The 57671-nt window shown below is 45.8% G+C and carries 44 protein-coding genes; 20 read left to right on the top strand and 24 right to left on the bottom strand.

Annotated elements, in window-relative coordinates; genetic code table 11:
• The first annotated feature begins 143 nt into the window (after positions 1 to 143).
• Together QUB24_RS14000 and QUB24_RS13995 are read left to right on the top strand one after the other, a co-directional pair.
• On the top strand, positions 144 to 1844 hold the full coding sequence (locus QUB24_RS14000; protein ID WP_333153763.1) for a pentapeptide repeat-containing protein: 1701 nt from the start codon (positions 144 to 146) through the stop codon (positions 1842 to 1844).
• A gap of 57 nt (positions 1845 to 1901) precedes the next feature.
• A complete protein-coding gene (locus tag QUB24_RS13995) occupies positions 1902 to 2090 on the top strand; it encodes a hypothetical protein (protein WP_333153762.1) in 189 nt (62 codons plus the stop codon).
• A 31-nt stretch (positions 2091 to 2121) separates the two neighbouring features.
• Here QUB24_RS13995 and QUB24_RS13990 read toward each other — a convergent pair whose 3' ends face one another.
• From QUB24_RS13990 to QUB24_RS13955, 8 genes are all read right to left on the bottom strand, one after another.
• Positions 2122 to 2727 carry a hypothetical protein gene (locus tag QUB24_RS13990; protein WP_333153761.1) on the bottom strand — a complete coding sequence of 202 codons (606 nt, stop codon included), beginning with the start codon at positions 2725 to 2727 and terminating at the stop codon, positions 2122 to 2124.
• Positions 2714 to 2884 carry a hypothetical protein gene (locus QUB24_RS13985; RefSeq protein ID WP_333153760.1) on the bottom strand — a complete coding sequence of 57 codons (171 nt, stop codon included), beginning with the start codon at positions 2882 to 2884 and terminating at the stop codon, positions 2714 to 2716. Before QUB24_RS13985 ends, QUB24_RS13990 begins: the two co-directional genes overlap by 14 nt.
• Before the next feature lie 75 nt (positions 2885 to 2959).
• Positions 2960 to 3286, bottom strand: a complete 327-nt coding sequence (locus tag QUB24_RS13980) for a hypothetical protein (protein WP_333153759.1) — start codon at positions 3284 to 3286, stop codon at positions 2960 to 2962.
• A gap of 98 nt (positions 3287 to 3384) precedes the next feature.
• The gene (locus QUB24_RS13975; RefSeq protein WP_333153758.1) at positions 3385 to 5511 is read right to left on the bottom strand and encodes a HEAT repeat domain-containing protein; all 2127 of its coding nucleotides are present in this window, start codon (positions 5509 to 5511) and stop codon (positions 3385 to 3387) included.
• Between the two features lie 185 nt (positions 5512 to 5696).
• Entirely contained in the window at positions 5697 to 6056 is a 360-nt protein-coding gene (gene nirD, locus QUB24_RS13970) for a nitrite reductase small subunit NirD (RefSeq protein WP_333057424.1), read from the bottom strand.
• Between the two features lie 256 nt (positions 6057 to 6312).
• Positions 6313 to 8877: a nitrite reductase large subunit NirB gene (gene nirB / locus QUB24_RS13965; protein WP_333153757.1), complete on the bottom strand. Its 2565-nt coding sequence runs from the start codon at positions 8875 to 8877 to the stop codon at positions 6313 to 6315.
• Between the two features lie 477 nt (positions 8878 to 9354).
• Positions 9355 to 10143: an ABC-2 family transporter protein gene (locus tag QUB24_RS13960; protein WP_333153756.1), complete on the bottom strand. Its 789-nt coding sequence runs from the start codon at positions 10141 to 10143 to the stop codon at positions 9355 to 9357.
• Between the two features lie 120 nt (positions 10144 to 10263).
• Entirely contained in the window at positions 10264 to 11244 is a 981-nt protein-coding gene (locus tag QUB24_RS13955) for an ATP-binding cassette domain-containing protein (protein ID WP_333059329.1), read from the bottom strand.
• Positions 11245 to 11442: 198 nt separating this feature from the next.
• Here QUB24_RS13955 and QUB24_RS13950 point away from each other — a divergent pair, with 198 nt between their 5' ends.
• Positions 11443 to 12252 carry a calcium-binding protein gene (locus tag QUB24_RS13950; protein WP_333153755.1) on the top strand — a complete coding sequence of 270 codons (810 nt, stop codon included), beginning with the start codon at positions 11443 to 11445 and terminating at the stop codon, positions 12250 to 12252.
• A 97-nt stretch (positions 12253 to 12349) separates the two neighbouring features.
• Here the strand turns inward: QUB24_RS13950 and QUB24_RS13945 are convergent, their stop codons facing one another.
• Positions 12350 to 13150, bottom strand: a complete 801-nt coding sequence (locus QUB24_RS13945; protein WP_333153754.1) for an SDR family oxidoreductase — start codon at positions 13148 to 13150, stop codon at positions 12350 to 12352.
• Positions 13151 to 13634: 484 nt separating this feature from the next.
• Here QUB24_RS13945 and QUB24_RS13940 point away from each other — a divergent pair, with 484 nt between their 5' ends.
• Both QUB24_RS13940 and QUB24_RS13935 read left to right on the top strand, forming a co-directional pair.
• Positions 13635 to 14561, top strand: a complete 927-nt coding sequence (locus QUB24_RS13940; RefSeq protein ID WP_333153753.1) for a DMT family transporter — start codon at positions 13635 to 13637, stop codon at positions 14559 to 14561.
• A gap of 163 nt (positions 14562 to 14724) precedes the next feature.
• Positions 14725 to 15582: an Hpt domain-containing protein gene (locus tag QUB24_RS13935; RefSeq protein WP_333153752.1), complete on the top strand. Its 858-nt coding sequence runs from the start codon at positions 14725 to 14727 to the stop codon at positions 15580 to 15582.
• A 136-nt stretch (positions 15583 to 15718) separates the two neighbouring features.
• Here QUB24_RS13935 and QUB24_RS13930 read toward each other — a convergent pair whose 3' ends face one another.
• A complete protein-coding gene (locus QUB24_RS13930; protein ID WP_333153751.1) occupies positions 15719 to 16093 on the bottom strand; it encodes a hypothetical protein in 375 nt (124 codons plus the stop codon).
• Positions 16094 to 16581: 488 nt separating this feature from the next.
• Here QUB24_RS13930 and QUB24_RS13925 point away from each other — a divergent pair, with 488 nt between their 5' ends.
• From QUB24_RS13925 to QUB24_RS13915, 3 genes are all read left to right on the top strand, one after another.
• Entirely contained in the window at positions 16582 to 19104 is a 2523-nt protein-coding gene (locus QUB24_RS13925; RefSeq protein WP_333153750.1) for an ATP-binding protein, read from the top strand.
• Between the two features lie 128 nt (positions 19105 to 19232).
• Positions 19233 to 20696 carry a CIA30 family protein gene (locus tag QUB24_RS13920; protein WP_333153749.1) on the top strand — a complete coding sequence of 488 codons (1464 nt, stop codon included), beginning with the start codon at positions 19233 to 19235 and terminating at the stop codon, positions 20694 to 20696.
• Between the two features lie 333 nt (positions 20697 to 21029).
• Positions 21030 to 21908, top strand: a complete 879-nt coding sequence (locus tag QUB24_RS13915) for a sugar ABC transporter permease (RefSeq protein ID WP_333153748.1) — start codon at positions 21030 to 21032, stop codon at positions 21906 to 21908.
• 158 nt (positions 21909 to 22066) lie between these two features.
• Here QUB24_RS13915 and QUB24_RS13910 read toward each other — a convergent pair whose 3' ends face one another.
• Together QUB24_RS13910 and QUB24_RS13905 are read right to left on the bottom strand one after the other, a co-directional pair.
• Positions 22067 to 22768: a DUF4079 domain-containing protein gene (locus QUB24_RS13910; protein ID WP_333153747.1), complete on the bottom strand. Its 702-nt coding sequence runs from the start codon at positions 22766 to 22768 to the stop codon at positions 22067 to 22069.
• Positions 22769 to 23115: 347 nt separating this feature from the next.
• Entirely contained in the window at positions 23116 to 23862 is a 747-nt protein-coding gene (locus tag QUB24_RS13905; protein ID WP_333153746.1) for a YHS domain-containing (seleno)protein, read from the bottom strand.
• Between the two features lie 371 nt (positions 23863 to 24233).
• On the opposite strand from QUB24_RS13905, the gene QUB24_RS13900 reads away from it, so the two are divergent.
• The 3 genes from QUB24_RS13900 to QUB24_RS13890 all read left to right on the top strand — a co-directional run bounded on the left by QUB24_RS13900 (position 24234) and on the right by QUB24_RS13890 (position 27138).
• On the top strand, positions 24234 to 24845 hold the full coding sequence (locus QUB24_RS13900) for a cupin (protein ID WP_333153745.1): 612 nt from the start codon (positions 24234 to 24236) through the stop codon (positions 24843 to 24845).
• Between the two features lie 161 nt (positions 24846 to 25006).
• The gene (locus QUB24_RS13895; RefSeq protein WP_333153744.1) at positions 25007 to 26461 is read left to right on the top strand and encodes a HAMP domain-containing sensor histidine kinase; all 1455 of its coding nucleotides are present in this window, start codon (positions 25007 to 25009) and stop codon (positions 26459 to 26461) included.
• Positions 26458 to 27138, top strand: coding sequence for a response regulator transcription factor (locus QUB24_RS13890; protein WP_333153743.1), 681 nt, complete (start codon positions 26458 to 26460; stop codon positions 27136 to 27138). Before QUB24_RS13895 ends, QUB24_RS13890 begins: the two co-directional genes overlap by 4 nt.
• 93 nt (positions 27139 to 27231) lie before the next feature.
• Here QUB24_RS13890 and QUB24_RS13885 read toward each other — a convergent pair whose 3' ends face one another.
• Together QUB24_RS13885 and QUB24_RS13880 are read right to left on the bottom strand one after the other, a co-directional pair.
• Positions 27232 to 27654: a DUF6335 family protein gene (locus QUB24_RS13885; protein WP_333153742.1), complete on the bottom strand. Its 423-nt coding sequence runs from the start codon at positions 27652 to 27654 to the stop codon at positions 27232 to 27234.
• A 238-nt stretch (positions 27655 to 27892) separates the two neighbouring features.
• Positions 27893 to 28099, bottom strand: a complete 207-nt coding sequence (locus tag QUB24_RS13880) for a hypothetical protein (RefSeq protein ID WP_190740439.1) — start codon at positions 28097 to 28099, stop codon at positions 27893 to 27895.
• A 165-nt stretch (positions 28100 to 28264) separates the two neighbouring features.
• On the opposite strand from QUB24_RS13880, the gene QUB24_RS13875 reads away from it, so the two are divergent.
• Positions 28265 to 28678, top strand: coding sequence for a peptide chain release factor 1 (locus QUB24_RS13875; RefSeq protein ID WP_333153741.1), 414 nt, complete (start codon positions 28265 to 28267; stop codon positions 28676 to 28678).
• A gap of 241 nt (positions 28679 to 28919) precedes the next feature.
• Here QUB24_RS13875 and QUB24_RS13870 read toward each other — a convergent pair whose 3' ends face one another.
• The 3 genes from QUB24_RS13870 to infC all read right to left on the bottom strand — a co-directional run bounded on the left by QUB24_RS13870 (position 28920) and on the right by infC (position 33292).
• On the bottom strand, positions 28920 to 29396 hold the full coding sequence (locus QUB24_RS13870) for a Crp/Fnr family transcriptional regulator (protein WP_190660410.1): 477 nt from the start codon (positions 29394 to 29396) through the stop codon (positions 28920 to 28922).
• 210 nt (positions 29397 to 29606) lie between these two features.
• Complete coding sequence (locus QUB24_RS13865) at positions 29607 to 32648, bottom strand: HEAT repeat domain-containing protein (RefSeq protein WP_333153740.1); 3042 nt, start codon at positions 32646 to 32648, stop codon at positions 29607 to 29609.
• A gap of 107 nt (positions 32649 to 32755) precedes the next feature.
• Positions 32756 to 33292 carry a translation initiation factor IF-3 gene (gene infC, locus QUB24_RS13860; protein ID WP_006635262.1) on the bottom strand — a complete coding sequence of 179 codons (537 nt, stop codon included), beginning with the start codon at positions 33290 to 33292 and terminating at the stop codon, positions 32756 to 32758.
• A 417-nt stretch (positions 33293 to 33709) separates the two neighbouring features.
• Here infC and QUB24_RS13855 point away from each other — a divergent pair, with 417 nt between their 5' ends.
• The 5 genes from QUB24_RS13855 to QUB24_RS13835 all read left to right on the top strand — a co-directional run bounded on the left by QUB24_RS13855 (position 33710) and on the right by QUB24_RS13835 (position 39807).
• The gene (locus QUB24_RS13855) at positions 33710 to 34732 is read left to right on the top strand and encodes an alpha/beta fold hydrolase (protein ID WP_333153739.1); all 1023 of its coding nucleotides are present in this window, start codon (positions 33710 to 33712) and stop codon (positions 34730 to 34732) included.
• A gap of 620 nt (positions 34733 to 35352) precedes the next feature.
• Positions 35353 to 35859, top strand: coding sequence for a hypothetical protein (locus QUB24_RS13850; protein WP_333153738.1), 507 nt, complete (start codon positions 35353 to 35355; stop codon positions 35857 to 35859).
• A 455-nt stretch (positions 35860 to 36314) separates the two neighbouring features.
• The gene (locus tag QUB24_RS13845) at positions 36315 to 38105 is read left to right on the top strand and encodes an N-acetylmuramoyl-L-alanine amidase (protein WP_333153737.1); all 1791 of its coding nucleotides are present in this window, start codon (positions 36315 to 36317) and stop codon (positions 38103 to 38105) included.
• Between the two features lie 127 nt (positions 38106 to 38232).
• On the top strand, positions 38233 to 39072 hold the full coding sequence (gene murI, locus QUB24_RS13840) for a glutamate racemase (RefSeq protein WP_333153736.1): 840 nt from the start codon (positions 38233 to 38235) through the stop codon (positions 39070 to 39072).
• Between the two features lie 180 nt (positions 39073 to 39252).
• Positions 39253 to 39807: an NYN domain-containing protein gene (locus QUB24_RS13835; protein ID WP_015176151.1), complete on the top strand. Its 555-nt coding sequence runs from the start codon at positions 39253 to 39255 to the stop codon at positions 39805 to 39807.
• A gap of 573 nt (positions 39808 to 40380) precedes the next feature.
• Here QUB24_RS13835 and QUB24_RS13830 read toward each other — a convergent pair.
• The 4 genes from QUB24_RS13830 to QUB24_RS13815 all read right to left on the bottom strand — a co-directional run bounded on the left by QUB24_RS13830 (position 40381) and on the right by QUB24_RS13815 (position 43752).
• Complete coding sequence (locus QUB24_RS13830) at positions 40381 to 42084, bottom strand: NAD(P)/FAD-dependent oxidoreductase (RefSeq protein WP_333153735.1); 1704 nt, start codon at positions 42082 to 42084, stop codon at positions 40381 to 40383.
• A 311-nt stretch (positions 42085 to 42395) separates the two neighbouring features.
• Positions 42396 to 42590 (bottom strand): hypothetical protein, encoded by a 195-nt coding sequence (locus QUB24_RS13825; protein WP_333153734.1) that lies wholly within the window; start codon positions 42588 to 42590, stop codon positions 42396 to 42398.
• Positions 42591 to 42674: 84 nt separating this feature from the next.
• The gene (locus QUB24_RS13820; RefSeq protein WP_333153733.1) at positions 42675 to 43421 is read right to left on the bottom strand and encodes a hypothetical protein; all 747 of its coding nucleotides are present in this window, start codon (positions 43419 to 43421) and stop codon (positions 42675 to 42677) included.
• 172 nt (positions 43422 to 43593) lie between these two features.
• Complete coding sequence (locus QUB24_RS13815; protein ID WP_333153732.1) at positions 43594 to 43752, bottom strand: hypothetical protein; 159 nt, start codon at positions 43750 to 43752, stop codon at positions 43594 to 43596.
• Positions 43753 to 43920: 168 nt separating this feature from the next.
• Here QUB24_RS13815 and QUB24_RS13810 point away from each other — a divergent pair, with 168 nt between their 5' ends.
• The gene (locus QUB24_RS13810; protein WP_333153731.1) at positions 43921 to 49851 is read left to right on the top strand and encodes an AAA family ATPase; all 5931 of its coding nucleotides are present in this window, start codon (positions 43921 to 43923) and stop codon (positions 49849 to 49851) included.
• A 129-nt stretch (positions 49852 to 49980) separates the two neighbouring features.
• Here QUB24_RS13810 and QUB24_RS13805 read toward each other — a convergent pair whose 3' ends face one another.
• The 3 genes from QUB24_RS13805 to QUB24_RS13795 form a co-directional block, all read right to left on the bottom strand.
• Positions 49981 to 51186, bottom strand: coding sequence for a glycosyltransferase family 2 protein (locus tag QUB24_RS13805; RefSeq protein WP_333153730.1), 1206 nt, complete (start codon positions 51184 to 51186; stop codon positions 49981 to 49983).
• Positions 51187 to 51873: 687 nt separating this feature from the next.
• Positions 51874 to 53505 carry a polysaccharide biosynthesis protein gene (locus QUB24_RS13800; RefSeq protein WP_333153729.1) on the bottom strand — a complete coding sequence of 544 codons (1632 nt, stop codon included), beginning with the start codon at positions 53503 to 53505 and terminating at the stop codon, positions 51874 to 51876.
• A gap of 566 nt (positions 53506 to 54071) precedes the next feature.
• Positions 54072 to 55352 carry a PilT/PilU family type 4a pilus ATPase gene (locus QUB24_RS13795; protein ID WP_333153728.1) on the bottom strand — a complete coding sequence of 427 codons (1281 nt, stop codon included), beginning with the start codon at positions 55350 to 55352 and terminating at the stop codon, positions 54072 to 54074.
• Positions 55353 to 55635: 283 nt separating this feature from the next.
• On the opposite strand from QUB24_RS13795, the gene QUB24_RS13790 reads away from it, so the two are divergent.
• Both QUB24_RS13790 and QUB24_RS13785 read left to right on the top strand, forming a co-directional pair.
• Positions 55636 to 56805 (top strand): DUF58 domain-containing protein, encoded by a 1170-nt coding sequence (locus tag QUB24_RS13790; protein WP_333153727.1) that lies wholly within the window; start codon positions 55636 to 55638, stop codon positions 56803 to 56805.
• A 218-nt stretch (positions 56806 to 57023) separates the two neighbouring features.
• Complete coding sequence (locus QUB24_RS13785) at positions 57024 to 57476, top strand: TerB family tellurite resistance protein (RefSeq protein WP_333153726.1); 453 nt, start codon at positions 57024 to 57026, stop codon at positions 57474 to 57476.
• Positions 57477 to 57671 lie beyond the last annotated feature (195 nt).

The following is a 57671-nucleotide window of genomic DNA, read 5'->3' as shown; positions in this document are numbered from 1 at the left end:
AAAAAACCTGTATCCGATGAAACTTGCCGAACGTATTTATCTGTGGGGTCAATGCTTTAATCTAAAATCTAAAATCTAAAATCTAAAATCGATTGACCAGCGCGTCCTAAAACAGCTAAATTGCCAGCCCCCCAATCTGCGGAATGCAAACACAAGAATTTTTACAGCGCTATCAACAGGGAGAGCGAAACTTTGGTCACATTGACCTCAGCGGCGCTAGTTTAAGCGGTGTTAACCTGCGAGAAATAGACCTCACTGGTGCTAACTTGACCGGTGCTAATTTAAGCTGGTCTTTTTTGAGCAATGCCAAGTTGATAGGGGCTTGTTTGCGGCGCGCGGATCTCCGCAGTGCGGGGCTGGCTGGGGCGAATCTGAGCGGGGCAAATTTGAGCGGGGCAAATCTTGCTAAAGCGGATTTGCGCCTTGCTTGTTTGGAAGCAGCAGAACTCAATTGGGCTGCGTTCCCGGAAGCGGATTTGGGGGGTGCTAATCTTCAAAAAGTTAAATCTGACCAAATTAATTTTGCCGGGGCTAAACTCGACGGCGCGAAGTTGATGGCGGCGGAATTGATGGAGGCGAATCTCAACCGCGCCAGTCTTGTTGGTGCTAATTTAACGGGTGCTAATTTGCGGGAAGCGCATTTGGTGGAAGCGAATTTGCGATCGGCAATTTTGAGCGGTGTAAATTTGATTGAAGCTGACTTGAATGGCGCTCAAATGCGATCGGCAAATCTGACGGGCGCTGACTTGCACCGAGCTGTGCTGGCGGGGGCCGATTTGACTGAGGCGGTGCTGGATAACGCTGATTTGAGTCGAGCTAATCTGGCGGGTTCTTATTTATTGAAAGCGAGTTTTAAGAAGGCGCTTTTGCTGCGAGCTAACCTGCAAGGAGTGTATTTGCTGCGGGCGGATTTGAGCGAAGCTAATTTGCGAAGTGCTGATTTGCGGAAAGCTGATTTGAGCGGCGCTTATTTGATGGATGCGATGTTGGGTGAGGCGGATTTAAGAGAAGCTTGTTTGATTGAGTGCCGTTTGATTCGGACGAATTTGGAGGGGGCGCAGCTTACGGGTTGCTGCATTCAAAATTGGCAAGTTCAAGATGTCGATCTGTCGAGAGTTGACTGCAGCTATGTTTTTACTCAGTTTGATTATACTGCGAAAGTTGCGGCAAATCGCTTTCCGGTCGATCGCGATTTTGAGTCGGGGGAATTGGGGCGGCAGCATCAAGAGGACAGTTCTATTGTCAAGGTGTGTTTTGATGAATCTCCTAATTGGGAGGCTTTGGTTTTTACGCTGCGGCGGGTGGAGTTGGAAAGCCACCAACTCAAATTCAACGTTCAATTTTTTGATTCTGCGGGAGAACAAAATTTACTGAGGCTGAGCGCGAACCGTTTGGTGAATGGCAAGATTTTGGGCGATCGCATTTTGGAGCTTTATCCAGATATGTTGGAAAAGGTTTTAGCCAAGGGCGATGAAATTTTGAGTGTGCTCGACTTGGCTGTTCCTAGTAACAATGCGGAGCCGAGTCAGAATGAGGCGTTGCTCAGAAGACAGGAAATCTACCAGCGAATGGTGCGCCAAATTTCGTTTATTTTGATGTCTCAGACGCCGGATAAATTCTCTGAAAGTGTGCAGCGGCTGTTGGATTATTTGAAGCAGCAAGGTATCCCGACAGAGCAGATTCAAAAGAAAGTCATTAGTCAGGCGATCGTGCAGCGGGCTAAGCAAGACCCGGTGTTTCGGGAACAGTTGCTCAGGTGGGAGAAAACGGCGTCCGATCGCGTTCGCTGTTCGATGATGGGGGAAGCGGTGCGGTATGCGATCGCCCTTTTGACCGATTATTAACAGTTAATCGTTAACATTTGAAGCCGGAGAGCGACTAATACCCGCACTTGCTCGTCGGTGTCGGAAACTGCAAGCTTCGTGCAGCAGACTAAGCAATACCAAGCTTTTCGGGAACAGTTGCTTATGTGGGAGAAAACGGCTTCGGAGTGCGATCGATCGCTGTTCGGTAATGGGGGAAGCGGTGCGGTATGCGATCGACCTTTTGTGGGAATGAATAGGCATCCACCAACTAATCTCGTAGTTTAACAGTAAAATTACCCTGCCGTTTCACAACCCGTTAATCTTTGGTTGATTCAATATCTTGGATACTCAACAAATCGATCAATGGCTTAAGATCGAGATACATTGTGCGGTAAGGCACAGATGGTGGTAACGACTCATTAGGATCGACAAATTGAAAACCAAACTTCTCGTAAAAGCCAGATGCGTCATAGGGAGGAATAGTATCCGGGTCATAAAGTGCGTCAACGGTCATAAAGCGCACACCAACCGTAGGTGAAACTTCCGCTGCAACGTACTCTACTGCCCATTCAACCAGACGGCGACCTGCTCCTTTGGCACGTCTATCTACCGCTAGTAAACCAATCTTGATGGCTGGAAACGATCGATACTGAACGCCTTCGTCAAGCAGGATTGATTCATCAACTTCCAGTTTATCTGCCAGTAGGGTGATGTAACCTGCCAAACTGTCTTCACAGCGTAAAATCCAGCATTGACTAATATGAGCGTCTATCTCTCGCTGAATCCGTCCTTGTCGCCAGTAGGTGACAAACTCACCGCGCAGACAGCGAAACCCCTGACCAGAAATAGCAAGAGCGGAGGTCAACTGCTCGACAGCCAAGTCGGAAAAATCAACTCCAGCAAACTTACTACTTGGTGGCATTGGCAGTTGTCTGACGATGGCGACGAGCGGCGATCCTTTTAGCTAAAGCCAAAGCAGCTTCATTTGCAACATAACCACCACTCTTAAGGGCATGGGCAAGTTTCTGAACTTCGCTACCTGAGATTGGTTTGGAAACTGTATGGAGTGGGTACTTCATTACTAAATCCGATTAACTAATTCTATTGTAACAGATCGCTAATTGTGCAAGCATCGCTCTCCCTGCCAAGACAACCTAATGAATGTCGATCCGGGCTGACATAAAAACTCCTTCTTTAATACCTGTTTCACTATCCCAATCAGTTTCCAATATAACGTTAGAGACTTGTACTTGCCAACCAACAAACTGTAATGTATCACCAACACGAGGAATTATTGGTAGCCATACATACCATGCTCCTTCACCTTTTTTGTTGTTTTCAACTGCGGTGCCCGTAATAGCCTGGATCTCACTAAAAAAAACATTAGGATACTTAACCGATAAGTTATTAGTTTTTTTTAGCCTCTCGCCTTCACTCTCAGGATAATTTGCGATTTCACATAAATACCATTGTGTCTGCATAGTGGAAACTCCTACTCTATATCCATCAGTATTTTACTTAAACATTGCAACCTACAGATAACTTTCTGGTTGCTTTCCCGACCATGAATTATTTCGGTTTACCAGTCTTGGCTGCGGAGCCGGCGACCCGCTAAGGCCCGCACTTGCTCGTCGGCGTCGGAAACTGCAAGCGATCGCAACAAGGGCACAACTCCCGGATTTTCGGGATAATGTTCGATAATCGCTTCGAGTGCTGTAAATCTGGGATTGTAAGGAAAAGAACCGTTTTGATTGTCAGGATCGCTCAAAGCTCGATCGCGCAAAAACTCAAACATTCCCGGCTCGTCTTTCCATCCCCGCATTAACTCTACCAGGGCGATCGCCCGCACCTGCGAATCTTCATCCTTTTGAGCTCTACTTTTGAGCCACTCGAAAGTTTGAGACTGATTTGTCCACCCGCGCGCTAACTTTTGCAAAGCGATTTGCCTGACAGCGGGACTCTCATCGCCCTCTGCTTTAGCCTCCAGCAGCATCCAAGTTTCAGGATTGTCTGGCCAGTTGTAAGCGAGTTCAAGCACCGCCGCTTCCCGCACTAGCGCTTCCCCAGAATCGAGCTGAATTTTCAGCCAAGGCAAGGTTTCCGGGTCGTCTGGCCACCCCCGCACGATCGATCGCACCAGCACGCTCAGCAGGTGAGAATCATGCTCCAAGTCGACCCGGCTTTTGAGGAAAGGCAGCGTCTCGCCCCGATGAGACCAGCGTTTTGCGATCTCTTCCACCGCAGTTTCTCGGACGTTCAGGTGTCTGTCTGACTCGGCGAGATTTTGCAACCAGCCAAAGACTTCGAGACTGCCTGACGCCAGTGTGGCGACAGCCTCCACTACTACTTGCCGCACAGTCCAGTAATCCTCGGAATCAGCTATTTTTTGCAGCAGGGGCAGGGTTTCGGGGTGGTCGGGCCAACCTGCGGCTATCTGTTGTAGGGCTATTTCGCGCAGGTCGGCGTCGCGATCGCCCAATGCTATATTTTGCAAAAAAGTCAGAGTTTCGGGGTTCCCGGGCCAGCCAGAGGCAATTGCTTGCACTGCTGCCCGCCGGACGGTCGAACTCGCGTCGAACTCGGCTTTAGTTTTCAGCAGCGCGTAAATGTCTGGCTCGCCTGGCCAGTGCGAGGCCAATTCTTCTAAGGCTGCTGTCCGTACTTCTTTGCTGCTGTCGGATTCTGCTAGGGTTTTCAGCAGCAGGCAAACGTCGGTTGCGGCGGGCCAGCCCGCTGCCAACTCCCGCACCGCTACTGTTCGCAGGATAGAACTTCCTGTCTGGGCAAGGTTTTTGAGCAGGGAGGCGGTGCCTAAAAGGCTGTGCCAACCTCTGGCTATTTCTTGCCACGCACAGACTCGCACTCCCAAATTTTCGTCGGATTCGGCGGCGGTTCTCAGCACCAGCAAGGTATCTGTGCGGTCGGGCCAATTAGAGGCTAACTGTTCGAGTGCTGTGGTGCGGACTGCGGGACTTTGATCTGACAGAGCCAGGGCACTCAGCAGCGGCAAGGTATCGCTCGTGTCGGGCCAACCACAAGCCATTTCTCGCACACAGGTCGATCGCACTGCCCAGCTTGGATCTGATTTGGCGAGGTTTTTGAGCATCAGGTAAATTTCTGGCTGGTCTGGCCAACCACGGGCTATTGCTTCGACTGCTGTGGCCCGGACTTCTCCACAGTCGGTGGAGTGAGCGAGTATTTTCAGCCAGGGCAGGGTTTGCGGGTCGTTTTTCCAAGTTTGGGCGATCGCTGCGATCGATCGATTGCGAATTTGATAAGTTTCCTGCAATTCTTGAGCGCTTTGATAAAGAATCAGGAAACCCGTACCGTATTGCGATAACTTTTTTAAAGCGTTTAACAGTTTTTTTTCGGTTTTTTTATTAACATCATTTTTAACTTTTAACAAGCATTGCGCTGCTAAAAACAAATTAATAAATTTTTCTTGTTGACCGTTCTGATCTGTGAGATATTCTATAATTTGGCTCGCTGTTTCTTTGTCGAGCTTAGCTGCAATTTCTCTGAGGACTTCGTGCAAAGATTCGTCCCGCCAGTGCTGGCCGAAAACTTGTATGTTGAGTTCGCCCCAAGTCAGTTGACCGATTTTGAGTTGGGCATGGATTAACTCTGCTACAGTCTGGGGATTATTTTCGGAAACAAGTTTTTTTAACAACATACCGATACCCTGCTCCCTGAAGTTTGTTTGCATTGACCATCCTCGCATCAGCTCGGATATTAGTTGAGATTTTTTTGAGCGAGCGTGGAGTATGGAGCCAATCGACTCTATTTTATACGAAAAATACTGAGTCGGGAGGGCCCCCATGCAAAATCCGCCAGCACCCACAGGAATGTTAGGTGTTGGCGGATGGCGATCGAACAATTAAGCCGCTGAATCTAACTAACAGCTACTTGGACGCGATCGGCTACAACCCGAACCGCAAAAGTAGGAATCTTTACCGTTTCATCATCCAGACATTGCCCGGTAGTCAGACTAAAGTTCTGCTTGTAAATGGGAGAAGCAACTTTGAGAGTGCCGTTGCGATCGCCCACAATTCCCCGCGACAAAACAAAAGCTTTGCTAAATGGGTCGTAATTGCTAAGCGCATAAACTTCATCCCCGTTTCCCACTCGGAAAATCGCCACTTGTTCGCCTTTAACTAAAGCGCAAACTCCAGTATAAGGGGCGATCGCATCCAGAGAACACACATCTACCCAAGTTGTTACTGTATCGGAAACTTGTAATGATTGAACCATTTTCTTTTCCTGTTAATTTACTTCAATCTCGTTCCCAGCCGGAGACTGGGAACGTAGGTTTCGAGGCTCTTCCTCGCCGAAGGAGGCTCTGGCTTACGGTTAGAGGAGGCAGAGCCTCCGGGACTTCATTCCCAGGCAGAGCCTGGGAACGAGATTAATTTACTTCAATCTAGTGTTCTTGTTCCCCCCTTATTAAGGGGGGCTAGGGGGGATCTCCGGGTTTCCTAGGCTCTGCTTGGAAACCCGATTATATGGGTTATTCCGAAACTCCAACCAGAGCCTTTTCATGTTCGTTAGCCGGCCGTGTTTGTCCCCGTTCCGCAACACGAACAATACTCGGATCGGGCAAATCGGAATTCACAAAATGCTGGAACCGCTGTACCTTTTGTGGGTCTTCAATCGTCGTTTTCCACTCACATTGATAAGTATTCACTAAATGTTCCATCTGCGCTTCTAATTCAGCACAAATGCCCAGAGAATCCTCAATTATTACCTGTTTCAAGTATTCAATCCCGCCCTCAAGTTTGTTCAACCAAGTAGCAGTGCGTTCCAATCTGTCGGCAGTGCGGATGTAGAAAACCAAGAATCGATCGATATACTTAATCAAAGTTTCCTTATCGATATCCGTAGCCAGCAAAACCGCGTGCTGCGGCTTAATTCCCCCGTTGCCGCACACGTACAAATTCCAGCCGTTTTCCGTAGCAATGATCCCAAAATCTTTGCTTTGAGCTTCCGCGCATTCGCGAGTGCAGCCAGAGACAGCAGATTTGAGCTTGTGGGGCGATCGCAAACCGCGATACCGCAATTCAACTTCGATCGCCAAACTCGTAGAATCCTGCACCCCAAAACGGCACCAAGTGCTACCAACACAAGATTTTACAGTACGCAGAGCCTTACCGTAAGCGTGTCCCGACTCAAATCCCGCATCAATCAACCGACGCCAAATATGCGGCAATTGATCCACGCGAGCTCCAAACAAATCAATCCGTTGCCCGCCAGTAATCTTAGTATAAAGCCCAAAATCCCTGGCAACTTCACCCAAAACAATCAACTTATCCGGCGTAATTTCTCCCCCCGGTATTCGCGGCACCACCGAATAAGTACCGTCGCGCTGAATGTTTGCCAAAAAGTAATCGTTCGTATCTTGCAAACCGACGTGAGACTTCTCTAAAATGTGGTCATTCCAAGTAGAAGCCAGCATCGAACCAACAGCAGGCTTGCAAATTTCGCAGCCCTTACCTTTGCCGTGTCTTTCAATCAACTCCTCAAAGGTTTTAATCTCTTGAGAACGCACTAAATGGTACAATTCTTGACGAGAATATTCAAAATGTTCGCAGAGATTATTTTTGACTGCAAACCCAGCTTTCTTCATCTCCGCCTTGAAGATATCCGTCACCAAAGGCACGCAGCCGCCGCAGCCAGTACCAGCTTGAGTGCATTTTTTGACGCTGGCAACATCGGTTAAATTGCGATCGCGAATCGCTGCACAAATCTGCCCTTTGGTAACATTATTGCAAGAACAAATTTGAGCAGAATCCGGCAAACTGTCTACTCCAAAACCCGCCGGTGCTCCCCCTTCTCGCGGTGGCATTAACAAATCTTCGGGATGCGGCGGCAGAGCAATTTCATTTTGCATGAATTGCAGCAAAGTGCCGTAAGCCGAAGCATCTCCTACGAGAATTCCGCCTAAAATTCGGCTGCCGTCTTGATTTAAAACTAATTTTTTGTAAATGCCTTGGAAGGTGTCAGCGACAACAATTTCTTTAGCATCGCCCGACTTGGGAAAAGGATTTCCAAAACTAGCGACATCCACCCCCAATAATTTGAGTTTAGTGGACATATCCGCACCTGTAAAAGTGCTTGTGGAACGGGCATCTTGCCCGTCATCCGCTGCACGGCTCAAAATATCTGCTGCTACGCTTGCCATTGTATACCCAGGCGCAACTAAGCCGTAGATGCGATTTTGATACAGGGCGCATTCTCCGATCGCATAAATGTCAGGATCGGAGGTTTGGCAGCTATCATTAATCACAATGCCACCGCGTTCTCCTACTTCTATACCGCAACTTCTGGCAATTTCGTCGCGGGGGCGAATGCCAGCAGAAAACACAATCATATCTGTTGCCAATTCCGAACCGTCAGCAAACAGCATTTTAGTAACTTTGCCATCTTCGCTGACAATTTCTGTGGTAGATTTGCTGGTGTGAACCGAAACCCCCAACTCTTCTATTTTGCTGCGGAGAATTGCCCCGCCAATCTCGTCAACTTGCACGGGCATCAGCCGCGATGCAAACTCAACAACGTGAGTTTTTAAGCCCATATTTTGCAGAGCATTAGCACACTCTAGACCTAACAAACCGCCGCCAATTACTACGCCTATTTTGCAATTTTTAGCGTAATCGGACATCGCTTCCAGGTCGTCAATTGTCCGGTAAACAAAAGTTCCTGTAGCGTCTTTGCCTTTAATTGATGGCACAAATGGATAGGAACCGGTCGCGAGAACAATTTTGTCGTAGGGAACTTCTAAACCGTTGGCTGAAGAGACTGTTTTTTGTTCCCGATTAATGGCGACTGCTTTGTCGCCAATGTGAATCTGGATGCCGTTTTCTTGATAAAATCCCGGTGCAACTAAAGATAAATCTCCCGCTGTTTTGCCAGAGAAAAATCCGCTGAGGTTTACGCGATCGTAAGCAACGCGCGGTTCTTCACAAAAAGTAATTAAATTCCAGTGTTTGGCAGCATCCGAGCTCACCATTAACTCCAGGAACTTGTGACCTACCATGCCATTGCCGATTACAATGAGGTTTTTTTTGGCTGTCATTAGAATTTATTTTATCCCGTTTATCAGTCGTTGGGTTAATTAATATAAGAGTTTATTGTAAATTTTTGTACTTATAGATACAAAAAATGGATATTTATGCAATTGTCGAATACTCCCGATTGCATTTTTGCATCATGTCTGCGATCGACTTAAGTAGGTGCGTCAGTCGATTTGAGATTTGAGATTTGAGATTTGAGATTTGAGATTTGAGATTTGAGATTTGAGATTTGAGATTTATATCATGTCAGGTCGATTCCCTCCGCTTCGCTTCGCCCGAAATCAGGTAGGGGCGGGTAAACCTGCCAATATCTGCCAATAATTGACAATCTCAAAAACCCGCCCGGCCGGGATATTATGGTCAATCGATCAGACATGATATTACTCGACAGTTAAGTAGGGTGCGTCACGTCTTTTTGACAAAACAATTAACATTTTTACTGTGACGCAGCTTACAGTTTTCTAATTTTTAATTATTATTTAAGCTCCCATGCCCGAATACTGCTTCAAACCCTGCCGCCAAAGCCAGCGATTCCACACAAAAAACACCGCACTCCAACCCAACATTACCAACAAACCGCGGCCTAGATCTACGGGCAATCCGATCAAGATTGAAGCGGGAAAATGAATCAAATAAGGAAACGGCGTCCACAAAACTACTTCGCGCACGGGTGCGGGAAACACTTCTAGCGGCGCGATAAGTCCCGATAAAAATAGGTAAATTAAAAACCAGAATTGCTCGATCGCACTTGCCCTTTCCAACCAAAAAGCAAACAGCGCAAAGGTATACTGTATCAGGAACCGCAAGCAAAAAGCCAAGACGATAACCAACAAAAACAGCAAAAACCTGCCCAAACTCGGCAGCCAAAAAGACTGCGGGTAAAGTGCAAAAAACAGCAGCGCTAATCCGCATACAAACGGCAGCCTCGCAAACCTTTCGGAAACGTGAGATGCAAAGTGGTGCCATACAGGATCGAGAGGCTGCAACAATCTATTGGATAGCCTGCCTTGCACTACTTCCTTTTCAAACTCCCAAATCACCCAAACTACATTTGTTTGCCTGACAATGAAAGCAGCTAAAAAATAACGGGCAAAGTCGATCGAATTCAGCCCAAATTGACCAGTTTCGGCCGCCTGCATCCAGACGCCCATCAAGATAAACGGCAAAGCTCCCGACAGCGCCCACAAAAACAATTCCGCCCGGTATTCGAGCATATAAGCATAGTAGGTAACTAGCAAAGTTTTAGCAATTTTGATGGCTTTTGTCATATCAATTGTAGATTTAATTTTTCGTGTTAGCAACGGGCCAGATGCCCGTTCCACAAAATATTGGAACTCTAGTGGAACAGGCATCTTGCCTGTTATGGAGAATGAAGCCAGCCAAAAACATTAAACTTTTCCCGTGCGAAAAACTCTACCAATTACCTCTTCAATTGGCGGATCAGTAACAGTCAAATCTATTACATCCAAGTCCGCCAAAATCTTCGCCACGCTCACCGTCAACTCTTCCCTTTTAACCAAAAACCGCACCGATTGTCCCTCAATAGATTCTACCTCCCCGTAAGCAAAAGCACTATCTTTGGCCAGCGGCTTAGCTAATTTTACCTGAACTTCCCGATAAGGTGCAAACCTGTCGAGCAATCCGTCCAAACTGCCATCATAAACTAATTGCCCTTCATGGATTAACAAAACGCGCTTGCACAAAGCAGTAATGTCAGCCATGTAATGGCTCGTCAACAGCACCGTTGCTTGATAGCGCTCGTTATATTCTCGCAGAAATTGCCTGACGCTAAACTGTGCGTTTATATCCAAACCTAAAGTCGGTTCATCTAAAAATAATACCTCCGGCTGGTGCAGCAGGGCCGCCATCAATTCAGCTTTCATGCGTTCGCCTAAAGAAAGCTTTCGTACTGGCTGATTTAACTTGCCTTCTAGTGACAGCATCTCTGTTAATTCTCCGACTCGCCGCCGATAATCTGTATCGGGAATGCCGTAAACTGCGGCATTAATTCGCAGAGAGTCAAGCACAGGTAAATCCCAAATTAACTGCTGTTTCTGCCCCATCACTAAGGTGATTTTTTGCAGAAAATCTGCTTCGCGACGAAAAGGAGTACGATCGCACACTCTCACCGTACCCGCAGACGGATAAATCAAACCCGTCAGCATTTTCAGCGTAGTAGTTTTGCCCGCACCGTTAGCACCTAGAAACCCCACGACTTCCCCCGGTTCAATACTGAAAGAAACGCCCTCAACTGCTTTGATATTGCGGTAAGTGCGACTAAAAAAGTGTCGCACTGTTCCTTTAAGCCCCGGTTCTTTAATCGCTACCGGATAAACTTTGCTCAAGTCTTCAACTAAGATAATTGGCATCGGCTCAAATTTTAACTTTTATTTTAATCTAGGGTATTTCCATCAGGCTTGTGCCAAGATGGAGCGATCGAGCTGTCTAGTAGGGTGCGCCAGCGATGGCTCGATCGCGAGTGAGAAAGTAACTGTGTTCTGGCGCACCCTACTAAGCTGTAGAATATTGCACAATATCCATGCTCACATCGCACAAAGTTTACAACTATGGTACTCACCCCAGATAATTCAGGCATCTCTCGTTTGGTAGGAGACAATTCTCCTGAAAATATTACACTTGCACCAGGACAACTTGCTAGTTTTGCTGGGGGACTTTGGATGGTGGGCGGCAATGATACTGTCAGGGGCTCGTCAGATGCAGAACGGATTTTCGGCAACGATGGTAAAGACAGTCTGTTAGGCGGTGTCGGCAGTGATTCTATTTACGGTGGCAAAGATGATGACGATGTTTTGGGAGAAATTGGCGAGGATTTCTTGACAGGAGATAGAAATAGCGATTTCCTTGATGGGGGTGCGGGAAATGATTTCCTGCGCGGAGGGCAAGGTGTTGATTTGTTAGTGGGCGGAGACGGTAATGATACTTTAATTGGCGACAGAGATGTGGATATTTACCAAGGTGGTGGGGGGAGCGATGTATTTGTTTTTAGAGTCGATCAAGCGGGAAGCAGAGTAGTTGGAATTGAAGTTCCTGACGCGGTAGTTGTGGATTTTGATAAGTCTAGCGATTCGATTGGAATTAGTGTGGCATTTACCAGCAGCAATATCTCCTTGGAAGAGGTCACTTATAGCTTGAACGATCCGAGACTGCTGCTGATCAATCCTGCAACTATAGCGGGGGGAACAAGTTTGTTAGCCAAGGGTGGCATCTCCCAGCGAAGTCTCGATCCCGATGGCAACGGCCGTGTGGAAGCTACTAATATTAGATTCGGTGTTACTAATGCTTTGTTGGGTACTGTGTTGAACGTGACCCCAGCCGATTTAAACGGCCGTTTTATTAATGCTAATTCTTTGCTTTGAAGCACCTAATTGATTAATTATTTCTCAAGAACGGGCTCTCCGGCCCGTTCCCCAAAAAAAACTCAGTTTTTGTGGAACAGGCCGGAGAGCCTGTTCTTCAGTTGCCCTTTGCCATTGCCCACTGCATCAAACCGGGAAACAACCGATAAGCTTCCGACGCCAAAAAAGCAGGGCCCACGGTAACTTCTGCACGCTGATTTTTCACAGCATCCCAGATAGCTTTAGCAATCTCTTCGGGCTGAGTTGCCCACTCAGATTTCAGCATTTTGCTCATTTGCTGACGGCGCAATTCGACTGCGGGTTCGTCTCGATCGCGAAATTGAGCTCTTTCTAAAAAATCGCTGTTAATCAAGCCCGGATGCACGGCGCAAACGTGAATACCTTGAGGGGCTAATTCCAATCGCAAACTTTCTGTTAAACCGGTTACTGCATATTTGCTGGCACAATAAGCAGTCATTTGAGGCAAAGGCATTTTGCCACCAATGGAACCAACATTGACTATTGTCCCTGTTTTTCGTGCCAAAAAATGTGGCAACATTTCTTGAATTGTGTTAACGCAGCCCCAAAAATTGGTATTCATTAATTGCTGCCAGTCTTCGGAGGTAGTGTGTTCGATCGCCCCCGTGAGACAAATCCCAGCATTGTTAACCAAAACATCGATGCTGCCGCAGGCATCTAGGGCTTTTTGGACGATCGCCCGCACTTGTTGAATGTCGCCCACATCCCCCGGAATAGCTACAGCGGAAGTGCCTTCTCGCTGCACTTGGGCCGCTGCTGCTGCCAATCTCTCTGGCTGGCGAGCTACCATAACTACATCGTAACCTTTACTTGCAAATAAAATTGCTGTTGCTTTGCCGCTTCCTTGAGAAGCGCCTGTAATCAAAACTGTCGGAGCCATAGATAGTTATAAATTGTAATATCAATTCCGGCTGAACCGGAATGAGTGTTGACTGTTGACTGTTGACTGTTGACTGTTAACTGTTGACTGTTGACTGTTGACTGTTGACTGTTGACTGTTGACTGTTAACTGTTTGAATAATACCGATGCAACCGGAAACGAGATGATTCGGACTTGTTTGATGTTGAATTTTGTAGGGGCGGGTTCGCCAACAATAATTGCCCGTAATATACAATTTCATAAACCCGCCATGCCCCTACTATACATTAATATTTCTTGGATATGGGAATTTTTTAAGAATGGCGATCGGTTTTTTTTTAACGAACCACGAAGACGCGAAGGACACGAAGGAAGAGAGGAGAAGAGAAGGGAAGAGAAAGTCTTCAGAAAGTGTTCAGCATTATGTGAAAATTGCTATATAAATTTTCCCAATGCCCAATGCCCAATGCCCAATGCCCAATGCCCAATGCCCAATGCCTAAAAAATGAATCTTCCGAAACAAACGCCTAATTGGTCGATCGCCCTAGTGTTAATTATCGGCGTTTTAGCCGTCTCAACTTCCTCAATCTTAATTCGGCTGGCTAACTTTTCAGCAGGGGCGGGCGGTTTGGGTTTCAGTCTGGTACTCGCGGCCTCTCGTCTGACTTTATCTGCTTTAATTCTGCTTCCGGCTTGGCGGAAAATTCAGTGGAACGCCCTGCAACCGGGAACTCGGCGCTATGCTGCTGCTGCGGGTTTGTGTCTCGCCCTGCATTTTGCTCTCTGGATTACCTCACTTTCTTATACTTCGATCGCCGCCTCGACTGCTCTCGTCACCACTAATCCTGTCTGGGTAGCGCTTTTGTCGCGCTTCTGGTTCGGGGAAAAACTCAGCAAAATGTCGATCGCTGGCATTACTATAGCCCTGACTGGGGGAATGGCGATCGCTCTCGGAAGTGCGGGCGCAGCCCATGCTGGCAGCAGCCAACTGCTGGGCGATTTCCTGGCTCTGGCTGGTTCCTGGGCTGTCAGCTTGTATTTGCTGCTGGGCCGGGAAGCTCAGCGGCGGGGACTGGGAATTGGTGGCTATATCGCGATCGCCTATACTATTGCTGCGATCGTCCTGCTGCCTCTCCCCTTCGCCTTCGGCACTACTTATACTAATTACCCCGACATTGTATATTTTTATATTTTGTTAACAGCCGCTTTGCCTCAGTTAGTCGGCCACACCATTTTGAACTGGGCCGTAGTGCAGATTTCCCCAACTCTGGTAACTCTTGCCATCTTGTTTGAACCGGTTGGGGCGAGTTGGTTGGGTTATTTGGTGTTTGGGGAAGTGCCTGCGCCGGCGGTACTCGCAGGTGCTGGGGTGCTGCTGTTGGGGGTAGCAATCGCTACCGTGGGAGCAAAAAAAATCACAGTCAACAGTTAAGAGTTAACAGTTTTCGACATTGCCACTACAGTTGCCGTGAGTCAGAATAAAACAAATTAGGGCTTAAAAACTCCAATAACTCATCAGTGAAATATCGATTCAAAACTATCAAAGGTCTGACTAATGACTAATAATACTCGGCTGCCTTTAGGAGAATAAAATTATGCTGCCAGAACAACTACAGCGGATCATCGGCTACTTTATCGAAGAAGCCACGGAACAGATCCAAATTATCGAACAAGGCTTGCAATATCTGCAAAACACCGTGCCAGCTCCCCAAAGAATACACCAGCTCATCCGAGCCTCGCACTCGATTAAAGCGGGAGCAGCTATGCTCGGATTTAGCAGCATTCAGCGCATTGCTCATCGGTTGGAGGATTATTTAAAGCTGCTCAGAGAATGTCCGATCGCCATTGATAGCAGGCTACAATCCCTCTTAACCGAAGTTTTTGATATTTTAGCAGCCCTCGTGTCCAAGGTTTCTAAGGGTTTTGGGATCAACCACGAAGACGCAAGCCAAATGCTCTCCCTCGCCGAACCGGTTTTTGACGAACTCGACGCTTACCTGAGATTGCGAATTCCCACTCGCCTGACTGTGAGAGCTACTACGGACGAACATATTCACGTTTTCTCCGGTTACTGCACCTCCCTGAGCGAATTTTCCTCGGCTATCGCTTCGCGCGTCGGTTTGCTCGGAGGCACTATTACCCGCCACGATCAGGATAGCCAGGGCATACGCCTTTGTGTTGACATTTACCTGCCGCCTTACACCAGGATCGAAAACATCCGCCAAGCTGTCGAACTCTCCGGCGCTATTATCGGGAATGTTCAGACGCAGCGGGACTTTTCGCTGCTGGCGACTGCGGATTATCCGGTTTACCAAAGCGCGATCGAACCTCCCGCAATTTGCATCGGATGCCGCTACTATTACGGCAGAAGCGACGGCGGCTACCTGCTCAATTGCACGATCCATCCCCGCGGCCCGGAAACAGAAGATTGTCGCGATCGCGAACCGGAATAACCCCTGAAAACTCAGCCCTCGGAAGCACGATTTGTCTACCGAAAAACTCTTCTGAAACCAATATTTTTCCTGAAAATTTTCACATTACCCCCTGCCAAATTATTTTTGAGTTGCTAGATAACTAGATCTTTCTCTCTTAGACAACTAAATCCTTCTTGCTTCTGAAAGCTCCCCTAACAACTGATACCGCAACTCGAATTAATTGCATCATGCTTGCAGGATGAGCGATCGCCCAGACATTGATTGTCAGACAAGTGATGGCCATAACTAGCAAGATATATGTCGGAGGCATTACTACCCCGATCGCGAACCAGGTAAAAACGTGAAATATCATTGCTGTAGCCCAAAGGCTGGCGACAACCACAGACGCCCAAATTTGCATTCGAGGTCGGTTTAGTCCTGTCAAAATCGCTGTCTGCAAAGTAGTCAGCAAGTTGGCCGGAACTAAAAAGGCACAGATAGCTATGCAGTAGGTATGAGAAAATTCAGTAACTGTATTGAAGTCGATCATCAGTCTAATTGTCGGGCCTGTTGGGTATACTTAAAGAGCTTAGCGTGACTTGACTTTCAGATCTTGTCACCCTTACCTTAACTTAATATTTCAGTAAGTAGGCCGCTCTGGAGACGCATTTCTCTCCCCCTTTTCCAGCAGGGCAAATTTTAACACAACTATTAAAAATTTGGCAAATTATTAAACATACTTGAAGAATGGCAACAATTGCTATGATAATTAACATCGGGAAGCGATAGTATAGAGGAGCCAAGTCGGTAAAATTTATAGAAAGCTGAGGCTGGTCTCACAGCAACAAATACTGCAGGCTGATTTTCGACTAAATCTTTTTTGATTCGCTGATTCTCGGATGATTGATTCTCAGTGTCCGTCCAGGGATCGATCCGTTATGCGATCGAACAATATGAGATTATTATGGAAAAGCCAATGTGATCTCAAATTTCAAATCATTAGAACCCTCTCGACATTTTACAGCGGAAGACAAAAAAATGGATCTACAAATCAGAATTCCCGCACTCGAAGAAGTTGACTTGACAAACTGCGACAGAGAGCCCATTCACATATCGGGGCACATTCAGCCACACGGGGTGCTACTTGTTGTACGAGAACCTGAACTAGAAATACTGCAAGTCAGCGAAAATACGCAAGATTTGTTAGGAGTAGAGCCGGAAAGTGCGATCGGTCGAAATTTGAGCTTATTCTTCAATCGAGTTCAAATAAAAAAACTCAAGCTTTGTTTGGGTAATGAAAACTTAAAAACCGTTAATCCCATTAAACTTTCTGTCATAAACAAAGGTAAATATTTAGAGTTTGACTGCATCCTCCACCGAGTAGACGAAGTATTGATGGTCGAGTTGGAATTAGCCACAAACCCAGAAAATCTTTCTGTTTTTAGTTTTTATCATTCAGTGAGAGCCACTATCAGCAAAATTCAAAGCGCCAAAAATCTCAAGGAATTATCTCAAATAACTGTAGAAGAAGTCAGAAAAATATCTGGTTTTGATAGAGTGATGGTCTATCAATTTGACCACGAAGGCAACGGCGCTGTAATCGCTGAAGACAAAGCAGAAATGCTGAGTCCTTTCTTAGGATTAAACTACCCAAGTTCAGATATCCCCAAACAAGCCCGACAACTGTATGCGTTAAATTGGCTGAGGTTAATCCCAGATATTAATTATCAACCAGTCCCCCTTGTTTCAGGAAATAATGCTGTCACCACCCAGCCCCTAAACCTGAGTTTCAGCGTATTGAGAAGCGTTTCTCCCATTCACATAGAATACCTGCAAAATATGGGCGTTGCCGCTTCGATGTCAATCTCATTAATCAAAGACAAAAAACTGTGGGGATTGATTGCTTGCCACAATTATACACCAAAATACCTCAACTATGAATTGCGCGCCGCCTGCGAATTTATCGGGCAAGTAATGTCCTTAGAACTGCAATCAAAAGAAGGAAACGAAGACTACGACTACAAACTACACTTAAAATCCATTCAAACCAAGATTTTTGAAGACATATCCACGTCCGACAACTTGTCAGAAGTGTTAGTTAAATGTCAGCAGAATTTGCTAGAAGCAGTCAACGCCCAAGGAGCCGCAATAGTATTTGGAGACAATTGCTATCAAGTAGGGCAAACACCTCAAGGAGAAGCGCTCAAATACTTAACTAATTGGGTGCAAGAGCATTTAAATAAAGAAATTTTTTATACAGACTCGCTCACTAAATGCTATCCAGAAGCTGAGGAATTTAAAGACACAGCCAGCGGGTGTTTGGCTATAGCAATATCACCGACGCAGAAAATATACGTTTTGTGGTTTCGCCCGGAAGTAATTAAGACCGTAAATTGGGCGGGCAACCCCAACAAACCAGTTGAAACCGATGAAGATGGCAACCCTCGACTGTCTCCTCGGAAATCCTTCGAGCTGTGGAAAGAAAATGTGAGGTACAAATCGTTGCCTTGGAAACAATGCGAAATAGACGCTGCATTGGAACTGAAAAAAGCAATGATTAATATAGTGCTGTGTCAAGTCGATAAACTCGAAAAATTAAATACAGCACTAGAAGCCTCAGTCGCCAGAGAACGGGAAAAAACTGCTAATTTAAAAACAGCGATGTCCGAACTTAAGCGGGCGCAAACTCAATTGGTGCAAAGCGAAAGAATGTCAAGTTTGGGACAGTTGGTGGCGGCGGTAGCTTATGAAGTCACTAACCCGATTAACTTCATCTACGGCAATCTTAGCTATGCTAATGAATACAGTCAAAAAATGATCAATTTATTGCAGCTTTACGACCAGCACTATCCGTCGCCGTCGCCAGAAATTCAAGCACAAATAGAAATAGCAGAATTAGAGTTCATAGTTGAAGACTTACCGAAGTTGCTGGGTTCCATGAAAGTAGGAGCTAACCGCATCCGCGAGATAGTTCAGTCGCTGCGAAATTTCTCTAGAATTGACGAAGCAGAAATTAAACCAGTTGACATTCACGACGGATTGGATAGCGCTTTGTTGATTTTGAGTAATCGACTCAAACCGAAGCCCGATCGCCCCGCAATTCATCTCATCAAAGAATATGGCTCTCTGCCTTTGGTTGAGTGTTACGCAGTTCAAATCAACCAAGTATTTATGAATGTACTTGCCAATGCAATTGATGCTCTCGAAGATGCCTTTGTCAACAATAATTTATCGTCGCACGGCGGGGACAAAGAACAGCCAGTTAAGTACGGACAAATTCGGATTGTGACTGAACTTTGTCCGGGGAAAAAAGCCGTAGCAGTTCGGATCGAGGACAACGGTTGGGGCATGGAAGAAAAAGTGCGCCAGAAAATTTTTGAGCCGTTTTTTACCACAAAACAGGTGGGCAAAGGTGCGGGGATAGGTTTGGCGATTAGCCACGAAATTGTGCTAGAACAACACGGTGGCAAATTGACTTGCATTTCTGCCCCCGGAGAGGGTACCGAGTTGATTATTGAGATTCCCTTGAGCCAAACTCACCCCACACCCATTGTCAAGTGAAAAAAAATCCGCCCTAGCGAAGCTATCCCAAAGGCTAGGCTAGGAAATCGCCCCAATTCAAAAATCGAAAATTCGATTAAAATACAAAAGCAGCTAAGTAGATTTGAGCCAATTCAGAGGAAGCTAGTATGACTGAAAAAAAAACCGCCCAATGGGATGCCGGCCGGTTTCTCAAAACCTTGGCTTATTTCGGCGTCATTCCCTTCATTGGCCGCATTAGCTGGCTGCAACAACTCTTTGGAAGCAGCAGCAACAGTAAAAAAGACCAACCCAAACTGATACTGGTAGCCGGTGGCACCGGCGGCGTCGGGAAGCGAGTTGTCAAGCGGCTGCAACAGCGGGGATATAGAGTGCGAGCCCTCGTCAGAGATGCTAAAAGAGCAACAGAAATTCTCGGCAAAAATGTCGAGTTAGTCGAAGGAGATATCACTCTCCCAGAAACCCTAACACCGCTAGTAACCGAGGGCATAGAAGCAGTTATCTGCTGTACTGGCACCAAAGTTCAACCGATAGAAGGAGACACCCCAACGCGGGAAAAATATTATCAAGGCATCAAATTTTATATGCCGGAAGTTGTGGATGTTCCCGAAATAGTCGAATACAAAGGCCTCAATAATTTAGTGCAAGCTGTTCGCCGCCAGCTAATTCAAGCAGGCGAAAAAACAATTTTTGACTTCACAAAACCCAGCCAAGATTTAAAAGAAACTTGGGGTGCGCTAGACGATATCGTGATGGGCGGCACCAGCGAAAGTTCGATTCGGCTGACAGACAATACAGCTATCTTCACAGGCAATGTTTCTACTGCCAACTCGGGCGGCTTTGCTTCGGTGCGTACCCGCAACTTTGATCCTCCGCTTAATCTCACAGGATGTAGCGGCCTCCAACTGCGCGTCAAAGGGGACGGCAAGCGCTACAAATTGATTGTTCGCAGCGAAGCTAAATGGGATGGAATTGGCTATTGCTATTCGTTTGATACTGTTTACAATATCTGGATTACTGTCACTGTTCCTTTTGATGAGTTAATTCCAGTATTCCGCGCCAAAACAGTCAAAGATGGCTCGAAATTTGATGCCAGCAGTATTTTTTCTTTTCAGTTAATGTTGAGCAAGTTTGAATATGATGGCGCGCTCAACCCGAAATTTACACCGGGTATTTTTCAACTGGAGTTAGAATCTATTAAAGCTGATGGGGGACAGAACTTGCCGCGATTTGTGATGGTGAGTTCGGCAGGAGTTACCCGCCCGGGCCGCCCGGGAATTAACTTGGAAGAAGAACCGCCTGCCGTCAGGATGAATGATATGTTGGGGGGGATTTTGACTTGGAAGTTGAAAGGGGAAGATTGCGTGCGATCGAGCGGCATACCTTATACTGTGGTCAGACCTTGCGCTTTGACTGAAGAACCGGGAGGCAAAGCTTTAATATTTGAGCAAGGAGACAATATTAGGGGTAAAGTTAGTCGGGAAGATATTGCAGAATTGTGTGTGCAGGCCTTGGAACAACCGCAAGCTTGCAATGTTACTTTTGAGGTGAAAGAGGGGGAAAATACCAGTTCTCCGGGAGACTGGCCGGCTTTGTTTTCTGGAGTTAAATAACATATAGCACTTCTTAGTAAAATGAGGTGGGCTTGGTGATTTATAACTGGTTCCCAGGCTGAGCCTGGGAATCAATCTCCAGAGGCTCTGCCTCGCTTGTTAGTAGCAAAATTGGAGGCAGAGCCTCCGGATATGCGTTACCAGGCAGAGCCTGTTAACGAGTAAAATGCGAGTTTTATAACTGGTTCCCAGGCTGAGCCTGGGAATCAATGTCCAGAGGCTCTGCCTCGCTTGTTAGTAGCAAAATTGGAGGCAGAGCCTCCGGATATGCGTTACCAGGCAGAGCCTGTTAACGAGTAAAATAACTAATAACCAATAATTAATAATTAATTTATGTCTGTTACTTTTTCCCGACGCTATTTGACGCCTTATTTGTTTTTGCTTCCGGCTTTATTTATTTTGAGTTTGACTGTTTTGTGGCCTGCTGTGCAAGCTTTTTATTTGAGTTTTACCAACTACGAATATGATTTGACTCAAATGCCACAGTGGGTGGGTTTAAAGAATTTTTATAGGTTGTGGGGCGATCGCACATTCTGGCAAACTTTGACGAATACGCTGCTGTATCTCACCTGCGTTGTGCCTGTATTGGTTGTTGTGCCGTTGGGAATGGCGATTTTGTGCAACCAAAAACTTAAGGGGATGAACTGGTTTCGTGCAGCATACTACACGCCGGCGGTGATTTCAATGGTTGTCGCTGGGATTGCTTGGAAGTGGCTGTTTGCTGAGACTGGACTGCTAAATCAGTTGGGGGAATTGTTGGGTGTACCTCCTGTTTCTTGGCTGGCTAATCCGAAGTTAGCAATCTTTAGCGTGATGGCTGTTACTATCTGGAAAGGATTGGGTTATTACATGGTAATTTATTTGGCAGGGCTGCAAGCTATTCCGGCAGAACTTTATGAGGCGGCTGCTATTGATGGTTCTGATGGTTTGGGAAAGCACTGGGATATTACTGTGCCGCTGATGAAGCCTTATTTAGTTTTAGTTGCGGTAATTTCGGCGATTTCTGCTACTAAGGTTTTTGAAGAAGTTTATATTATGACTCAGGGCGGGCCTCGCAATAATTCTAAGACTGTTGTTTATTATCTTTACGAACGGGCTTTTAAGGATTTGGAAATTGGCTATGCTTGTACGATCGGGTTGGTTTTGTTTTTGCTAATTTTGGGTTTGTCAATTTTGCAAGTTAGCCTTCAGGGTTTGACTCGCAATGATTAAGATTTATGACTGATGAGAACTCACGCACTCCGGGCCTCATAAACTCGGTTTCTCGTTCTCATCCCTGTGATTACCACGACTTTGTTACATTCAGAAACCGGGTTTATTGGTCTAATTTCTACTAATTTTCGACTGGAATATCGAAGTAATGCGATCGCTCACGGCTTTGGGCAGGTCTTATTGGCGAAATCACAGCTATAAATATAGGGCTTCTGCCAGTTCAGAGGAATTTCTAATAAATCCCTGGTTCCGGTCATTCCCTGTCCCAGAAAGAGCAGCACAGCGATCGAATTCAATACTACATGGATAGTGCGCCAGCGATTTGAGCGGTCTTTGTAAATGTCTTCAATGATGGCAAGGGAGAAAACCATAATTAGCGCAGCGGCGATGCCAATGTAGTAGTGAGACCAATACCATTCATTGGTTCGCCGATAAACGCCATCTTGAGTGCCAAGAATCACCAAACCAGTACCTGTTAGGGTCGCAAATATGCCGCGCCATAAAGCGGGTGTAGCTCGATATAGCATCACCAAAGAACCCACAGTTGCAACAAACATCAGCACAATGAAAATGACCTGAAACGAGTTTTTGCTCCAAACATCCTTGCTCAAAATATGCTCAAAAATCGGGTAGGCTAGACCCACCAACGTCACTCCTACCACAGAACCTGACAGAATTCGACCTGCTTTGACGTGTTCTGAACCGACTACAGGTGGAATTTTGCTCTTGGTGTCGATCGCAATTTGCTTCCGACGCTGCATAGTTTGCCACGCCATATTGAGAACAACACCAAGCATAGGAAAAACAATCGCTACAGCTAAAATAGGATGCAGCAAAGCCAGAAAATCTTTAAATTCCATACAGCACCTTTTTGTTGAGGAGGGTTGGCTTCATCAACCCGGTTTTTGCGATACATAATATCATATCCGGCCATCTAACCACAGTAAGTTTGTAGTCAGGACTAATAGTAATTGTTCATCGGCATAGATAAAACTGAAGTCCTGACTACCAACACGCTTTATGAAGGATAAGTCAGCGAATATTTTGTTCGCTCATAAAATATAGCAGTTGCCAATTGTGTGAGGTATAGCTTTTAAAATTACGCAATAACGCAATTACAATTACCTTTTTGTACCCCATACAAATGAAAAATGCTGGAGGTTACGTCCGTGGCGGTTAAGGACTAATTTTATGCATCACTTTCAGCTTAGCGGAACAGTTCTTTGTTATTGAGAATAGCAGGCCAATTTTTGTTAGCTGAAGCAATGTGACCAGGGATATTCCCCATCCACTGTGCTTGTACTGTTTTATCGTAGTTGAGATAAAGCTTCCCATTAACGATTTTCCAGGCGTCAGGCTGAGTGACAACAAGATGCCCTTCACTGGTACCCTGGGCGCAATATCCACCGTATTGAGGAGCATACTTTTCAGGATTGTTGGCAAACATATCACGGTTTGCTGCACTAGCAAATATCCAAGTTGTTCCAGCCCAATTATGTTTAAATTGGCTAACTCCCATAACTAATTTGCTTTGGGTGAAATAGGCTACGACATCCTGACCATCAAGAGCCACACTTTTTTCGGTGTAGAATTGAGGATGAACAGTTGCTGTGCTGCTTTTACCAGCGCAAGGATTGGCTTTACCAGCGCAAGGATTGGCTTTACCAGCGCAAGGATTGGCTTTACCAGCACAAGGATTGGCTTTACCAGCGCAAGGATTGGCTTTACCAGCGCAAGGATTTTCTTTACTCGCACAAGGATTGGCTTTACCAGCACAAGGGTTGGATTGTGCAACCTTGGATGAAACGGTTGTAGAGTTTAAGTTTGTGGAAGCCTTGGAATTGGCGTAGCTAAAATTAGTTGTTACCAAACCGATAATGGTGGCAATGGCGATCGTGGTAATGTATTTTACTTTCATGTGTCTAATTTCCCGATAAATTGTTAGTAACTCCATGCCAGATGTTTGCTTATGAGTTTTTCGTCTCTGGCAATTGTGCTGACATTTGCTTGCCCTCAAGACTTGAGGTTATTTGCATTAACGCTCAATAAAATGAGTGCTAGATGAGGAAGAGATGGATGGGAGATAAAACTCTGAATACTTTATACGTCCCTTTATTCAGCAAAAATTCATCTGGAAATTAGGAACGCATCATCTAGTTACCCCGAATGTCTTATAGAGTAGAGAGTAACCCTGACTATCCTTGAGAGTCCTTGATGCACTGTCGGCTTAGCAACCGGGTTTCTTGCTAGATATCTGGTTTCTCAACCCAAGATTGCTGATGAGAAACTTAGTAGTGCAGTAATTTAACCGCGAGTTGAAAAATTATGACAGGAAAAGACTGGTTAGTGACTGATGATGGACAGTGCAATACTTTTGAGCCTACAAGTCAAATTGAAGATTTGACTCATCCCTACCGACTTTACCGCTTTTTAACTGACTTGGAAGATGTATTAGAGCAAATTAGTGATGATTATTTACGACTCCAGGCAATTTGTCCCCTTGTCCGCAGGTTGTTAGATAGTTCTTCCTGGTTTCAAATTGCTCTACTTGAGCCTGACTCTGAGACAGGCTGGGCAGTACAAACACTGTATGATGAACCATTTTTTCCTCTGACGGTGCAGTTGGTGGCTTGGGCTCCGGGTGCTGTTTCTCCGATTCATAATCATGCCAGTTGGGGACTGGTGGCGCTACTTGATGGACAGGAGAAAAATACTTTTTGGCAGCGATCGCCAACTCGCAAGTTTCCCGATAAAATTACCACAGTGGGAGATATTTTGCTTGCCCCTGGTGACGTTTTGTGCTTAATGCCAGATGCGATTCATCATGTGGAAGCACTGGGAGCTCAACCAACCATTAGTTTTAATCTTTATGGTGTAACAGATTACGATCGACGATTTGAGTTTAACCAGATTAAAGGCACTGCGGAAAACTTTTAAGGGAGCATCCTGCTGCGAGCAAATATCAACAAATATCCAATATACCGGGCGAGTGAAATCGCGGCTGCACAAACTTTCGTCGGTTCCACCGGAGACTAATTTTATTTAGTTTTTTTTTTACTGATTTTACGGCTTAATTCTCCTCACAACCTGACGATATAATGAAGCTAATTAGCCAAGTTAGAGCCGCTATCAACTATCTCACGGGCAAGCGAATTTCCACCTCTTCGCTTCAGTTTCGCCTGACGCTGGAATTGCTGGTACTCTCGATTTTAGCACTGAGCAGTGTGGCATTTTGGGCAGGCTGGCAAAGGTCGCAAAATTTAGTCGGTGCTCATAAAAAAACTCTGGAATACATTGGAATACGCTTTCCCGAACAGGTTGAGCTTTATAGTGAAATGGGTTCACTAGAAATTGGCTTAACCCGAAGTGTGCATAAAGCTTCCACAGGAGGAATCATGGTGTGGGTGAAGCGAAATGATGGGATGCTTTTGGTAAATTCACCTGATATGGATCTGCAATCTTCTAAGATTACGAAGATGATATCGTTGACGGAAGTACCTGCTGAGCCGACTTTTGTTCAGGTGGGCGATCGCTACTTGGTGATCTGTAGCAAAACTCTGAGGATCAAAAATGAGTTACTGGGTACGGTATATTTCTCTCAAGATATCACTGATGAGCAACGTCAATTAAATGATGGGATTCGCAGTCTAATTGTTGTCAGTATTGTGGTAATCTTAGTGTTAATGTTGGCGATCGCCAGTCGCATTCGTCATGCTCTCCATCCTTTGGAACATATGAGTCAGGTAGCTAGCACTTTGTCTGCTGATAATTTGCAGGCGGCTAAACTCCAACTGCATCAGGCTCCTGATGAGATTTTAGGACTAGCCCAAACCTTTAATGAGATGTTGTTTCGCTTATCGGGTTCTTGGGAGCAACAACGCCAATTTGTCGGTAATGTTTCCCACGAATTACGCACTCCTCTGACGGTTGTAGTGGGTTATTTACAAAGTTTGCTGCGACGCAGCACTAACTTAAGTGACTATCAGCAACAAGCACTGGAAACAGCGGTTGGGGAAACTGAACGCACGATTCGGATGTTAGAAGATTTGCTGGATTTGGCAAGGGCTGATAGTGGCAACTTGCACTTTCGTTTGAATCCGGTGATGCTGAATACTCTGGTGGCTGAGGTAGCCCAGATGAGTCAAAAAGTTAGCAATCGGAAAATTATTTTCGTGTCAAATGATGAGGATGTTGTAGCCTGTGCGGATCAGGATCGTTTACAACAAGTGTTAATTAACTTAGTCGATAATGCAATCAAGTATTCTGCTCCCGAACAACCAGTTGAGTTAGTCTTAGAAAAGAGGGAACAGCAGGTGATGATTCATGTGGGCGATCGCGGAATTGGTATTTCTCTCCCCCATCAAAACCGGATTTTTGAGCGGTTTTACCGGGTGGATGAGTCAATGACGCGCTCTAGAGACGGTACAGGGTTGGGATTGGCGATCGCCAAAAGCCTGATCGAAGGCATGGAAGGACGTATTACGCTCCGATCTAAACCGGGAGAAGGTAGTATTTTTACTATCACCTTACCTGTCTGGAATCCGCAGCTATGAGCGATCGCATTCTCCTTGTTGAAGATGACCCTAAACTGGCAAAGTTCATCGAATCTGAACTTAGTCTTGAAGGATATCACGTCACTGTCGCCCCAAACGGATTGGATGGATTAACGATCGCTCGTGATACTCAACCGGATTTATTAATTTTAGATTGGATGCTTCCCGGTATCTCTGGATTAGACATCTGTTTAAGGTTGCGATCGACTGGTATTCAAGTACCAATAATTATCTTAACAGCCAAAGATGAAGTACCCGATCGCGTAACTGGATTAAATGCTGGGGCCGATGATTATGTTACTAAGCCTTTCAGTATGGAAGAACTCCTCGCGAGAGTCAAAGCCCGTCTGCGCCGAACTCAAGCAAATGACCCGGATAATTTACAATTTGAAGACCTAGTATTGAACGGTTTAACCCGTGAAGTTTATCGAGGTAGTCAACTAATTGAACTCACTGCCAAAGAGTTTGATTTGTTAGAATTTATGCTGCAACATCCCCGTCAAGTCATTACCCGCGACCGGATTTTAGAAAAAGTTTGGGGTTACGATTTTATGGGCGAGTCAAACATTATTGAAGTGTATATTCGTGCGTTACGGATTAAGTTAGAAGCAAGTAACTCCAAACGCCTGCTGCATACGGTTAGGGGAGTTGGATACGTGTTGCGAGAGCAAAAGTGATGAGGGGCGGATTTACAAATACTTGGCAGATTAAGAATGGATACTGGTGAACCCGCTCCTATTATACTACCTATTTTTTTGTACCAAATAGACCTAGAAATCCGGTCGTTCCTGATAATCTTCCGCAGAACTAGGGTCTAATTCCCACCGACTTTCATCTCGATGTTCAAGCATATCTGTTGTGTGCAAAATAGCCCCATCCGCCATCTCTATGCCCGCAGCGGCTCCGAGTTCGTCAACCATATCCAGGTCGGGAGTAGGCGCGGTTCCGCCCACAGATTGCTCGCCCGTGGCACTTTCTTGTTCCGCAGCCGGATCGCCATCCTCGCCGCCGATTTGGGAACTGGTGGAAGAGTATTCCGAACTGCTGTCCTGCAGGGTTGTTATGTCGTCTTGGCTCAATCCCGGTTGATCGATGACGCCGGTACCGTAAGATTCGGTAATTTCTTGAGGCAAATCGCCCAAATTATCGTGTTCTGTTGTTGTTTTTGCGTTGCCTTTTTTGTGCTGTGCCACGATACTTGCTCCTGTTTGTTTTTGAACTCAATTAAATTAAAAATGTCCTAATTTGGCTTTAACTGAATTGTTTTTAGTAATTGCCGATGGCTATAATTAAGTGGTATCTTAATTGCTATTTAAGCTTTTAGCTTCTATCTCAGGAAATATATTGATTCGGCTCAGCTATTTCATTGGGAATACAAAAAGCGATCGCCCGTTTGAAAAGGGCGATCGCTTTTTAATGGGGATGTTAATTCTATTCGGGAAAATCAGGAATTATCCATTTGGGGGGTTCCGTCCGTTTCCTTCTCACCGCTTCCTCTGCTATTTCTAGCATTTTATCCAGAGAAGTATTTTCAATAAAGTTGGACGTTGCTTCTGCGTATTCCCGCTTCGGGCACTTGTCGCCCAGAACGCAGCCATTGACGCAAGCTACAGCACAATCGACAGTGTTCTCCACCATAACTTTTTTCCTTTCACTGTTCCAACAACTAATAGGCAGGTACTCTGGGTGAATTTGTCAAGAGACTGCTCTATATCTTTATTTTACTTCACAAATTGTCATCAAAGGTCGATCGCCAGGGCAAAACTGTTATAAGATCAAAGCAACCTACCTAATCTGCCGATCGTGAACAATTTTCTGCGGCGCTTAAAACTTTTACCTTGGCGAGAAATGCTGCAAATTGCCGCCCTCGTCAACTCAATCGTGATTGGACTGGAGCTATTTTTAGCCTGGGGTTTCACGCAATCGCGGCCAATCCGCAACGGGGTGACGCTTCTTTACGGCTCCTCCCTCGGAACATTGATACCTTTCGCTGCTGCTGTGGGAATGGGAGCTTTAGCAGTGTACTTTTTAGAGTATTGGCAACAACAATTTTTGCTCAACCGAATTAGTTTGTGGGTTTTAGTTTTGTGCGTGCTCTTGGGTTTGGTGTTAAAGTCATTCCTACCCATACCTGCTTTATTAGCAAGTTTATCGGAAGCTGCACTCATCGGAGTTACGGTGGGAGTTTTTTGGAAGGGCCGGCCTTATTGGCGATAGTCATGCCATTTTAGATTTTAGATTTTAGATTTTAGATTTTAGATTTTAGATTTTAGATTGGCTATGACTGATGAATATTCGGGTTTGGGGGTTGTCTATAGTTACATTTTTTTTGTAAATATAGTATAAGGTGCCAATAGCGGACACTAGCCAGAGAAATTGTGCGCTATTGGCACCTTACAGAAGATAAATTGTGCAGAATTACCGATCGACTAAAAACACAATTCTCAATTCCCCAATGTCATCGCATTTCAGGAACTCTCACAGTCTCTGTAGGAGGCATCATGGCTTCTTTAGCATTCAACTTTTGATTCAACTCCCGAATCCGGCGCGACAGCAAGCGAATAATATTCACCGCAATTCCCGGCGTTTCATCAATCGCATCGTATAGCTGCATTTGAGTCAGCATCAAACACTCGGATTGTTCGAGAGTAGAAATAGAAGCCGATCGAGGTTCTGCATCAAACAGCGACATTTCCCCGAAACAAGCCCCCGCTTTCAACTGTGCCAAATCCCGATCGCCTATATGCACGCGCACCGTTCCCGATACCAAAATATAGAGAGACCGCCCTTCTTGTCCTTCCGTAAAAATCCTGTGCTTGGAAGGAAACGAAAGTTCATCCATTACCGATGCTAGACGCACGAGAAAATCATCCCGCAGTTCCTTAAAAATCGGAACCTCCCTCACAAACAATAGGCGTTCGACGCTTGTTAACATAATGAGATGCAATGATTAATTTAAACTTAAACAAAGGAAGAGGAATTGGGCATTGGGCATTGGGCATTGGGCATTGGGCATTGGGCATTGGGCATTGGGCATTGGGCATAGTTTCTTTTTGTTCCCTCTTCCCTCTTCCCTCTTCCCGACATCCGTTACATCCGTTACATCCGTCGAGCGAATCCGTTGCCGAACTTCCTTCTTCCTTCTTTACCTTTTTCCCCCAGCACCCAACTCTGCCATCATCTCTTCAACTTGAGCGGATACCAAATTATCGGGGTCATTTTGCAGCCTGGGCAACAATTCGACCACAGCCCGGGGCGAGGCTATTTTCAAATAGGCTAACACTGCTTCGCGGACAAAACCCGTCGGGTGCTGCAGACAGACAAGAGTTTGTTGAGCCGTAAGACTCCAGCGCGCTTCTCTCGCCAAGTGAAAGCAGCAGGCCAAGGCCCAATCCGAAAGGAAGTGGCGCAATTCTAGCAAGCGGCGCAAACGATCGCTAGGGGCTAGAGGTTTGTAAACCATCAATTCCGAGAGGTTGCTCAATTTTTCTCTTTCCGAGTGTTGATCTAACAGATTGATGAGCGATCGCTTCCTAGCTATATCCACAGTATTATCGAGAATTTCCAATCCCCTAGCCACCAAAGAAGGTTGGCCAGAAGCGATGTTGAAAGCAGCGGCTTGTACCGTGTCCAGCGGATAAAGAAACTTCATCAGCAAAAAACACCGCTCCCTAGCATCAGCTTCCAACCCCGCCAGAGCACGCTGCAACAATTGAGCCGTATCGTTCCCAGGTGCCCCGGTGCTGTTAGCACCCCCCGACAAATTGCCGTAGCTCGTTACCCCAGACAAATCTACCAGACCTGCATAAATTTGACCGATAAACATTAACTCCTGTTCGATAAGAGTTTCCAAGCCGCTACGGCCGATGCGGTCTAGAACCCCTTCTATCCCCGCTTCCGAAGGCATTTTTAACAGGATGCGGAGGATATTGCGCCTCGTCGTTCCCCAAGCCGTCATCAAATTGCTCACCAAAATGTCGATCGCCTCATTTGTCCCAATTTGACCCAGAGCCGTCCAAGCTTGCAACCTGACCAAATCAGACTTGTGGATATCCTCAGCCAAATAAACGAGCAAAGGAATGGCATCGTTGTGAAGTTTGACTATAGCCTGCAAAGCCGCTTCCCTAGTCGATTTGTAACCAAGTCCGCGCAGCAGCGAAGGATAATATTCTTCCGAATGAGTAGACGAAATCACGTCTAACAGAGCGCAGCGCACTCGCAGAGATTCATCTTGCAACAGATTGGGGATATGCAGCCGCAGTCCTTGCAAATAATCAGCTTCTCCCAGAGCCCGCGTCCCCATAACACGTTCCCGCTCTTGCTTGTGTGTCAGCATTTGCCGCAGCGTATTAGTAGCCTCTGCCTTTTGCAGGCGATCGCCCCTTCTCATAATTAAAGCAGCCGCCGTACCCCGCACCACCGGATCGACCGTCGGCTGCAAGTAAGGCCGCAAGCTCTCAATATTCGGTTCAGATTCCGTCAGCCAGATGTAGCGCAAAGCCAAAGCCAGCACCTCCGGCGGCAAGGATTGCTGCGAGAGTGCGCGGACTGATTCTAAATAAGCGGGGTTCGGGTGTTGTAGCATCGTTTCCAAGCTCTGGCGCTGCAAACCAGGGGACAGCGAATCGAGGATGGGAGCCAGAACTTCTCCGACATTTTTGGGGTCAATTTGCGTCAGGAGTTCTATGCAAGAGCGCTTTTCATCTTCGCCCCCCGGCTTTTGTAGAGTTTCCACCACTGCGCGCTTGAGAGCTTTGAGGTCAACGTCTGTGACGCCCAAGCGCCCCCGCTCCGCACTTTTGACCAACAAACCCACGTATTGAGAGCGGATCAACCATACGACAAACACCCACAACAGTGCCAATATGACGATCACGCCAATAAATATCAAGCTTTGCTGGTCGTGAAATACCTCTTGATTTTGCTGGGGGAGTATCTTGCCTGTCACCCACAGCATAATCAGGATGCCTACTCCTGTAGCTCCGCAGGACAAAGGTTCGCCCACACCGTTGACCAAAGTTTGAATTCCCGATCGAATATTGTCGGGAATCGGTTGAAATAAAACCGGGCTAACGGTTTCCAACAGGGTGTAGTGCAGCAGTTCGTCTAAAAATCTCAGCAATATTAGCCCGATAAACACAGATACTAGCTGGCCGAGCGATGCTCCTAGGGTCAGCACCCCGAGTATAGCGATGCCCGTCGGCAAAATCATCGCCGTCACGAATACACCGATTCTTTCCACCAACCGACTCGAAGCGAACCATTGAGTCGCCACTTGAAACAGGCCTTGTATGCCTTCATAAATGCCCAGGAAGCTAGCGATCCAGCTAGCTCCGTCCCCCGGATTTTGGTATTCTAACTGGCTGTAGAATTGGAAATCTACCAGCACGTAGACGACTTCTGCGAGGATAAAGAAACTGACTAGAGGTACGGCGTATTTTTGCAGCGGGCCTGTAACTTTGCGGGCGGTAAATTCTTCTTGGTCGTCGTCTTCGTCGTCATCCGTCCAGTGAGCCGTTTCCGGGAATGCTTGGCTGTATTTTTCCGTGAGGTAGTAGAGCAACACCGAGCCTGTCGCCACCATCAACCCCGATATGAGGGTAACGTTTTTGAGTCCGACTACGTACAGCAAAACAGGCAGAGAAAATCCGCTGACTACTCCAGCTACTAGATAGCCACTACTGACTAGCGGATAGGTGCGCTTGATTTCTCTAATATTAAACAGTTGGTTGGAAGTGATAGAAGTATTTAGGTCGTTGAGGACATAGCAAGCTTCTACCCACAGCCACATCAAAAAAATAGTAATAAAAGCGATGCTGACGCCAGCTATCTTAGTATTTTCGTAGCCGATGCCGAATCGAAACAAAAATAGCGGTATCGACATCATTGCCAGAACAACCACTACGGTGCGTCTTAGCGGCAGGATTTTTTGCAGCCACGAGTAGACAAATCCCAAGCCAGAACCGATAAACGCGCTGGCTATATAAATCCAGGGCATTTTGTCTGCACCAAATTCATCTAGAAAAAGACCTACTGTGCTGAGTTCCAGCCAGATCAGCCCGACGGAGGTTAGAGTGTAGACGACGAACATCAGTACGGTTCGCTCTACTTCTTCCGATCGTAGGTTGAGCGATCGCAGCACTCCTTGTCTTACTCCCGCCGAACCGCTGATTTGAAAATTTTCCATGCAGCGTTGATTTCCCTGTGTGGTAGCTTATTCCTGACTAACTTCCGAAGTCATCAGCTATCAGTCACCAGTTTATGACTGATGACTGCTCACTAATGACTATCTATTTATACTTTCTTTGGCGACAGCAGCATCATCATACTGCGTCCTTCTTTTTTGGGGGCTTGCTGCACTTCTGCGATTTCCTGCAAATCTGTTGCCATGCGCTTAAGCAAGTCCTCTGCGAGGTTGCTGTGTTGGATTTCCCGACCTCTGAACATGATCGTGGCTTTTACTTTGTCCCCAGATTTGATAAAGCGGTCTGCTAGTTTGAGGCGCACTTGGTAGTCGTGTTCTTCAATTTTGTAGCGCATCTTCACTTCTTTAACATCGGCAGTGTGCTGCTTCCGCTTTGCTTCTCGCGCTTTCTTTTCCTGCTCGAATTTGTACTTCCCATAGTCCATTACCCGGCATACAGGCGGGTCAGCTTTGTCGCTGACAAGTACGAGATCGAGTTCTTTTTCTTCTGCGAGGCGCAGCGCTTCTGCAGGTGTCAATATCCCTAGTTGCGCGCCGTCGGTATCGATTACCCGGATTTTGGGGTATCGAATATTTTCGTTGATCTGGGGTAGGTTGCGATTTTGTCTTCTTTCAATCACAGGCATGAATGGTTTTACAAGCAGTAGTTTAATAGCGAAGCTTCTTGATAGTTACAGGTTTGAGCGGTCAATTTTTCACGATTGACGATCGAACTGTTTTATAAGGTGTTACCCTTACCGGACGTACTACCGCGCCCTGTGTCCCCTCAGCTAACGCCTTGGGGAATATTTGGACGATCGTAAATGAATTCTTACAATACTTGCTATTCTACTCAGTCTGGCTGAGTTTCTGCCTAGTTTTATTTTAACTTCACACACGATCGCCCGTTCCCTTGCCCGATTGATGACAAAACCGTCAAAAATTCCGGGTAAAAGCTTAAGGATGAGGTAAAGTCGCTTTTCCTCGCCCATCTCGCCCGGTCGGACAACTCCCCCAAGTCGCCTGATTTGCCTTGTAGAATAGGTATAAGCAAGTGTAAATTTATGTTGCGAGCTGAGGCAAAATTGACAAATTCTCTGCTGTGGCACCAACGGGTGGGAACTCAACGAGACTGGATGTGGCGGGGTTGGCAAACTCGCTACACTTATTTGCGGCCCGATGGGGTACGAAATCAAGGCGCGCTGGAATTTCAAGATTCTGCGGCCAAACCAATGGCCCCGCGCGCATCGGGAACGCCGATTATTTTACTGCACGGGTTTGGAGCTTCGATCGGTCACTGGCGACAAAATCTCGCCCAACTCGCCGAAAACCAAACCGTTTACGCCTTGGATTTGTTAGGGTTTGGCGCTTCCCAAAAAGCTCCGATCGACTACTCTGTCTCTTTGTGGGTCGATCAAGTTTATGATTTTTGGCTAACTTTTATCAGAGAGCCAGTAATATTGGCAGGAAACTCGATCGGCTCACTAATTTGTCTGGCCGTGGCCGCGGCTCACCCGGACATGGTAGCCGGCACCGTAATGATTAGCCTCCCAGACCCCTCTGTGCGAGCCGAAGCGGTGCCCGGATGGCTGCTTCCGGCGATCGAAACGGTTGAAAGTTTGTTTGTTTCTCCGATCGTACTCAGACCTTTGTTTTATTTGGCCCGCAAGCCTTCCTTTGTCCGTCGCTGGATTGGCTTTGCCTACTCCAACCCCGAAGCTGTTACCGACGAATTAGTTGAAATTCTAGCAGGGCCAGCAGGCGATCGGGGAGCAGCCCGCGCCTTCTGCGCTTTATTTAAAGCTGTAGGCAGCTCACAATTTGGTCCCAGTGTCAAGACAGTGCTGCGAAATTTAACAATCCCGATGCTGTTAATTTGGGGCAAACAAGACCGGATGATTCCCCCTCGGTTCGCCCGACCCCACCAATTTGTCGAATGCAATCCCAATTATTTAGAGCTAGTTGAATTAGACAATGCCGGCCACTGTCCCCAGGATGAATGCCCCGAACAAGTAAATCAAGCAATTTTGAACTGGATGAGCCGGAATTTTGCACCTATGGGCGAGAGCGAATTTCAGCACTGTTGATTAGACATGCACCCGTGGATTACTAAGGGAAAAAAATAACTTGCAGCTATCGATCCCGCTCAAAAATAAATTTGCTAGAACTCGATCGCACCGGTGGTATGGTATAGCAGATATTGAAGGCTGTAGCGGCGAAGCGGAGCAGGTAAAAAGAAGTCCTGCAAGAAGGCGCAATCGACCGCTTAGGTGTCAAAAATTAATAACGTCCTCACCGTCAGGGCGGTTGCGATATTACAAAACTTCCCTATCTTGAGAGTCAGTCGATTTGAGGTTCGAGATTGACCACGAATTTCAAAGGTGGTACCCGCCACGTGATTTATCCGTGGAATCAATCCCAAATCTCAAATCGAAAATCCTCAAGAAAGAGCATTTATCCGTGGGGTCGCCTCTAAAATCTAAAATCTAAAATCTAAAATCGATTGACTCCCCAGCCGCTATCTAGAGGCTTGAACTAACCTAAACCACTTGTTTGCTGTGGACGACTCCTGCGGGAAAGTAAGTCTCCGTCTTTCTGTGATGTCCTGTATCTACTGTTATTGATGGCCCGTTTTTTTAGAAAGTCAGAGATTGACACAATCACCAAGATAGTGTATCTTCTCTAACTGGTAGTACACATCTAAGTTATGCAGTTAGTCGAAAGGCAAGTCATTAAACCAAATCACAGGTTTTACCCAGAAGCCGATCGATTGTCTTTGCTGTCCCACAAACTTTACAACTGCGATAACTACTATATCTACGGTCAAAACTTTTTCTCTGACCAACCAACCAATGCTCTGGCTGTCGATCGTGCACTCAAAAAGAGCCTAAAACACAAAGCATTGCCGGCCCAAGTAACACACAAAACTCTCCCGTTACTGCTGAAAACATGGACTAGCTATCATAATGTTAAATTGGCGGGCGCGATCGCGATCGCCCCACTAAGTGTCAAGCAGCACCGAAAACCACTGATTAAAAAAATCCAGAAAAAAAGAGAGCAGGGGCGATATGTAGTTGTATTTAACTGTCAATCTCTTAGCAAAAAAGTAGCAAAAAAGCTTTTCCAAAAGAATATGTCAGTTGGTCAGGGACTAACATTTGGTGACCTTGAAAAGTTACCTAAATCTTGGAAATCCGGATTGTTGTCGAGGTAAGTTGTTAAGTTATTGAGGTAGTTTAGGAAAAGTTAGAAAAAAACGCAAGTGTAAAGCGGATTATAACCCTGGCCGTAACGAGCTTCGCCAAAATTAAAGAGCTATGAAAGCCCTCCCTGGAAGAACGGTAAAATTCTACCTTCTAACTTGTACCTTCTAACTTGTACCTTCTAACTTCAAGAAACACCTTGTTTCTTGCTCCTAAAAATAAATACCTTCCCCTGTGTCCACAATCTTTCAGTCTGCTTATAACCGATCGCCCCCAAGTATACGGGAAAGTTCAAAAATGCCGGGATCTGGCATTTTGGAGCCTATTAACGCATAAAAAAGTCAATTTAGCCAACAACTGACGGCTCCAAGCCCCCGGTATGCTGGCGGCTAACTGCTGAAAGCCTCTGAGGGCAAGCAGCGCCCTTCCAGCTTTTGGCAGTAACGCAAACGAGGAAAAAACTGTCGTGAAATTCCACTGGCTACTACCGAGTTTCTTAAGTGTATTTTTGCTCGCCGGAGCCGCCGAAGCAGCTAGACTGCAATCTTGGCGGTTTGATGCTTCAGAGAACCGGCTTTACATTACAACAGACGGGGGAGTACAACCCAAGGCTCAACTGATCTTCAACCCGATGCGGTTGGTAATCGACTTGCCGGGGACGAGTCTGGGTCGTCCCTCGGTCAGCAGACCGCTCTCAGGGGCGATCGAATCGGTGCGGGTAGGGCAGTTTGACAACGATACGACCAGAATTGTGGTCGAGATCAAAGACGGGTTTACTATAGACCCTCAGCAAGTAAAATTCCGGGGGATTTCTCCGAGCGAGTGGACAGTGGATTTGCCAACGCCGGTGCGGGGAGAAACTCAAAATCCGATTTCAGAGCCAGGGGGAGAAAGGTTATCGGTTGAACCTTCAGCATCCCAAGCCCAGTCGGCCGAGGCGACTGTAGTTCAGAACGTTCAGGTGACGGCGGACGGTTTTTTAGTCCGCACTGCGGGCGGTCGCCCCCAAATTAATTTTGAACAAAGTCGGGCCGGGGACATCGCCACCCTGGATATTGAAGGAGCTAGTGTAGCTCCGGGCCTAAGCAGCCAACAGCCTCAAACGAACGGCCAGCACGGGGTTGACAAGATTGAAGTCCGGCAACTGCCAACAGACCCGCCCGTTACCCGCGTGACTTTGCGGATGAAGAATTCTAATACTCAGTGGCGGGCGTCTGTGAGCAATTTGGGCGGGGTTGTGCTATTGCCTGGAAGTGTAAGACAGCCCTCGGTTCCCCGCCGCCTGACTGTAGACCCTCCGGCGAGACAAGCTCAAGGAAATTTAGCGAGAGTTCAGTCAATTGATTTAGCCAGTAACGGCACGCAACTGGTGGTGAGAACTGACCGCCAAGTCTCCTATACCAGCGGGTGGGACCAGGGGTCGAGAGCTTACTGGATCAGGATCGCCTCTAGTGTCCTGACGGGAGAAATTCCTCAGCTCGATGCCAACAGTCCTGTATCGTTTACTGCTAGCCAAGAAGATGCGGAGACTGTGGTGATTTGGGTGCAGCCACGATCGGGGGTAGAGGTAGGCAGGGTGACGAGACCAAACCCGCAGTTGCTGTCTTTGCAGTTGCGATCATCGAATGCTAGCGCGCAGCCTTTGACTCGCACTCCCAATTTGCAGCCTTTGCCGAGAAGGACTTTCGGAACCGATGAGTTGCCCCAAGCTTCAAACCGCCGCGCCGTAGTAGTAATCGATCCTGGTCACGGTGGCCGCGATCCGGGGGCAGTCGGGATTCAGGGCATTCAGGAAAAGGAGATTGTTTTGGATATCTCTTTTCAGGTGGCGAGGCTGCTGGAACAGCAAGGAGTCCAGGCGGTGATGACTCGGACTGACGACAGGGAAATCGACCTGGACCCCAGAGTTTCTTTGGCGGAACGGGTGAATGCTACTTTGTTTGTCAGCATTCACGCTAATGCGATTAATATGAGTCGGCCGGATATCAGTGGGATTGAGACTTATTATTTCAATAACGGCCAAGATTTGGCCAGGGTGATTCACGCCAGTATTTTGGAGGGGACGGGGGCGAGTGACCGCCGAGTGCGGCAGGCGCGATTTTATGTTTTGAGGAAGACTTCTATGCCTTCTGTTTTGCTGGAGGTAGGTTTTGTGACGGGTGCTGAGGATGCTGCTAGGCTTTCTGACCCAGCTTACCGCAGTCAAATGGCGGCTTCGATCGCTCGCGGCATTTTGCTTTATCTTCAACAAAGATAATGGTAATTGGGCATCGGCCAAACAGGGCATCGGCCAAACAGGGCATCGGCCAAACAGGGCATCGGCCAAACAGGACAACTGCCAACTGCCAACTGCCAACAGACAACAGACAACTAACTATTAACAAATGACAACAGACTCTGGACAACAAAGAATCGGTATTTTTGACAGCGGCGTGGGCGGTTTGACTGTTTTGACCCAGTTGTACCAACAATTGCCCAACGAATCGATACTTTATTTTGGAGATACGGCGAGGCTGCCTTACGGCACTCGCACCCCGTCAGAAATTGTGGAGTTTGTCCGCGAAATTATGGCCTGGTTGGTGGAACAGGATGTGAAAATGGTCATTATGGCCTGCAACACCAGTTCTGCTTTGGCGATGGAGATGGTGCAGGCTGAATTTGATATCCCGGTGCTGGGAGTAATTCTGCCGGGGGCGCAGGCTGCTGTGCAGCAAGGCAAGCGGATCGGGGTCATCGCGACTCCTGCTACGGCTGCTAGCAATGCTTATCGAAATGCGATTTTGGAGATGGACGATTCTTGCCTGGTGTGGCAGGTTAGCTGTCCGGCTTTTGTGCCGCTGGTGGAGCAAAACCGGATTCACGATCCTTATACTTGTGAGGTGGCTAGGGAATATTTGGCTCCTTTGATTCAGCAGCGCATCGATACGCTGATTTACGGCTGCACTCATTATCCGCTGTTGGCTCCTGTGGTTCGATCGCTTTTGCCTGCTGGGGTGACATTGATCGATCCTGCGGTACGGGTGGTGGCTGCTGCTGCCAGAGAATTGGAGCTTTTGGGGCTGCGAAATCCTGGTACGGCGCTACCGACTCGTTTTTGCGTGAGCGGCCCCCCGCAGCAGTTTGCCCAGTTGTCGGTGCAGTGGCTCGGTTGTACTCCTGCTGTTGAGAAAATATCCCTGCCGACAGTTGTAAGATCGCCCGTATCGCTGGAATCTGCCGAATAAGCCGGAAAATTTATAGATGAATCTAACCCCCCAAAACTCAGGTAAAGCTGGTTCTGGGGGGTTTAATTATTGCGATGTAACCTAGCCATTACACATCAATAGGTAATATTATTGAACAAAAGCTTTGATGAACAATGCAAATAATGTCCTATACGTGCTGGAGCTCTTCAGCCTTGAACCATGTCACTCTATGTATCACAAGCAGTTTTACTTGTAGACGGCTATAACATAATTGGACTTTGGCCTCGACTCCGAGAGAAGCGCGATCGCGACGAACTCGAAACAGCTCGCCGCGAGTTGATTGAGGTTTTAGTTAACTACAGCGCCGTTCAAGATTTTGAGGCTCGACTTGTATTTGACGCGCACTATCGAGATACTCCCGGCGTTAAAGAAATTATTACTAAAAATTTATCAGTGCACTACACTGACTTCGGTCAGACAGCAGATACTTATATTGAAAAATCTTGTGCTAGTTTGCGCTACGAGTTGCGATCGGTCAAAGGCAAAGGCCGCATGATTGTCGCCACCTCAGACCGAGCGCAGCAATTGACCGTAGTCGGCTACGGTGCCGAATGGATGTCCGCCGAACAACTAGCGGCTGACGTAGAATCCACCGCCCGCCGCAGCGAGCGACGGCACAAATCCCGCAAACAAAATTCTAGTCGCTTTCTCGCCAGTTCCCTCGATCCAGAATCTCAGCAGCGCCTCGCCAAGTTGAGAATGGGGCTGCATTAGCTGCTGAAACCCGCTCCCTGTCTGACAAAAAAAAAGTTTCTCAAAGGCCTTGCCAAATCGAGGAAGTTCAGCTATTGTTAGTAAATGTGGGTAACAAAAACCCCCAATCCTCGGTAGCTCAGTGGCAGAGCGGTCGGCTGTAATGAATGCAAGCCTTTGGCATCAACCAAAAGCCCTAGTGACATAGCAGCTCTATCCGGTAACGGATACTGAAAAATCGGGTGAATTCAAGGAAACCGCAGCACTTCGGGTGGCGGCAATCTTGAGCCAAGTCTGGCGAAAGGCAGCGGTTACGATCGCAAGTAGCCGGAAAGGTGCAGAGACTAGAGATGAGGAGCCTAACCAATAAATCTCATAGCGCCCGACATCCGACGACAAATCACAAACATGATTTGTAGGGATGATGAAATAGTCCGCCCCCTTCGGAAACGTCGGGATAAGTGTAACCGATTGGTCGTAGGTTCAAATCCTACCCGGGGAGTTAGTAAAAGTCTGAAGTTGGAATTTTCCAGCTTCAGACTTTTTGTTTTTTAAGACTTGAGATGGTTTGGGGTCAAGCTTTCTGGTAGCGCCTTAATTCACATCCCTGTGAGTGTGAATTAACTCACCTTCCATAGGTATGGAAATATTCAACTTAGACAACTCCGGGTTTAATATCGCCTTGACAATACCAGAACTCACCATCACCTCCAAGCAACCAAGGGCTTGATGAAGAGCTACTCGTGCGTGTTGCACAGAAAAACGTTCCTTAAACACCAGTACCAACTGCCGATAAATTTGTTCAATGTACTGAGTGCGGCCCAAAATGTCAATCAGCAAACCATATAAACCTGTAACAGGCAAGCGCTGACCGTTCTTCACATAACACTTGATCTTGCTAATTTGACCAGCATCATAAACAGCTACAAACTCGACTTCCGCATCCAATAAATCTAACTGAAACACATTGTATGCCGAAAGTAGCCACGGAACCTCCTGCTGCGAAAAGCGTTGCATCACCTGTTTCATAGAACCCAAATCAAATCCAGCAATCACAGCTTGACCCAAAATATCATTCGTGAATCCGCCTTGAGCCAACCACTGAAAAGCTTTTTCCGGGCTTAAATTCAACCCAGAATCCCGCGCGATTTCCCTAGAATGCTCTTGTAAATCAGTGAACTGACCATTAGCAGCGTACCAGTAATCCGCGAACCGAATGTGCTTTTTAACTCGGCTGCGCTGATTGTGATCGTATTGAGTTTTCAGCCAGTTAGCCTCGTGCTTCTGCTGCTCTAGTTCCAAAATTGTGTAAGCCACTTCACGGGCACCAGTGTGAGCTAAAGTCATGCCAGCAGCTAAAATTGGATCAGCAAAACCTGCCGCTTCTCCGACCAAAAACCAGTTTTCTCCTACTGTTCTATCAGCCAAAAATGACCAATCTTTTGTAGTTTCAATCTTTCCGGTACTGGTAGCATTAGCGATTAACTTGCTGATGCGGGGTTCGCTGTTGAGTGCTTGAGAATATATCTCCTCTGGCCGCTGTTTCATCTGCTTGTAATGTTCCACAGGGCAAATAAAGCCGATACTGGTGCGAGTGGGGCCCAAGGGAATAAACCAAATCCACCCGTGACTCAAACTCATTACCTGTACGCGGGTGCCACCAACGCCAATTTCATCGGCCCATTCAGCGTTTGTCCAGTAGTCCCAGATAGCGATATTTTGCAACCGCGTCGGGCAGTGTGTTTCAATTCCTAACACTCGCCGCAACACGCCGATGTGGCCGGAGGCGTCGATGTAGTAGCGGGCAGTTATTTGTTCTTGCCGCAGGTGCAGGGCGGTAATGCGATCGCCCTCTATATCTACTTTAACAACGGGCGTTTCTTCTCTTACTAAACATCCCATTTCTTCCGCGTGACGCAGCAAAATTTCGTCATATTTTGCTCGATCGACTTGGAAAGCAGTTTGCCGTCTCTGTCCCTCAAATTTAGCAGGACGTTGCTCATCTTTAAACTGTTCAGGCTTGATAAAATTAAAATCCCAAGGATGCGGATCTGTTCCCCAGCGATAGGTAGCACCGATTTTAATTGGGAAGTCGGCTGCTTCTACTTTGTCCCAACATCCCATTTCTTGAAGCACATCACTAATTTGAGGCAATTGACTTTCCCCAACATGATCGCGAGGGAATTTTTCTTTCTCTAGGATTAGCACGCTCAGATTGGGATTGTATTTCTTGATCAGAGTGCCAGCAGTGCTCCCAGCGGGGCCGCCGCCCACAATTACAACGTCGTAATGGCTCATATCACAGAGAAATAGTAGATGCTGAATTTGGGTATTGACGAGAAAAATGTCTAACTATTCTTAACTTGTAGGGATTCCCCTCACCAACCGCTTTAAATGGTACAAACAGGTTAAATAAACCCGCCCATCATTCGGTGGCTGAATAGTTATTTACAACAGGTTTTAGCTGAGATGTGGCACCAGTATCAAAAATTTGTAGGGGCGGGTTCACCAACCGCTTTAAATGGTACAAACAGGTTAAGTAAACCCGCCCCCACCCACGAAAAAGCCCCCGATCGACATTGGTGCAACCTTTCAGTTTGCAACAGATTTTATCCGACTGCTACTTTCTCATCTTCAGCTATGGGAGAAGTGTGAGCAATATCCAAATTCTCAGTCCAAGTGTGAGCAATATCCAGATTCTCAGTCCAAGTGTGAGCGATATCCAAATTCTCAGTCCAAGTGTGGATCAAATTCGGTTCTAGTTCATTCATGAGCGTAGAAGAATTGCTGTTAAGTTGTGACATGATAGGTCTCCTTGTAAGTAATAGATTTTGTCTAATTCTAAGATTGATCTGGTTCTAAAAGTTGCAAATTTTACATCTCGTAAGCTACGCAGCTTTTAAAGGTTGCAAAATCTCGCGGGGCTGGGCAAAAGGTTGGTCAAAGCTATGGGTTTTTGCATAAACCAGAAGTTCAGCAATCTGTTTCGTGAAAATTTCAAACAAATTCTCAACTATTTCAAAAATCTCTTGACGGCTCTCAATAGTCAGTGGTATATTTTTGATAGATTGCTCCACATCCGGCGTCCCTGTAGTATGACCTGTTTCCACGTCCAAATGAAAACAGCCAAAATAGATAAGCTCCTTTTTAGTAATTGATCGGAGTTCTTCGGCAATTGATGCTGTCGCTGACAAGAACACGTTACCCGATGCTTCTACCACTTCCAAAATTGCTAGCTTAGTGATGGGACTGGCTCCAAAAGCGTATCGAAAAATTTGATATGTTACCAACCGTGAAGCTTTTAGTTGTTCACTCCAGACAAAATTCAAAGCATCGCTGAACTTCAAGGATTTGTTATTAATACCCAGTGTTTCCATGTCTGCCAAAAACCACAACCAGTGATGATCGTCTTCGTAAGTATGATTGTTGATCATTGCCTGAAGAGGATCGTTGGTTGGTTCTTCTCGGAAAATAGACTGGTTCAATTCACCAAAACTCATTGCAAAGTGAGCAATGCAGGGAGCGAAAGCTAGGCGTTGTCTTGGGTCTATACTTTTGTCTCGCATAAACTCAAATAGCTCTGCTTTAGCAAATTCTTGCTTCTTCTTTTCAATCAATTCTAGGACTTCTTCCATTGTGATTCACCTGATTCTGAATCTATAGGCTAGTAACTTAATCACGACGTAAATGTGATTTGAATCAATAATTGTTGTGTTTGACATCACGTTTAATTATGTTCTCGATCGCCTAAACCTGCGTTTTCCTGCCCCGGGCGTCCCCTTCGTTGTTGGTTACCGGGCTCAAACATTAAGCAAAACCTTGAGTATATAAAAATTTGTCTGTCATGTGTGCGATCGACATCACAGAATTTGTTACAATATGGTAATCAACTCGGTGAGGTGTCAGACCGTACATGATTAAGTCGGAGTTCAAACCAGATGTTTGGCTGTCCGCCCGTCCAGGCACTTTCAAAGTTTAGGCATCTCGCTATCTAAAAAATCCCTGAGTAATTACTTAGATTGTAAGGTATCCCAAATTACCATAATTACAAAAAATACTTAAATAGAGTTCGCCAGAGATTCGCTCGATATCAAGCGCAATGTTTACTAAAAATTTCGTCACAGAATAAAAGCCATGAATACACTTCCCGGTTACAAAATCACAGAAGTTGTTCAACTTGGTGTGAAGTCGATCATTTATCGCGGAGTCAGGGAATCCGATCAATCGTCAGTCATTATTAAAACACTCAATACCGAGTACCCCACAATAGAAGAAATTACCCGTTTGAGACATGAATACAAAATTAGCTCGAATCTCAAACTCGAAGGGATTGTCAAACCCCATAGCTTAGAAAAATATAACAACAGTTTCGCTCTGATCTTAGAAGATTGTGGCGGTCAATCTCTCAAGCACCATCAAGCGGGTAAAAGCATTAAACTTCATAAATTTTTGCCACTAGCTATTCAAGTGGCTCAAACTCTCGGAGAAGTGCATCAAAACCAGATTATTCATAAAGATATAAAACCCTCAAATATTATCATAACACCCGATTTTGAACAAGTAAAAATCACCGACTTTAGCATGGCGACGCGCCTATCGAGAGAAGTCCACCAAAATAGCAATACTATGGTGCTAGAAGGCACTCTAGCCTATATATCCCCAGAGCAAACTGGTCGGATGAACCGAGACCTCGACTACCGAACTGACTTGTACTCTCTAGGCATCACCTTTTATGAAATGCTAACAGGAGAGTTGCCCTTTAATTCAACCGACCCGCTAGAATTAATTCACAGCCACATTGCGGTGACGCCAGTTCCTCCCCATCAACTAAACAATCAAGTCCCGCAGATAATTTCATCCCTTGTCATGAAACTATTAGCTAAAAATGCCGAAGACAGATATCAAAGTGCCTTTGGAGTAAAAGCAGACCTGGAAAATTGTCTAACTCAGCTACAAACTACTGGCAAAATTGAAAATTTTATTCCAGGGACACTTGACAAATCTGGTCAATTTTTGATTCCCCAAAAACTCTACGGTCGCACACAAGAAGTCGCTGATTTGATGGCATCATTCGAGCGAGTCAGCTTTGGGAAAACAGAGATGGTGTTGGTAAGCGGTTACTCAGGCATCGGTAAAACCTCAGTTGTCAGTGAAATCCACAAACCAATTGTCAGGCAACGGGGTTATTTTATTGCTGGAAAATTTGACCAGTTTAAGCGGGATATTCCTTATGCTGCAATAACTCAAGCCTTTGAGTCATTGATCCAGCAGTTATTAACAACCAGCTCAGAAGAATTAACAATTTGGAAAGAAAAGCTGTTGTCAAAGCTGGGTAATAACGGTGAAATTATTATTGATGTCATCCCTTCCGTCGAACTAATAATTGGTTCGCAGCCTGCTGTTCCACAATTGGGGCCGACAGAATCTCAAAATCGCTTTAATCGATTGTTTAAAGAATTCATGAATGTGTTTGCCCAAGCCGAACAGCCATTAGTTCTATTTTTGGATGATTTGCAGTGGGCAGATTTAGCTTCCTTAAAATTGATTGAGGAATTAGTTACTGACCAAGATTGCCGATATTTTTTACTGATAGGGGCCTATCGAGATAACGAAGTGAATTCGACTCATCCGTTAGTTCAAACTGTAGAAAAAATTCAACAGAGTGGTGCTGCTGTGCATCACATTATCCTCCCATGTTTAGATTTGAGCAGCGTCACTGAGCTAGTATGCGATACTTTGGGTAATCAAACTGAAAACTTAAAATCTTTGACCGAGTTAATTTTTAATAAAACTGGCGGAAATCCATTTTTTATAACTCAACTTCTTTCAACTATTCACTCAGAACAACTGTTAGTTTTTGATTTCACTGTTGGTGCATGGCAGTGGGACATCACGGAAATTGAAGCCGCTGGCATTGCAGATTACAGTGTCGTTGAATTAGTTGCTCGGAATCTGCAACAACTGCCGGAGGAGACGCAGCAAGTATTGAAATTAGCTGCTTGTATGGGCAACCGTTTTAATTTAGAAAATTTGGCGATTGTTAGGGAAAAATCGGGCCCGGAAACGGCGGCTCATTTATGGGATGCACTTCAAGCTGGTTTAATTCTGCCAATGAGCGATGCTTACAAAATTCCGATGCTTGATGAAGAAATAGTGAAAACACACCGGAGGGGCGGGACGCCCATCCCACAAAACAATCAAAATCATCCCGCAATTATGCAACGCTCAATTGATTACAGGTTTTTGCACGATCGCGTACAGCAAGCCGCCTATTCTCTCATCCCTGACTCCGAGAAAAAACAAACTCACTTAAAAATCGGCTCCATGCTATTGCACCGCGGGCACGGGGGCACGGCCCCTACGGCATCGGAGATAGCAGAAAATATCTTTGATATTGTCAACCAACTCAATATCGGGGTGGAATTCATCACAAATCAGGAACAGCGAACTGAACTAGCTAACTTTAATCTCATAGCAGGTAAGAAAGCTAAGAGTTGTGCCGCCTATCAAGCAGCGCTCAAATATTTTAATGCAGGTCTAGAACTTCTACCCGATGGAGCTTGGCAGAGTCACTACGATTTAATCATGGAAATCCATTCCGAAGCACTGGAAGCTTCGTATATAAATACCGATTTTGAGCGCTCATTTCACCTATCAAATGTTATCATGTCCCGCGCCCAAACTTTGCTAGACAAACTCCCCGTTTATGAGCTAAAAGTTATTTTTTACTTCAATCAAAATCAAGCCCAAGCTTCGATAAATATAGCTCTAGAAGCTTTGATAATGCTGGGAGTGTACATACCTAAAAATCCACAAAAACTAAATATTTTAATGGAGCTATTTCGCACAAAACTAGCTTTAAGAAATAAGCAGATTGAGGATTTATTACAACTGCCACCAATGACTGACCCTAATAAAATTGCGGCTATACGGATTTTAACGAATATGGTTCCGGCTGCTTTTATAGCATTACCCGATATGTTCCCACTGATCGCTTTTAAAATTGTTACTCTTTCTCTTAAGTACGGGAATACGCCACTATCTAGTGTTGGGTATTCAAACTATGCTTCGCTCCAGTGTGGGGTGTTAGGCGATATGAATTCTGGATACCGATACGGTCAAATGGCTCAGGCACTTTTAGAACGATTCCACACCAACTTGTACAACTCTCAAATTTCACTAATTTTTAATGGTTTTATCCGTCACTGGTCTGAGCACGTCAGGGAAAGTCTTAGCGGTTTACTTGAGGGTATTCAGAGTGGACTGGAAACGGGAGATGTCAACAATGCTTGTTATTGTGCTAGTTTTTACAGCAATTATATATTTTTGAGTGGGGAACCTCTGGATTCTGTGGAGACTAAGCAGAGTCACTATATTCAAATGTTGGTGAATTATAAGAATGAATTTATGATTTATCAAGCCCGAGTAGGGGCGCAAGTTGTCTTAAACTTGCAATGTAAAACAGCCAATCCTTGCCTATTGACGGGCGAAAAGTTTAATGAAGAAACTATGCTACCAGGATTAAGGGAGGGTCAAAATAATCTGGTAATATTTGTAGTATATTTGTCTAAATCATGGCTAAATTATCTATTTAAAGATTATGCAATATCTGCTGATAATGCCATTATGGCATCAAATTATTCTGAGGCTGTGATGGGCATGATCTATGTTCCATTCCACAATTTTTACTATTCCCTAGCACTCTTAGCTTTGTATCCCACAGCTTCAAATTTTGAACAGAAAAAATATTTAAAAAAAGTTGTTTCGCTTCAGAAAAAAATGAAGCATTGGGCTGTGAACTCTCCGGGAAATTATCAGCATAAATATGACTTGGTAGAGGCAGAGAAAGCGCGAGTATTGGGACAATATGAAAAAGCGGCTCTGTATTACGATCGAGCGGTGAAAGGAGCTTCGGAAAATGAATACATCCACGAAGAAGCGCTAGCCAACGAACGCGCGGCAGAATTTTATCTGGCTCGCGGTCGAAACAAAGTGGCTCAGAGTTATCTAATAGATGCTTACTACGGCTATATTCATTGGGGAGCAACCGCCAAGGTCAAACATTTGGAGTCAGAATATCCGATTTCTTTACCCCCTGTATCGGCAGGAAGATCCAGCGGAGATCGAACTATTACTAGCACTAATTATAGCACGAGCAGCAGTCACAGCAGTTTATTGGATTTGACAACTGTTGTTAAAGCATCTCAAGCGCTAGCTAGTGAAATTGTGTTGGACAAGTTGTTAGAAAAATTAATGAAAATGGCGATCGAGAATGCTGGGGCACAAAAAGGTTTTCTCCTGATGCCCAAGGACGGAAAATTGCGGATTGAAGCAGCGGCATCGGTGGAGTCTTCGGATGTTGCAGTTGAACAATGCCCTAGAGTATCTCCTGCAGAGGTTTTGCCAATAACCGTGATTAATTATGTTGAAAAAACGCACTTAGATGTAGTTTTAAGTCAGGCTGCTATAGAAGGTCTATTTACAGACGATCCCTATATTAAAAGGCAGCAAGTGAAATCTGCGCTTTGTACTCCTATTCTGAATCAAAGCAAACTCGTAGGTCTCCTTTATCTGGAAAATAATTTAGCTACTGAAGCGTTTTCTCCAACTAGGTTGGAAGTTTTGAAAATACTTTCTTCCCAAGCTGCTATCTCTCTAGAAAATGCGGTACTTGTTGCTAATTTGTCGGAGGCTAAGGAACAGTTGGAGGATTATTCCCGGACGCTGGAGGTGAGAGTAGAAGAGCGCACGCAGGAATTAAAGACTAAAGAAGCTAAGCTGCAAGAAGCTCAAAAACTGGCGCACCTCGGCAACTGGGAATTTGATTTGGAGGGGGATAAATTAACTTGGTCTGAGGAAGTATTCCGAATTTTTGGCCTTGACCCTAAACTACCAGAACCGACTATTTTAGAACACAGGAAGCAAATTCATCCAGATGACCTAAAGTTGTGGTTAGAGGCAGTAGAGCAGATTAGTCTATTAGGAAATCCTTGCGAGTATGAGATGAGAATTTTGCGCGCTGATGGAGCTGTCAGATATATTTATCTTAAGGCGCAAGCTATTTTTGATGGCGGTAAGGTGATTAAGTTATTTGGGACGATACAGGACATTACGGAGCGCAAGTTAGCGGAGGATGCTTTGCGACTGTCTGAGGGGCAATTGAGAGAAAAAGCGACACAATTAGAAGTTACTTTGTCCCAATTACGCTCGACGCAGACTCAACTAATTCAAACGGAAAAAATGTCTTCTTTGGGGCAGTTGGTGGCGGGGGTTGCTCACGAAATTAATAATCCGATTAATTTCATTTATGGCAATGTTCTCCATGCTAACGATTATAGCTCAGATTTGCTGGGATTGATTGAGCTTTACCAGGAGTCTTACCCGAATACTAATCCTGAGATTGTTGCTAAAACAGAAGATATTGACCTCGCTTTTATTCAAGAAGATTTGCCTAAAATTCTAAAATCAATGCAGGTTGGGGTCGATCGCGTTCGCAATATTGTGCTGTCACTGCGGAATTTCTCGCGCCTGGATGAAGCCGAGATGAAACCAGTGGATATTCACTCCGGGATTGATTCGACTCTGCTAATTTTGCAGCATAGGTTGAAAAAGGATGCACTCGGACATGGCGTTGAGGTAGTTAAAGAGTACGGTAAACTGCCGAAGGTAAATTGTTATGCTTCGGGGTTAAATCAGGTGTTTATGAATATTTTGAGCAATGCAATTGATGCTGTGGAGTTAGGAGTTGGGCGACCGGATACAACTGCCAAACTCGAAAATCCTTTATCTCCAATCTTTGAGCGAAAGATTAAGATTCGGACTGAGGTATGCGACAAAAACTTGGTGAGAATTTATATTGCTGATAATGGTCGGGGGATGACGGAGGAAGTACGATCGCGAATATTTGACCCTTTCTTTACTACAAAACCTGTGGGCCAAGGTACTGGTTTAGGGTTGAGTATCAGTTATCAGATTGTAGTCGAGAAACACGGCGGGAAGCTAATGTGCTTTTCCGCGCCCGGTGAAGGGACTGAGTTTGTGATTGAAATTCCCGTGAAGCAGTGAACTTTTTTTAAGTTTTTATATAAGTTTTTTTAACAGCCGATAAACGCCGATGAACGCAGATAGAATTCTATCTGCGTTCATCTGTGTTTATCGGCTGATATCTGCGGTTAAAAATTCTCAATGTCAATATTAAACATCGCGTTCTGTCCGCACCCATTTAGTCTGCCGCTTCAGCAGAAAACCCAGATACAAAGGGATTTTCCAGAGGATGTAAAAAGGTACAGATAAAAGAGTTGAGCCAGAAATATCGGCACGCCCGAATTTTGCCCAAGCGCCGACAATTGAAACTAAAATCAGCAATCCTTGTACTGCTAACAAGACGGCGGGAATTGGGGATGTTCCCAAAATTGCTGCTAGTAAAGAGGCGGCAAAAGCAGCTAGCCAGATAGCGACTAAAAGCGATAGGGGAGGGACGGATAAGTCGAGGGCGATCGCCAATAAGTCAAAACGTTTTTGCTCGACTGAAGCTGCTGTCAGCCGGGGAGTTTGAGTTAACAATGTCTGTATGTGACCGTGTTCCCACCTGGTTCTTTGACTTTTAGCTGCTTGTTGCTGCTGTGGCAAACACCCGGTGACGTTGGCTTCGGGGCAGAATACTGTTGGGTGTCCGGCGATCGCCAAATCCAAACTCATCTGCATATCTTCAACAATATTGCTGCTAGCTAGGGAAACCGATCGAATTATCGACCAGGGAAAAGCCATGCCAGTACCTGTTAGTAATGATGGGAATCCTAACTGTTTTAAGCCGCTGGGACGGACTAAGTTTTTCACAAGAAATGCTAAAGCAGAAATGGAATCTTTGGGAGTAGGATTTGGTGGCTGTTCCATTAAATAAGTCGCTTGTACGGGTCTTTGTTCAGCAATTGCAACCCTGGCTAATTTTTCTATAGAGTCTGGCTGACAGATGCAGTCTGCGTCAACCATGATGACTACTTCGGGGGGGTCTGATTCGATCGACTGCAAGCCAAAATCCAGTGCGTATCCTTTGCCCTTGCGTTGTGTGTCTTGGCGCTCGATCGCACTTGCACCGCAGTTACGGGCGATTTCTGCCGTGGCGTCCGTGCAGTTGTCAGCAATCACTAAGAGGCGGTCTTGAGGTGTTAGCTGTGGCAAGATTGTGGAGATGGTGGCGGCAATTCCTGCAGCTTCGTTGTAAGCGGGAATTAAAACTGCTACTTTGGGGCGGGGCGCTTTAGTTTCCGCTGTCTCGCCCTGGCCCGACAAGAAAGCTGCACTGCATTCTAGAAATAGAACTGCAACGGGAATTAGAAGGATCAGGGCGATCGCCAATAGCACAACATCTATCAATAGGAATAGTAGCTGATTAATTTCCACAATTCTAGTACCTTAATTTAATTTTATTTGTCGCGTTCATTGAGTTTATTTAATATTATTGCACCTTTGTTAACTCACGGCGCCACGCTATCTAAAGTATAGCGATCCTCAATCATTTGTAAATTTCTTACTCCCTCCCCTTGATAAGGGGAGGGTTGGGGTGGGGTCAAAAATTTACGAATCCTGCAAGGATTGCTATATCATCATATCATGCCCGCAAAAAATCACCCTTCTCACATTTGTTGTGAGAACTTAAGTCCTCCTAAAACTACTAGGACTAGCGTCATCCCTACAAATTAATTTGATTGCGGTTGTGCGGTCGCCAATAATATCATATCATGTCAATTCTGACAATGTTAAGTCACTCAATTTAATTACACCTCAAACAAGCCCAGACAGCAGAAACCTGGTTTCTTTTAGAAACCAGGTTTCTAGGTGTTCTATTTTTAATCCACTAAACACTTAGTCCATGTTTAACATCAAATCCGGTTGCATCGGAATAATAAAATCGAGTCAAGAGTTAACACTCAACCATTCAGTTTTTCGACACCGAGTCAACTGTCAACTGTCAACTGTCAACTGTCAACTGTCAACAATCATTTCCCTCCTGCAACCGGAATTGATATAACTCATCCCCTGTGGGTGGGCACTCACAAAGCAATCTCCAAACTGAAAACTATGTTCAAGCTACGCTGCATCGCGGATAGCAACAGGTTCAGATTTTTTGGTGGTGAACTGTGCGGGGGGTGCAAATTCTCTGAGATATCTCGATATCGATCGCAAATATCCCACTTCTGCTTGAATCAAATCCAGGGTAGAAAGACTCTCAACTAAGTCATCAAACTCATCTGCCGTAACTTCAGCACTGTGCAAGACTTCTTGGTTAAGCCGCCCGCAAATTCCTTGCAGGAGGAGTTCGATAATCTCGCTATAGTCAGCGATTTCCGTTCCGTAACCTTGCAATTTCTTCGGATTGATTCCCCACTGCAAAATCTTCAACAAGTCTTCAGGGGCACTCCACGCAAAAGAGGAAGCAATCACTTCTTTTTCCGCTGCGACAAGAGCGTGCTTGATTTGCACTTCGGGGAAATCTGGATCAATGATTAAACTTTCCAGCTTTGACACTTGTTTATCTAAGACGGGCAAAGAAAAAGGAGCTAATTCTACACTCACCATGTCGCCAGTATCGTTAACACTTCTAAAAGGGTCTTCCAACACATTAATTAGGAGGTGAATGTCTGTAGGTTTTTTCCAGTCAAATTGTCCTAGGAAAAACGGTTCTTCATATCCCGGCAAAAGTCCTTGAAAATAAATCGGCAGATTTTTGCCTGATTCAAGAATTTTATAAAGAGCTACTTCCAAGGTTTCTGTCGGCCAACCGAGATTACTTACGGCAACAAATTTCAGTTTTCCGGGAACGGACACAATCAGAGAATTTAGCAATAAATGTACCGCTTCAAAAAGATTTTGAGCAGTTACGTAGCGGTGGGGAGCGTGAACGTTGACGGTTTTACCTTGCTCTACTTTTTTGGACATTTGCTCGCAGAACAAGCTATTTTCCAACATATGAGTAAAGCGAACCATCCCGTAAGTCACATCTCCTTCTTGAGCTGCTTTGGCAAATTGCCATTCGGCAAACTTCTTCGAGGCGGCGTAAACTTCGGTTGTAAAATATCGAGATGTTTTGCCTGTAGAAGAGAAGATGCAGTGTTCTACGCCGTATTCTTCGCAGAGTTGGATGACGTGTTTACATCCTAACAGGCTGGTTGTAACTGTTTCTCGGATTTTGATTTCAGCTAGTCCGGGTTGGCGCTGGGCTGCTAGGTGAAAAACAATTGCTGGTTTTTCTACCTCAAATATGTGTTTGAGCGCCTCCAAGTTGCGAATGTCGGCGGCATAGAAAGTTACAGCACCTTCTCTGGTAAAAAGCGGGAGATTTTCTTCGGGGTTTTGACATCGGGCGTTGTCAGCGGAAATGATTTTAGTTGCGCCTAATTCGAGGAGTTTGGCGATTAAGAAACTGCCGACACATCCTTCTCCACCGGTGATGAGGATGGTTTTTCCTTTGATTTGGCTGCTGACTGTGGATGCGTATAGGTGAATAGTGCGACCGCGCACGTCGCTAAAAGGTTCGCTTTCTAATTGTCCGTCGGCTTGATAGGCGGAGATTAGCTGTGCGGTGAGAGTTTGTAAGGCCGCCAGGATTTCAGGATCTTGGGGTTCCGGGGAACCGGGCGGAACTAGCTGCTGGATGCGCTCAATTATTTCCGCTTTGCTGGCACCTTCAAACACTTCTCTTTGGTTAAATGCACTCTTCACTTTTTTGCTCCTTTAAATTCTAGAAATACGGTTGCTGATAAGCGCGTTGTTTAACAAATTTTCGAGGGAGAGAATCTTTAAAAGTCTGCTTGGTTTTAAGATTTTTTCGACGGAAAGCTACTTAATCGGAAAGACACGCTATCGGCTCTGCTTGTAGTTTTATTAAGCGCTTTTTTAACCTGCTTGCTTTTGCGATCGGCAAATATCGGCAAAGTCGGAATGTTCTCTGTCCAAAATTTGTCACTACAACTATATACTTAAATTGCTGATTGTTGGCAATACTCCGAACATATCTTTACTATTTCTTTGCAATAACCTGCGAGTTTTCACGTAATTTTAAAGTTTATGTAAAGTAGGATCTACGTTTAAAAAACTTAACAATACACTTTACCTTGATTATAGCATTTTACTTTGTAAGTAAAATGTATTTTGGGTTACTAAACATAGTTGAAGTTTAAGTAAAAATACGCACAAAAGCCTTAAGCAAATATTTCTATCTGCTGAAAATCTTGTTACTTGAGGGGTGGGGTAGTCCTGCTGTGCCTACCCCTGTATGTGTGCTGCTACTAGGCGCGAACGGTGCGTTCTTTTTTGCTGCCTTCAAAGCCGCGAGCGTCGGCAACATCGTAGCCTCCTGTCCGCAAGCGGCGGTCTAAATCGCTGGCTTCGGGAGAAATTTTTGCTGCTTCTTCGATCGTCACTCTGCCTTCAAGCACCAGTTTGTAAAGACCCTGGTTGATAATCTGCATTCCTTCGTAAGTATCATGTTCCATTAATCGGACAGCTTCATCATCAGCACCTTTCATCAAGTAATCGTGCATGGCAGGTGTATTCACCAAAATATCGTGAACTGCTACCCGACGGTTATCAACTGTTGGCAGCAAAAGTTGGGCAATTACCGCTACTAAAGAATCGCAAATTTGAATCCGCATCGCCTGTTGTTCCTCGGGTGGGTAGAGGTTCAACAACCGATTAATAGCATTAATGGCGCTGCGAGTGTGGAGAGTTCCCAATACTAAGTGACCAGTTTGAGCGGCTTGCAACGCTGTATTGATGGTAACGCGATCGCGCATTTCCCCGATCAGAATTACATCTGGATCTTCCCGCAAAACAGCCCGCAAAGCCTGCTGAAACTCGTGGGTATGCAAGCCCACTTCCCGCTGGCTGACCAAGCATTTTTTTGAAGGGTGAATGAATTCGATCGGGTCTTCAATTGTAACTACGTGCTTTTGCTCCATCTGATTGAGGTGGTCGATCATCGCAGCTACGGTTGTCGATTTCCCCGAACCGGTAGGCCCCGTAACCAATATTAATCCCTGCGATCGCAAAATGATATTTTTGAAAACTTCTGGCAACCTCAAGGAATCGATAGTAGGTATTTCCAAACTAATCAACCGCAATACTAAGGCACCGCCGCTGAGGGAATCAAAACAGTTTAGCCGACACCGCACGAAGCCAGGGTAAAAAATTGCTGAGTCTAATTCCTTGGTAGTTGCAAACTGTTTTCGCTGTTCGGGGGTGAGAATTTCGGCTAGGTAATTTTCAAAAATTTCTGGGGTTACTTTGGGGTGGTTAGTTGCTACTTGCATCACGCCCCGAATCCGAAATCGAGGTACTTGGCCGACTCGAATGTGAATGTCGGAAGCGCTCGCTGCATGGGCATCTCTGACCATTTGTTCGATCGTACTGACGGGTGTCTCAACAGACCGCTTCTGGGCTGCGGGGGGCGCACTCGGCGCTGGTGCAGGAGGTGGCGCGGGAGTTGCAGCCAAGGGCGGGGGCGGGGGCGGTGTTCGGCGGGCTTGAGCCTCTGGTCGAAGGGGTGTAGGATTGTTTAATGGGTTCATTTTTTGGTCTCCAGTCAGTCTATTTTAGATTTTAGATTTTAGATTTTAGATTTACTCCACAGATTAATCTGGGAGCAGGAACTAGAGTCTAAAATTTTGGGCTCGACCCTGACTGAGTGTACGTGGCAGGGTATCCGTTTTTGGGCGGGGTCAATGTAGATTTATTGCGAAAAAATGCCAGATTTCTAATCTAATCGCTCTCCGCTAATTCGGTGCTAAATGCTGAGAATAATTTACAATTAGGCTTGATGGGGCGATCGAGTAATTAACAATTTCAACTCCTATGAACATCGGTCACAAAATCGCCGACTGGCTCGAAAATCGCGCTGTTACCCCTGCCTACGCGGGTTGGCTGCTGTCGGGGATGACGGTTTTCTTTTTTGGGTCAGCGACTAATACAATGTCTGGGTGGCTGTACGTGCTCAGCGGTGGGGGTTTAGCGCTGTTGGGAGTAGCGGCGGTTTTGCCGGGAAAATCGCTCCGTTCGCTGGAAGTCCGTCGCCGCCCGATCGAACCGGTGAGTGCGGGCGATCAAATCACCGTCGAACTAGAAATCGAAAATCGCGCCCGCCAACCTAAGACTTTGTTGCAAGTGATAGACATCTTGCCGTTTGTATTGGGAGAACCGGTCGTCCGCCCGATCGAAGTCATAGAGCCGAACAGTATATACAGGGATACATACTATCTGGAAGTCCGGCAGCGCGGCGTCTATCGTTGGCAAGAGGTAAACTTGAGGACGGCGGCACCTTTAGGGTTGTTTTGGTGCCGGCGCAGTCGCGCAGTCAAAGCGCTGGCGGTTGTCTATCCACAAGTTTTGCCGTTGAGCACTTGTCCTTTGATCGATCGCATCGGTCAAGAAGACAGCCCGCAATTTTACAATCGCAGTCGATCGCAAACTGCTACCGAAGGCCTCACCCGCAACCTGAGACCTTACCGCCACGGAGACCCCACCCGCCTGATTCACTGGCGCACCAGCGCCCGCTACGGAGAACTGCGGGTGAGAGAGTTAGAAGTTGCAGCAGGCGGTCAAGAAATTATTATTGCTCTCGACAGCGCTGCGGCGTGGCAGCCAGAAGAATTTGAACGAGCCGTGACAGTAGCTGCGTCTCTTTACTTCTATGCTAGCAAGCGCCTGTTAAACGTCAAACTTTGGACTGCCGGGACTGGACTTGTTTCGGGGAACCGGGTAGTTTTGGAAACTTTAGCGGCGGTTAATGCTGGGGAAGATGCGATCGATAATCGGTCGAAACTGCCGATAATTTGGCTGACTCAAAACTCTGCAAGTTTAAGCACTCTTTCCCCTGGCAGCCGCTGGGTACTCTGGCCGTTGGCAACTGCTGAAACCGGCGAAAAAACGTTAGTCAAACACGATTTACCGGGTTTGAAAATTCGCTCTGACCGACCGTTAGAACTTCAGTTACAAGATACTCTGGAAAGAGCGATTAATTATTAAGTAAGATAGACCACGAAAAAACCTGTGAAAGAGCGATTAGTTATGAAGATAGACTTGATTAATCTAAAACCTCAAGAACCATGATACACTACAGGAGTGTAATTCATCAACTTAAGGATCTTACAGGGTCTGGCAATTGCTTGGCAAGTTAAGAGCAGCTTAGATTACTGTGACTCCGGTCATAAACATCATATCTCATTCACCAAACAGGAGAAAAAATGACTTTTTGGGAGAAATTAAAGCAGAACGTATCACAAATCAATGATTCTCTGCAAACCAATATTTCCAAGTTTAAAAACAATGATTTTGCTGATGCCTCAATGGCAATATGTGCATTGATTGCTGCTGATGGCACTATCAATACCGAGGAAAGACAAAAAACGGCGGCTCTAATAATTTCCAATGAAACACTCCAAATTTTTCCGGCGTCGGAGTTAAAGCAAAAATTTGATTTTTATTGTGAGAAGCTCTCACAGGACTTCGATTTTGGTAAAATTGAGGCTATCCAAGCGATAGGGAAACTTAATAAAAAACTAGACCAAGGTCGTGCCGTCATCCAAATTGGCATTATTATCGGTGGTGCGGATGGTAATTTTGACAAAGATGAAAAGAAGGTTGTCAAAGAAGCTTGCCATGCTGTGGGCATTAATCCTGGGGAATTCGATCTCTAAATTCAGCTATTTCCTGGTTCTAGCCCATCAATTATTCAAGGCTTTATATCTGCGAATAGCATTGTTCATTGAGTTTATTTGCTCTGCATGAAATGAGGGAGGCATTAAGCTATGAACAGTATTGTAAAACTTCATTGAGTTTATAAGCAATTATAAACAATAATGGTATTCTATTGTTGTGAGTGTTGAACAAGG

This window comes from Microcoleus sp. B9-D4, assembly GCF_036705105.1.
Lineage (GTDB): Bacteria > Cyanobacteriota > Cyanobacteriia > Cyanobacteriales > Microcoleaceae > Microcoleus.
The sequence above is the reverse complement of the archived record's forward strand: the minus strand, read 5'-3'. Positions and strand labels throughout refer to the sequence as shown.

What these genes read in the sequence shown, in the direction of transcription:
- QUB24_RS14000 (WP_333153763.1), top strand. Translation starts at nt 144, where the DNA reads ATGCAAACACAAGAATTTTTACAGCGCTATCAACAGGGAGAGCGAAAC.
- QUB24_RS13990 (WP_333153761.1), bottom strand. Translation starts at nt 2,727, where the DNA reads ATGCCACCAAGTAGTAAGTTTGCTGGAGTTGATTTTTCCGACTTGGCT.
- QUB24_RS13985 (WP_333153760.1), bottom strand. Translation starts at nt 2,884, where the DNA reads ATGAAGTACCCACTCCATACAGTTTCCAAACCAATCTCAGGTAGCGAA.
- QUB24_RS13980 (WP_333153759.1), bottom strand. Translation starts at nt 3,286, where the DNA reads ATGCAGACACAATGGTATTTATGTGAAATCGCAAATTATCCTGAGAGT.
- QUB24_RS13975 (WP_333153758.1), bottom strand. Translation starts at nt 5,511, where the DNA reads ATGCAAACAAACTTCAGGGAGCAGGGTATCGGTATGTTGTTAAAAAAA.
- nirD (WP_333057424.1), bottom strand. Translation starts at nt 6,056, where the DNA reads ATGGTTCAATCATTACAAGTTTCCGATACAGTAACAACTTGGGTAGAT.
- nirB (WP_333153757.1), bottom strand. Translation starts at nt 8,877, where the DNA reads ATGACAGCCAAAAAAAACCTCATTGTAATCGGCAATGGCATGGTAGGT.
- QUB24_RS13960 (WP_333153756.1), bottom strand. Translation starts at nt 10,143, where the DNA reads ATGACAAAAGCCATCAAAATTGCTAAAACTTTGCTAGTTACCTACTAT.
- QUB24_RS13955 (WP_333059329.1), bottom strand. Translation starts at nt 11,244, where the DNA reads ATGCCAATTATCTTAGTTGAAGACTTGAGCAAAGTTTATCCGGTAGCG.
- QUB24_RS13950 (WP_333153755.1), top strand. Translation starts at nt 11,443, where the DNA reads ATGGTACTCACCCCAGATAATTCAGGCATCTCTCGTTTGGTAGGAGAC.
- QUB24_RS13945 (WP_333153754.1), bottom strand. Translation starts at nt 13,150, where the DNA reads ATGGCTCCGACAGTTTTGATTACAGGCGCTTCTCAAGGAAGCGGCAAA.
- QUB24_RS13940 (WP_333153753.1), top strand. Translation starts at nt 13,635, where the DNA reads ATGAATCTTCCGAAACAAACGCCTAATTGGTCGATCGCCCTAGTGTTA.
- QUB24_RS13935 (WP_333153752.1), top strand. Translation starts at nt 14,725, where the DNA reads ATGCTGCCAGAACAACTACAGCGGATCATCGGCTACTTTATCGAAGAA.
- QUB24_RS13930 (WP_333153751.1), bottom strand. Translation starts at nt 16,093, where the DNA reads ATGATCGACTTCAATACAGTTACTGAATTTTCTCATACCTACTGCATA.
- QUB24_RS13925 (WP_333153750.1), top strand. Translation starts at nt 16,582, where the DNA reads ATGGATCTACAAATCAGAATTCCCGCACTCGAAGAAGTTGACTTGACA.
- QUB24_RS13920 (WP_333153749.1), top strand. Translation starts at nt 19,233, where the DNA reads ATGACTGAAAAAAAAACCGCCCAATGGGATGCCGGCCGGTTTCTCAAA.
- QUB24_RS13915 (WP_333153748.1), top strand. Translation starts at nt 21,030, where the DNA reads ATGTCTGTTACTTTTTCCCGACGCTATTTGACGCCTTATTTGTTTTTG.
- QUB24_RS13910 (WP_333153747.1), bottom strand. Translation starts at nt 22,768, where the DNA reads ATGGAATTTAAAGATTTTCTGGCTTTGCTGCATCCTATTTTAGCTGTA.
- QUB24_RS13905 (WP_333153746.1), bottom strand. Translation starts at nt 23,862, where the DNA reads ATGGAGTTACTAACAATTTATCGGGAAATTAGACACATGAAAGTAAAA.
- QUB24_RS13900 (WP_333153745.1), top strand. Translation starts at nt 24,234, where the DNA reads ATGACAGGAAAAGACTGGTTAGTGACTGATGATGGACAGTGCAATACT.
- QUB24_RS13895 (WP_333153744.1), top strand. Translation starts at nt 25,007, where the DNA reads ATGAAGCTAATTAGCCAAGTTAGAGCCGCTATCAACTATCTCACGGGC.
- QUB24_RS13890 (WP_333153743.1), top strand. Translation starts at nt 26,458, where the DNA reads ATGAGCGATCGCATTCTCCTTGTTGAAGATGACCCTAAACTGGCAAAG.
- QUB24_RS13880 (WP_190740439.1), bottom strand. Translation starts at nt 28,099, where the DNA reads ATGGTGGAGAACACTGTCGATTGTGCTGTAGCTTGCGTCAATGGCTGC.
- QUB24_RS13870 (WP_190660410.1), bottom strand. Translation starts at nt 29,396, where the DNA reads ATGTTAACAAGCGTCGAACGCCTATTGTTTGTGAGGGAGGTTCCGATT.
- QUB24_RS13865 (WP_333153740.1), bottom strand. Translation starts at nt 32,648, where the DNA reads ATGGAAAATTTTCAAATCAGCGGTTCGGCGGGAGTAAGACAAGGAGTG.
- infC (WP_006635262.1), bottom strand. Translation starts at nt 33,292, where the DNA reads ATGCCTGTGATTGAAAGAAGACAAAATCGCAACCTACCCCAGATCAAC.
- QUB24_RS13855 (WP_333153739.1), top strand. Translation starts at nt 33,710, where the DNA reads ATGTTGCGAGCTGAGGCAAAATTGACAAATTCTCTGCTGTGGCACCAA.
- QUB24_RS13850 (WP_333153738.1), top strand. Translation starts at nt 35,353, where the DNA reads ATGCAGTTAGTCGAAAGGCAAGTCATTAAACCAAATCACAGGTTTTAC.
- murI (WP_333153736.1), top strand. Translation starts at nt 38,233, where the DNA reads ATGACAACAGACTCTGGACAACAAAGAATCGGTATTTTTGACAGCGGC.
- QUB24_RS13835 (WP_015176151.1), top strand. Translation starts at nt 39,253, where the DNA reads ATGTCACTCTATGTATCACAAGCAGTTTTACTTGTAGACGGCTATAAC.
- QUB24_RS13830 (WP_333153735.1), bottom strand. Translation starts at nt 42,084, where the DNA reads ATGAGCCATTACGACGTTGTAATTGTGGGCGGCGGCCCCGCTGGGAGC.
- QUB24_RS13825 (WP_333153734.1), bottom strand. Translation starts at nt 42,590, where the DNA reads ATGTCACAACTTAACAGCAATTCTTCTACGCTCATGAATGAACTAGAA.
- QUB24_RS13820 (WP_333153733.1), bottom strand. Translation starts at nt 43,421, where the DNA reads ATGGAAGAAGTCCTAGAATTGATTGAAAAGAAGAAGCAAGAATTTGCT.
- QUB24_RS13810 (WP_333153731.1), top strand. Translation starts at nt 43,921, where the DNA reads ATGAATACACTTCCCGGTTACAAAATCACAGAAGTTGTTCAACTTGGT.
- QUB24_RS13795 (WP_333153728.1), bottom strand. Translation starts at nt 55,352, where the DNA reads ATGAACCCATTAAACAATCCTACACCCCTTCGACCAGAGGCTCAAGCC.
- QUB24_RS13790 (WP_333153727.1), top strand. Translation starts at nt 55,636, where the DNA reads ATGAACATCGGTCACAAAATCGCCGACTGGCTCGAAAATCGCGCTGTT.
- QUB24_RS13785 (WP_333153726.1), top strand. Translation starts at nt 57,024, where the DNA reads ATGACTTTTTGGGAGAAATTAAAGCAGAACGTATCACAAATCAATGAT.